Genomic DNA, 57447 nt, shown 5'->3' with positions numbered 1-57447 from the left:
GGCCGGGCGGGGGGTTCGGTGTCCTCGGTGACGTCGGCGGGGGTGGTGACCGGCACGTCACCGCTGTGCGGGGAGAGCGCGCCCTCGGCGCCGCGGGCGCGGACGGTGAAGGTGTAAGAGGTCGACGGCTTCAGCCCGGAGACATCGATCATGTTCCGTTCGGCCGGGACGTCCTTCACCTTCACGCCGCCCCGGTACACCTCGTACACGCGCACCCCGGCGGCTTCCGGAGCCCGCTCCCACATGACGTGGACGGAGGTGGCGCTCCCGGCCTGGGCCGTGACCCCGGCGGGCGCGGGAGGTGGCTGGGCCGGGTCGTCGTTCGCGCCGCACCCGGCCAGGGCGAGCAGGAGCGAGGCCGGTACGAGCGCGGCACGTGCGGCGTTCCTTGGCATGGCCGTTTCCTTCGTCTGCACACCCGGGGCAATTGGTCTGGACCATGTATGACACAGCTGTCGGGTTCACATCAAGAGGGCGGACGGTTCGGATGAGGGAGAGGGTGCGACGCGCCGCCGCCCCGCTCCGGCGGGAGCGGGGCGGCGGAAAGGCGAGGGGCCGCTCCGGCCGTGCGGTTGCCGGAAGCGGTGCGGGGTCAGCTGATGCGGTGGACGAGTTGGGTCGTGAGCTCGTAGCGCGCGCCGACGACGGCCAGCTTCCCTCCGGCGATCCTGGCGGCGAGGTCGGGTTCCGCGGCGAGACGCGCGCGTACGGCGTTGACCTGCGCGCTCACGGTGGAGTCGACGCGCTCGGCGCCTTCCCTGGTGTGGTCGATGGCGGGGCGGATCTCGTCCGCCAGATACTGGATGTGCGCCGGGAGGCGCGCCCCGGTCCGGTCCGCCTCGACAGCCGCGGCGACGGCGCCGCACGACTGGTGCCCGAGGACCAGGATCAGCGGGATCTCCAGTTCCAGCGCGCCGTAGCAGATGCTGCCGAGCACGGCCTCGTCCAGGACCTCGCCGGCCGAGCGCACGGTCATCAGGTCACCGAGCCCCTGATCGAAGGCCAACTCCGGTGGCACGCGCGAGTCGATGCAGCCGAGGACGACGGCGAAAGGGTGCTGGCCCGACACGAGAGCCTGGCGCACCGTCCTCGTCTCGTGCGGGTGCTGCTCGCGGAAGGTCCGCCAGCGGCGGTTGCCCTCGGTGAGTTCCCGGAGCGCCTCGTCCGGGGTGGTCGGCCGGGGGCGTTCCGGGCGGGCCCTGGTGGCGGCGCTCGCGGAGGGCGCGGTCAGGCCCGCCGCCGCGGTGGCGGCGGTTCCCGCGAGGGCCGCGCGGAGCAGGGAGCGACGGGGAGAGCCCGTGGGGGAGGCGGCACGCGCCTGTCTGGTCGTTATCACGGCCGGAGACTATCCGTGACATCTTTGGCCATTGGTTTCTGTTGGCGAGAAATTGACCTGATCTTGAGTCAACTGCCCCTCGGCCACCGGGGATTCGGCGGCGGTGGCCCGGAGCGCAGTGTCGAGCGCCGTCGTCCCGGCGCCGCCCGGCGGTCAGCCGTCCAGCCGACGCGTCGAACTGCGGACCACCAGCTCGGGACGGAGCACGACGGAACGGTGCGTGTGGTGCTCCGCCTCGGGGCCCGTCTCGTCCATCAGCATCTCCGCCGCCGTCCGTCCCATGGCGGCCGCCGGTTGCCGCACCGAGGTGAGCGGTACGACCGCGGCGGCGGCGAACTCGATGTCGTCGTACCCGACGATCGACACATCACCCGGCACATCGACCCCGGCCCCGTACATGGCCTGGAGAACGCCCAGCGCCAGCAGGTCGTTCGCGCAGAAGACCGCGGTGGGACGTTCGGCCAGCCCCAGCAGCCGGGCCCCGGCGTCGATGCCCGAGGCGACATCCAGCCGCGCCGCCTCCACCTGGAGCAGCGACTCCGCCGGCAGGCCCGCCTCGCGCAGCGCGCTGAGCGCGCCCGAGCGCCGGTCCCGGCACTGGGGCAGCGACATCGGGCCGCTGATGTACGTCACGGAGCGGTGCCCGGCCGCCAGGAGATGCCGTACCGCCAGCGCGCCGCCCGCCACATCGTCCACCGAAACGGAGCACCCCTCGGCGGCCGGTACGGCCCGGTCCACATGCACGAAGGGGATGCCCCGGCGCGCGAAGTCCCGCACATTGCGCCCGGACGCGTCCGCCGGGGTGAGCAGCACCCCGCGCACCCGCTGCTCGGCGAAGAGCGAGAGGTACTCGGCCTCCTCCGCCGGGCTGCCCGCGCTGTTGCAGAGCATCACGCCGAGACCGGTCTCGCGCGCGGCGCGCTCCGCGCCCTTGGCGACGGCGACGAAGAACGGATTGGCCATGTCGAGGACCAGGATCGCCAGAATGCGGCTGGTGCCGACCCTGAGCTGACGGGCGGTCTCGCTCCGCACGAATCCCAGCTGGTCTATCACCGCGCGCACCCGCACCCGGGTGTGCTCGGACACCTTCTCGGGGCGGTTCAGCACATTGGAGACGGTGCCGACCGAGACCCCGGCCAGCCTGGCCACATCCTTGATGCCGACCGTCTGCGCCACGCGTCCTGCCTGTCCTGTCACATCTCGTGGGTACCCCTGACCAGGTGGACCATCATATCGGGGGACGGCGGGCAGGAGCGGCCCCGGTGCGCGAGCCGGGGACCGGTGTCACCGGCCGGCGTCCGCGCGGTCCCATTCCCGCCGGGCTTCCCGGTCGCCGGTCGGCTCGTGGCGCCGGGGGGCCAGCGTGCCGCGCACCAGCGCGCGCAGATCGGACAGGTCACCGCGCACGGCGCCCGCGGCGCGCGCCTGGACGAGTACGTTGCCGAGTGCGGCGGCCTCCGCGGGACCCGCGACGACGGGCAGGCCGCAGGCGTCGGCCGTGAGTTGGCACAGCAACGCGTTGTGGGCGCCGCCCCCGACGATGTGCACGGTGTCCACGGTCCGGCCGGACAGCCGCTGCGCGTCCTCGATCGCGCGCCGGTGCGCGAGCGCCAGCGAGTCCAGCACACAGCGCGTGATCTCCGCCGGGGTCCGCGGCGGCCTCCCGCCGGCGCGGCGGCAGGCTTCCACAACGCGCGCCGGCATGTCGCCGGGTGCCAGGAACGCCGGATCGTCGGCGTCCACGTAGGAGCGGAGGCCCGGCACCTCGGCCGCCTCGGCGAGCAGCCGGTCGAGCCGCTGCGGCGCTCCCTCGGACTCCCAGGCGCGCAGGCACTCCTGGAGCAGCCAGAGCCCCATGATGTTGCGCAGATAACGGACGGTGCCGTCCACCCCCAGCTCATTGGTGAAGTTGGCCCGCCGGCTCTCCTCGGTCAGGACGGGGGCGTCGAGTTCGAGGCCGGCCAGCGACCAGGTGCCGGTGGCGACATAGGCGAAGCGCTCCCCGGACGCCGGCACCGCCGCCACGGCGGATGCCGTGTCGTGCGAGCCGACGGCCGTCACCGGCACCGGGCCGCTCAGCCTCGTCTCGGCGAGCACCTCGGGAAGCAGCTCCCCGGCCGGATCGCCGGGACCGCGCAGCGGTGCGAACAGCCCCGGATCGATACCGAGCGCCCCGGTCACGACCGGGGACCAGTCGCGGGTGCGGGGGTCGACGAGCTGGGTGGTGGAGGCATTGGTGAGTTCCGTACCGGCCTCGCCGGTGAGCCAGTACGCGATCAGATCGGGGATCAGCAGCAGGCGGTTCGCGGCAGCGAGCGCGGCGGTGCCCCGCGCGGCGGTGAGCTGGTACACCGTGTTGAACGGCAGGTACTGGAGCCCGGTGGCCGCGTACAGCTCGGCCGGTCCGAGCACCGCGCCGACCTTCTCGGCCTGGCCATCGGTGCGGGTGTCCCGGTAGTGGACCGGGTTGCCGAGGAGCGCGCCCGACGCGTCCAGCAGACCGTAGTCGACGGCCCAGGTGTCGATCCCCACGCTCGTCGGCGCCCGTCCGGCCGCCGCCCCCGCCGCCCGCAGCCCGTCCAGCACGCCCGCGTACAGGGACAGGATGTCCCAGTGCAGCGTGCCGGCCGTCCGCACCGGCCGGTTGGGGAAGCGGTGGATCTCGTCGAGACGCAGCGTTCCGGCGCCCCGGTCGGACACATGACCGACCATGACGCGTCCACTGGACGCGCCGAGATCGACGGCGGCGAAGGGAAGCGGGTGGGGGAGTGACACGACTGACCTCGTGGGAGCTTGTCGAACGGCGGAGGAGCGGCGGGCGGCCGGGACCGAGCCGGGTCGCGTCCGCGAGCCCCGCCCGGCGGCGGTCAGCGCAGGAACGCCGCCGCGACGCCCGCGTCCACCGGGATGTGCAGCCCCGTCGTATGGCTGAGGTCGCCGCCCGTGAGGGCGAACACCGCGTTGGCCACATGCTCGGGCAGCACCTCCCGCTTGAGGATCGTCCGCTGCGCGTAGAACTCGCCGAGCTTCTCCTCCTCCACCCCGTACACCGCCGCGCGCTCCGCGCCCCAGCCGCCCGCGAAGATCCCCGAACCGCGCACCACACCATCGGGGTTGACGCCGTTGACCCGGATCCCCAGCCCGCCCAGCTCGGCCGCGAGCAGCCGCACCTGATGGGCCTGGTCGGCCTTGGCCGCCGAGTAGGCGATGTTGTTGGGACCCGCGAACACCGCGTTCTTGGACGCGATGTAGACGATGTCGCCGCCGAGGCCCTGGTCGCCCAGTACCCGGGCTGCCTCGCGCGAGACCAGGAAGGAGCCCCGGGCCATGATGGAGTGCTGGAGGTCCCAGTCCCGGGCCGTCGTCTCCAGCAGCGGCTTCGAGATCGAGATGCCGGCATTGTTGACGACCAGGTCCACCCCGCCGAAGGCGAGGACCGCCGCGTCGAACGCCGCCCCGATCTGCTCCTCGTCCGTCACGTCGACGGTCACCGCGACCGCCCGGTCCGGGCCGCCCAGCTCCTCGGCGACCGACGCCGCGCCCTCGGCGTTCAGATCGGCGACCACCACACAGGCGCCCTCGGCGGCCAGCCGGCGCGCGATGGCCCGGCCGATCCCGGAGCCCGCGCCGGTCACCAGCGCCACCCGGGTGGCCAGCGCCTTCGGCGCCGGCATCCGGCGCAGCTTGGCCTCCTCCAGCTCCCAGTACTCGATGCGGAACTTCTCCGACTCCTCGATGGGCGCGTACGTGGAGACGGCCTCGGCGCCGCGCATCACATTGACGGCGTTCACATAGAACTCGCCCGCGACCCGGGCGGTCTGCTTGTCCTTGCCGAAGGAGAACATGCCCACCCCGGGCACCAGCACGATCGCCGGGTCGGCGCCGCGCATCGCCGGCGAGCCGGGCGTCGCATGCCGCTCGTAGTACGCGCGGTACTCCTCGCGGTACGCGGTGTGCAGTGCGGCCAGCCGCCCGCGCACCTCCTCCAGCGGCGCGTCGGCGGGCAGATCGACCACCAGCGGGCGGACCTTGGTCCGCAGGAAGTGGTCGGGGCAGGACGTGCCCAGCGCGGCCAGCCGCGGATGCTCCGCCCGCGAGAGGAAGTCGAGCACCGGCGCGCTGTCGGTGAAGTGGCCGACCTGCGGCCGGTCGGTGGAGGCGAGCCCGCGGATCAGCGGCGCGAGCGCGGCGGCCCGTGCCTGTCGCGGTCCTTCGGGCAGCGGCTCGTACCCCGGCAGTACGGGGCCGAACGGCTCGGGCGCGCCACGCTCGGCGAGGAACGCCTCGGCCGTCCGGATGATGTGCAGGGAGTTGCGCTCGCACTCCTCGGAGGTGGCGCCCCACGCGGTGATGCCGTGGCCGCCGAGTACACAGCCGATCGCCCGCGGGTTCGCCGCCTTGACGGCGGCGATGTCCAGGCCGAGCTGGAAGCCGGGGCGCCGCCAGGGCACCCAGACGACCGTGTCGCCGAAGCACGCGGCCGTCAGCTTCTCGCCATCGGCCGCGCAGGCCAGCGCGATGCCCGAGTCGGGGTGCAGATGGTCGACGTGCGGGGCGTCGACCAGACCGTGCATCGCCGTGTCGATCGACGGGGCCGCCCCGCCCTTGCCGTGCAGGCAGTAGTCGAACGCGGCGACCATCTCGTCCTCGCGCTCCACCCCCGGATAGACCGCGGTCAGCGCGCGCAGCCGGTCCAGCCGCAGCGCGGCCAGGCCGGCCGCCCGGAGGGTGCCCAGATCGCCGCCCGATCCCTTCACCCACATCAGCTCGACGTCGTCGCCGGTCACCGGGTCGGTGGCGGATCCCTTGGCGGAGGTGTTGCCGCCCGCGTAATTGGTGTTGCGCGGGTCGGCGCCGAGCCGGTGCGAGCGGGCGAGCAGCTGCTCGGCCTCGGGGTGAAGGCGGGGCTGGTCGGTCATCATGTCCCTCTGTGAAGTGCGGTCTTCGGGGCGGAAGGCGTTGTCGGCGCCCGGCGGGGTCAGGCGCCCCAGCCTGCCTGGTCGCCGCCGACCCGCTCCGCGACGATCTTCTCGCCGTATCCGGAGGCGTGGTACGCGGCGACGGGGTCGGCGTCCGCGCCCAGTTCGGCGCGCGCCTCGGCCACCAGCGGGCGTACGTCGGTGTTGAACGCGTCCATCAGCACCGCGTTGGCCGCCAGGACGTCCCCGGAGCGCTGCGCCGCGTCCAGCGCCTGCGCGTCCACCAGCAGTGCCTTGGCCGTGGCCTCCTGGACGTTCATCACCGAGCGGATGATCGCGGGGATCTTCGCCTCGATGTTGTGGCACTGGTCGAGCATGAAGGCCGTCTCCGGCGTGTAGCCGCCGCCCCTGATCACCTCGTACATGATCCGGAACAGCTGGAAGGGGTCCGCGGCGCCGGCCATCAGGTCGTCGTCCGCGTAGAAGCGCGAGTTGAAGTCGAACCCGCCGAGCTTCCTCTCCCGCAGCAGCAGCGCGACGATGAACTCGATGTTGGTGCCCGGCGCGTGGTGCCCGGTGTCCACGACGACCTGGGCCTTCTCACCGAGCTTGAGGCAGTGCGCGTACGCCGTGCCCCAGTCCGGCACGTCCGTCGCGTAGAACGCCGGCTCGAACAGCTTGTACTCCAGCAGCATCCGCTGATCGTCGCCGAGCCGCTCGTACACCGCCGCCAGAGCCTCTTCGAGCCGTCCCTGCCGTGCGGAGATGTCGTCCTGGCCCGGGTAGTTGATGCCGTCGGAGAACCACAGCTTCAGATCGCGCGACCCGGTGGCGTCCATGACGTCCACGCACTCCAGCAGATGCCCCAGCGCCTTGCGGCGCACGGCCGCGTCCGGGTGGGTGACCGATCCCAGCTTGTAGTCGTCGTCCTGGAACACGTTCGAGTTGATCGCCCCGACCCGCAGCCCCAACTCGCGCGCCCGCGCGGCCAGCGCCGCGTAGTCGTCCACGCGGTCCCACGGAATGTGCAGGGCGACCGTCGGGGCCACACCGGTGTGCGCGTGCACCCGGGCGGCGTCCGCCAGCTTCTCGTCCGGCGTGCGGGGCACCCCGGCCTGCGTGAAGACCTTGAACCGCGTACCGGAGTTCCCGAACGCCCACGACGGCGTCTCGACGGTCTGTGACTTCAGCGCCGCCTTCACAGCGGACACGGTGGATCGACCCGTCATCTCTCAGCGCTCCCGTGGTGCGGACTCGTCGGACGAGTCGGTGCCGCGATTCCTTATGAATCGTTTCATCGCGGTGAAGTTATGGGCAGTCGCCGGGATGTGTCAACCCTTCGCGCAGGACCGCGCGTCTCGCCGCCGCACCCTTGCGGATCGCCCGGAAAATGTCGCGCACGGCCCATTGACGCCGCCCGTCACCGCCGTTTAGCTTCCGTGCAACTTCTTTGAAACCTTTCACGGCGGGTGGCGCCACACGGCCAACGCTGCTGAGGAGCCCTCATGAACCAGCCCGCCACCGGCCCCGCTCCGGTCCTGGCCCTCGAGGACGTGAGCAAGTCCTTCGGCGCCGTACGGGCCCTGCGGGACGTCTCCCTGCGTCTGTTCCCCGGTGAGGCGCACGCCCTCGCCGGGGAGAACGGCGCGGGCAAGTCCACCCTGATCAAGACGCTCGCCGGGGTGCACCGGCCCGACTCCGGGGAGGTGCTGCTCGACGGGTCCCCCGTCGTCTTCCACGGCCCTGCCGACGCCCGCGACGCCGGTATCGCCGTCATCTACCAGGAGCCGACACTCTTCCCCGACCTGTCGATCGCCGAGAACATCTTCATGGGACGCCAGCCGCGGCGGGCGCTGTGCCGGATCGACCACGCGGCCGTACGGCAGACCACCGAGGCGCTGATGAGGCGCCTCGGGGTGGAACTCGCCCCCGACCGGCCCGCCCGCGGACTGTCCATCGCCGACCAGCAGATCGTCGAGATCGCCAAGGCGCTCTCCTTCGACGCGCGCGTCCTCGTCATGGACGAGCCCACCGCGGCCCTGACGGGCAGTGAGACCGCCCGGCTGTTCTCCGTCGTACGGACCCTGCGGGCCGAAGGCGTCGCCGTCCTGTTCATCTCCCACCGGCTGGAGGAGATCTTCGCGCTCTGCCAGCGGGTCACCACACTGCGGGACGGCAGGCTGATCTCCTCGCGGCCGCTGGCCGGACTCACCGAGGACGACCTCGTACGCTCCATGGTCGGCCGCGACCTCGGCGAGCTCTACCCCAAGCAGCGCACCACCGTCGGCGAGACCGCGCTCTCGGTGCGCAGGCTGACCAGGGAGGGCGTCTTCCACGACATCTCCTTCGAGGTCCGCAGGGGCGAGATCGTCGCCCTGGCCGGGCTGGTCGGCGCGGGACGCAGCGAAGTGGCCCAGGCCGTCTTCGGCGTCGACCGCGCCGACGCCGGCCAGGTGGTGGTCGACGGACGCGCGCTGCCCGCCGGTTCGCCGACCGCCGCGATGGACGCCGGGCTCGCACTCGTCCCCGAGGACCGCAGACAGCGCGGACTGGTGATGGACATGTCCATCGAACGGAACATCGCCCTCACCGGTCTGGACCGGCTCGGCCGGGGCGGTCTGGTGCGCCGTGCCCTGGAGCGCGGCCGGGCCGCCGACTGGGCCGTACGCCTCCAGCTCAAGTACAACCGCCTCGCCGACCCCGTCGGCGTGCTCTCCGGCGGCAACCAGCAGAAGGTCGTCCTCGCCAAGTGGCTGGCCACCGAACCCGCCGTGCTCATCGTCGACGAACCCACCCGGGGCATCGACGTCGGCACCAAGGCCGAGGTGCACCGGCTGCTCTCCGCCCTGGCCGCCGAGGGCCTCGCCGTCCTCATGATCTCCTCCGACCTGCCCGAGGTGCTGGGCATGGCCGACCGGGTGCTCGTGATGCGCGAGGGGCGGCTCACCGCGGAGATCCCGCGCGCCGGGGCCACCGAGGAGACCGTGATGGCGGCGGCGACCGGATCGGCTGAAAGGGCCGCGGCATGACCACACTTCTCGACCAGCCCCCCACGGACACCGAAGAGGGCCGCTCGGCCCGCTCGCTGGTGGACGCCGTGTTCCGGGCCAGGGAGATCAGTATCGCCGGGGCCCTGGCGCTGCTCATCCTCTTCACCTGGATCTCCAACCCCCGCTTCCTCGACGACCAGGGCGTCAAGGACCTGCTGCTGAACGCCTCGATCCTGGTCCTGCTCGCCGTCGGCCAGTCCGTGGTCGTGGTCACCCGCAACATCGACCTCTCGGTCGGCTCCGTCGTCGGCCTCTCCGCCTTCGCCTGCGGCAGGTTCGTCGCCGGGACCGACCACGGCGTGCTCACCGTCCTGCTGCTGGGCATCGCCCTCGGCGTGGCCTGCGGACTGGTCAGCGGCGCGCTGGTCAGCTTCGGCCGGGTGCCCGCGCTGGTGGTCACCCTCGGCATGCTCTACATCATCCAGGGCCTGGACTACTGGTGGGCGCAGGGCGAGCAGATCAGCGCCAACGACGTGCCCGACCCGATCCTGAACCTCGGCAGCGGCGGCGTCCTCGGCATCCCGTGGCTGCCGCTCATCGCCCTGGCCCTGCTCGCCGCCACCGCGTACTTCCTGCGCTCCTACCGCTCGGGACGCGAGCTGTACGCCATCGGCTCCAACCCGGAGGCGGCCCGGCTGGCCGGTGTACCGATCCGCCGCCGCGTCCTCGGCGCTTACGCCTTCTCCGGCGCCGTCGCCGGGTTCGCCGGCGCCCTGTGGCTCGCCCGCTTCGGCACGGTCGTCGCGGACAACGCGCACGGCTGGGAACTCACCGTCGTCAGCGCCGTGGTCGTCGGCGGTGTCGCCATCACCGGCGGCACCGGCACGGTCTGGGGCGCCGCGCTCGGCGCGCTGCTGCTCACCACCATCGGCAGCGCGCTGATCGTCCTGAAGGTCGACGCGTTCTGGCAGGGCGCCATCACCGGCGCGCTGCTCCTGGCCGCCATCAGCGTCGACCGCATCGTGTCCCTGCGCATGACAGCAGCACTGAGGAAGAGGAGCGCCCGACATGGGAATGGCGCCTGACACACGGACCGCGCCGCTGCCCCCGGCGAAGGCGCCGCACGAACGCGGCCCCACACCCGGCGAACGCGTCCGGGCCGTCGGACTGCGCTGGGACTCGGCGGTCGGCGCCCTGCTGGTGGCGGTCCTCGTGGCCGGACTCTTCACCACCGACGGCTTCGCCTCCGGTGAGAACCTCGCCTTCGCCTTCAACGACATCGCCGAAGTCGCCCTCATCGCCCTGCCGATGACGCTGCTGGTGGTGGCCGGACAGGTCGATCTCTCCGTCGCCTCCATGCTGGGCCTGGGCAGCGCCCTGACCGGCGCCCTGTGGAACGCGGGCTGGGCCTTCGAGCTGATCGTCCCGGTGGTGCTGCTCGTCGGGGTCGCGGGCGGACTGCTCAACGGCTGGCTGGTCACCCGGGTGGGCCTGCCCTCGCTGGCCGTCACCATCGGCACCCTCGCCCTCTACCGCGGCCTCGCCTCGGTCGCGCTCGGCAGCGACGCCGTCACCGACTTCCCCCGTGCGTACGCCGACTGGGCCGTGGACACCACCACCGTCCCCGGCACCTTCCTCACCTACCCGGTCGCCCTGTTCATCGTCCTGGCCCTCGCCACGGCCGTCCTGCTGCACTCCACCTCCTTCGGCAGGTCCCTGTTCGCCATCGGCGCGCAGGAGGAGGCCGCCCACTTCGCCGGGATCAGGGTCAAGCGCTACAAGCTGATCCTCTTCGTGGTCACCGGCGTGTTCGCCGCCTTCGCCGGCATCGTCTTCACCCTCCGGTACGGCAGCGCCCGCGCCGACAACGGCCTCGGCTTCGAAATGCTCGTCATCGCCTCCGTCCTGCTCGGCGGCGTCGACTTCGACGGCGGCAAGGGCACGCTCTTCGGCGCCGTCGCCGGCGTGCTGCTCATCGGCGTCCTCAAGAACCTGCTCACGCTCAACGACGTGCCCAACGAGGTCCAGGTCATCGTGACGGGACTGCTGCTGGTCGCCTCCGTGCTCACCCCCCGGGTGATCGCCACCGTCGTCGAGCGCCGCCACCGGCAGGCGGCCGACGCCACCGTCACCCAGCCCTGAAGCCCCCGTCCAGCCCGCCGCGCCCGAACCTCCAGAAAGGCACACCCGCCATGCCGATCCATACCGCTGCCCGACGCCGCGCAGCCGTGACCGCCGCCACCGCCTGCGCCCTCGCCATCGCCCTGACCGCGTGTTCGGGCACCACCAAGGACAGCGCACGGGAGGACACCGGGGACACGGGCGCCGCCTCCGCCGAGGCGAACCCGGACGCGCCGCTGAAGAAGGGCCTCAAGCTCGCCTTCCTGCCCAAGCAGATCAACAACCCGTACGAGAAGATCGTCGACGAGGCCGGCATCAAGGCGGCGGAGGAGTACGGCGCCACCGGCAAGGAGGTCGGCCCCTCCGACGCCAGCGCCTCCTCGCAGGTCTCGTACATCAACACGCTCATCCAGCAGCGCCAGGACGCCATCCTCATCGCGGCCAACGACCCGAACGCGGTGTGCGGCCCGCTCAAGCAGGCCATGAAGAAGAACATCAAGGTCGTCGCCTACGACTCCGACACCGCCAAGGACTGCCGCCAGCTCTTCATCAACCAGGCCAGCTCCGAGCAGATCGGCCGCAGTCTCGTCCAGCACCTCGGCGAGCAGATCGGCTACAAGGGCAAGATCGCCATCCTCTCGGCCACCCAGAACGCCACGAACCAGAACACCTGGATCGAGTTCATGAAGGACGAGCTGAAGCAGCCCGAGTACAAGGACATGCGGCTGGTCAAGGTCGCCTACGGCGACGACGCGGACCAGAAGTCCTTCCAGCAGACCCAGGGCCTCATGCAGGCGTACCCCGATCTCAAGGGCATCATCTCGCCGACCACCGTCGGCATCGCCGCCGCCGCCCGCTACCTCGGCGACTCCTCGTACAAGGGCAAGGTCGTCCTCAACGGCCTGGGCACGCCCAACCAGATGCGCAAGTACGTCAAGAACGACACCGTCGAGCAGTTCTCCCTCTGGAACCCCGAGGAGCTGGGCTACCTCGGCTCCTACGCCGCCGCCGCACTGGCCTCCGGGCAGATCACCGGCGCCGAGGGCGAGAAGTTCACGGCGGGCAGGCTCGGCGAGTACACCATCGGCAAGGACGGCGAGATCATCCTCGGCGAGCCGACCGTCTTCGACAAGAAGAACATCGACAAGTTCGACTTCTGAACGGGGCGGGACATCGTGCGACGCGTCTGCTTTCTGCTGAAGGTCCGTCAGGACCGCATCACCGAATACCGCGAGCGGCACGCCGCCGTCTGGCCGGACATGCTCCGGGCCCTGTCGGAGTGCGGCTGGCACAACTACTCGCTCTTCCTGCGCGACGACGGGCTGCTCGTCGGATACCTGGAGACCGACGACTTCACGGCGGCCCAGGAGGCGATGGCCGCCACCGAGGTGAACGCCCGGTGGCAGAAGGACATGGCCCCCTTCTTCGAGGCGCTCGACGGCGACCGGCCGGACGAGGCGATGAAGCCGCTCACCGAGGTCTTCCACCTCGCCTGAAGCCCGCCCGAACCGGCCCGCCGAAACAGCCACGCCCGAAACGCCACGCCCGAAACGCCACGTCGGAAAAGACCGCGCCGGGCCGTGCGCCCCCGGCCGCACCCCGCCGTCCGGCACTCAACGGAGAGATACGGACATGAGACCCAGGATCGCCGCGACCGCGGCCACCGTGCTCCTCACCGCCGCCTCACTGCCCGGCGCGACAGGCACCGCGCAGGCCGCGGCACCCGGCCCGGCCATCACCCGGACGGCCGACACCCGGCTCGACGGCCAGGCCCTCTACTTCGTCTCGTACGACGGCCTCGTCAACAACAACTCGTTCCAGAAGAACGGCCTGCTCACCTACAAGGGCTACCAGTACGCCGCCTGGTACACGGCCGACCGCACCGCGGTCATCGCCCGGCGCGCCCTCGCGGCCGGCTCCTGGCAGACCGTACGGCTGGCGCACCGGCTCAGCACGGACGACTCCCACAACGTCATCTCCATGGGGCTCTCGCGCGTCGACGGCCGGCTGCACATCAACCTGGACTCGCACAGCGACGGCTTCTTCTACGTGAAGTCGGCAGCCGGGCTGCTGGACGACCCGGCGGGGCGCGCCTGGACGCAGGACGCGTTCGGGCCCGTGCGCACCACGCTGGACGGGCTCGCGCTGACCTCGGAGTTCACCTACCCGCAGTTCGTCGCCACCCCGGAGGGCCGGCTCCAGCTCAGCTACCGGGTGGGCGTCTCCGGCAACGGCCGCAACGCCCTCGCCGAGTACGACGGCACGAAGTGGACCGCCCTCGGCGAATGGTCCGCCTCCACCGGTACGTACACCAGCGAGCACGGCTCCAGCACCGCCCGCAACATGTATCTGCACGGCATCGACTACGGCGCCGACGGCCGGCTGAACGCCTTCTACACCTGGCGCGAGCAGTCCGACGCCGTCATGTGCGCCGCCGGCGGCCTCACCAACCACGACACCGGCTACGTCCACAGCACCGACCGCGGCAGGACCTGGCGCAACCGGGCGGGCACGGTCGTCGGCACCACCGGAGGCTCCGACAAGGTCACCGTCGACGACCCCGGCACGGTCGTCGACCCTCTCGACCCCGACCACTCGCTGATGAACCAGGAGAGCCAGGCCACCGACTCGGCCGGCCTGCCGCAGGCCGTCATCAGCTATGTCCCGGGCCGGTTCGGCCAGTGCACCACGAACTACGTCGCCGACCGGACGGCGAACGGCCGCGCCTTCCATCTCGTCGGGGACGCTTCCGGCGGCTGGAAGAAGACGGAGATACCCGTGGCGCTCAACTCCACCCAGCGCACCCGCCTCGTCCTCGACCAGTACGACAACGCCTACGCCGTCCTGCCCTACGGCCGGATCGTCGCGGCGTCCAAGTCCTCCGGCTACACCGACTGGAAGACGCTGTTCGACGCCAGCGGACTGAACGCCTTCGGCGAGGTCGTCGTGGACGACACCCGTATCGCGCAGGACGGTGTTCTGTCGTACATGTACCAGCAGAAGTCGAGCGGCACCACGCCCTCGGCGCTGCGCGTCATCGACTTCCGGCTCCCGTCCTGACGTACGAAGGGTCCGCCATGACCGCACCAGAGGCCCCCACCGCCACCCGCATCCCCGCCGTCGCCAGAAAGCCCAGGATCGGCCTGGTCGCGGGCGGCCTGGGGGCGTACTGGCCCCAGTTCCCCGACCTGCTCCCGCAACTGCGCGGCTCGGCCGCCCGGGTCACCGAACGCCTGCGCGCGTTCGACGCCGAGGTGATCGACGCGGGCTTCATCTCGGACGCCGAGGAGGGCGCCGCCGCCGCCGAGAGGCTGCGCGCCGCCGGCTGCGACCTGATCGTCGGCTTTCTCACCACCTACATGACGGCCACGATGCTCGTCCCCGTCGCCCAGCGCAGCGGCGCGCCCGTCCTGCTGATCAATCTCCAGCCCACCCCCGCCATGGACCACGCGGCCTTCGACACCGGTCAGTGGCTGGCCTACTGCGGCGCCTGCCCGCTGCCCGAGATGGCCAACGCCTTCGAACGCGTCGGTGTGCCCTTCCGCTCGGTCTCCGGCCATCTGGAGGACGAGCGCGCCTGGCAGCGCATCGGCCGCTGGATCCGCGCCGCCGGGGTCCGCTCCGTGCTGCGCCACGGCCGGCACGGGCTGATGGGCCATCTCTACCCCGGCATGTACGACGTCTCCACCGACCTCACCATGGTCCCCGGACAGCTCGGCGGGCACGTGGAGGTCGTCGAGTTCGACGATCTGCGGGTACGGGTGGAGGAGGCCGAGGACGACGAGGTCGCCGCGAAGCTCGACGAGACCCGCCGGGTCTTCGAACTCGCCGGCTCCGTGGTCGAGGACGACCTGCGCTGGGCCGCGCGGGTGGCCGTCGGACTCGACCGGCTCGTGACCGACTTCGACCTGGACTCGCTCGCCTACTACCACCGCGGGCTGAAGGGCGAGGTCCACGAGCGGCTCGGCGCGGGGATGATCCTGGGGTCCTCCCTGCTCACCTCGCGCGGCGTCCCGACCTGCGGGGAGTACGAACTGCGGACCTCGCTCGCCATGCTGATCACCGACCGACTCGGCGCGGGCGGCTCCTTCACCGAACTCCAGGCGCTGGACTTCACCGCCGGAGTGGTCGAGATGGGCCACGACGGCCCCGGCCATCTCGCCATCAGCGCGCGCAAGCCCCTGCTGCGCGGTCTCGGCGTCTACCACGGCAAACGCGGCTGGGGCGTCTCCGTCGAGTTCGACGTACGCCACGGTCCGGTCACCCTGGTCGGACTCGGGCAGACCCGCGACGGCCGCTACCGGCTGATCGCGGCCGAGGGCGAGGTGGTGGAAGGACCGCATCTGGAGATCGGCAACACCACCTCCCGCGTCGGCTTCGGCTGCGACCCGGGGGAGTGGACCGACGCGTGGAGCGCGAGCGGGGTCGGCCACCACTGGGCCCTGGCCACCGGGGCGCTCCTGCCGGAACTGCGGGCGCTGGCCGGGCTGGCCGGACTCGACCTGGTGGAAGTGGACGTCACGCTCTGATGCGGCGACCGGTGGGGATCAAGGACGTGGCAGGAGCGGCCGGAGTCTCGGTGGGCACCGTCTCCAACGTGATCAACCGGCCCGACTCCGTCACCGAGGAGACCCGCCGGCGCGTCCGCTCCGCCATCGAGCGGCTCGGCTACGTGCGCAGCGAGTCCGCGCGCCAGCTGCGCGCGGGACGCAGCCGCATCCTGGCCATGCTCGTGCTCGACATGGCCAACCCGTTCTTCGTGGAGGTGGCCTCCGGCGCGGAACGATCCGCGCGCGCCGCCGGGCTCGGGATGATGCTCTGCAACAGCGCGGAGAGCCCGGCGGAGGAGGCCGCTTACCTCACCATGTTCTCCGAGCAGCAGGTACGGGGAGTGCTCGTCACCCCGGCCGACACGAGCGGCCGCAACCTCGACGCGTTCCGCCGCCACGGCATCCCGTTCGTCTCCGTCGACCGGACCGTGCCCAGCGGGGACGGCTGCTCGGTCTCCGTGGACGACGTGAACGGCGGCGCGCTGGCGGTACGCCATCTGCTGCGCCGGGGCTGCCGCGACATCGCCTACGTCAGCGGCCCGATGCACCTGGCGCAGTGCCAGAACCGGCGCGACGGCGCGCTGCTCGCCCTCGCCGAGGACGGACTTCCGGCCGGCGCGCTGCGTCATGTCGAGGCCGCGCGGCTGGACGTCGTCGCGGGACGGGACGCGGGGGCGCGGCTGCTCGGCATGGCGACCCGGCCGGACGCGGTCTTCTGCGCGAACGACCTGCTCGCCCTCGGTGTCCTCCAGACGCTGTACCACGCGGGGGTACGGGTCCCCGAGGACATCGCCCTCGTCGGCTACGACGACATCGAGTTCGCCTCGGCCGCCGCCGTACCGCTGACGTCGGTGCGCCAGCCCGCCTTCCAGCTCGGGGGCGCGGCGGCCGACCTGCTGATCGAGGAGACGGGGGAGAACGCCGCCGCGCACACGCACCGGGGCATCGTGCTCCGGCCCGAACTGGTCGTCCGCGCCTCGACGTTGGCCGGAGCACGCCACTGACGGCCGGGAAACGACGGTCCTCCGTGGCGGGCTTTGGTCTAGACCTTGACAGCCCCGTACGATTTCCGCTTTGGTTCCCTCACCCCCCATGGCGAGCGCCGGACTCCGGCTGCTCGCGCGAAGGAGTGAGTCGTTTGAGACAGCGTGTACTGGCCCTGTTCGCCGCGATGGCCTCGGCCCTCGCCCTCCTGGTCTTCCTGCCCGCCTCGTCCGCCTCCGCCGCCACCTGCGCGGCCGGCTGGAACGCCTCGGCCGTCTACACCGGCGGCAACACCGCCTCGTACAACGGCCACAACTGGTCGGCCAAGTGGTGGACGCAGGGAGAGGCCCCCGGCACCTCCGACGTCTGGGCCGACCAGGGCGGCTGCGACGGATCGAGCCCCGGCGGCGGCTCCGGCAGCTGTACGTATCCGTCCTGGGTGGCGGGCCGTTCGTACGTCACCGGCGACATCGTCAAATACACCGACGGAAAGTTCTACCGCGCCGAACACGACAACCCCGGCTACGACCCGGTCATCAGCACCTGGTACTGGAGCCCCTACACCTGCAACGGACAGACCGACCCGCCGGCCCCGGGCGGATTCGTCGTCAGCGAGGCCCAGTTCAACCAGATGTTCCCGGGCCGGAACTCCTTCTACTCGTACAGCGGCCTGACCGCCGCGCTGAGCGCCTACCCGGCCTTCGCCACCACCGGCAGCGACACCGTCAAGCGCCAGGAGGCCGCCGCGTTCCTGGCCAACGTCAGCCACGAGACCGGCGGACTGGTCCACATCGTCGAGCAGAACACCGCCAACTACCCGCACTACTGCGACGCGAGCCAGCCCTACGGCTGCCCGGCCGGCCAGGCCGCCTACTACGGCCGCGGACCGATCCAGCTGAGCTGGAACTTCAACTACAAGGCGGCCGGTGACGCCCTCGGCATCGACCTGCTGCGCAACCCCAACCTCGTCCAGACCGACTCGGCCGTGGCCTGGAAGACCGCCCTCTGGTACTGGAACACCCAGACCGGACCCGGCACGATGACCGCGCACGACGCCATGGTCAACAGCCGCGGCTTCGGCGAGACCATCCGTTCCATCAACGGCAGCATCGAGTGCAACGGGGGCAACCCCGGACAGGTGCAGAGCCGGATCAACCTCTACCAGAACATCGTTTCGATCCTGGGGACCACCCCCGGCTCCAACCTGAGCTGCTGAAACCGCACACCGGCGCTCCGGGCCGGTCCGACGGGCACACCCGCCGTCGGACCGGCCCTCGCGCCTCGGTCAGACCGCCCGACGCTCCAGAGCGGCCGGCGGCCGGGCCCGCTGCTCCGGTCCGGCCGCCGGCGCGGGCCGCGCGGCGGGCGCCGGCGTCTCCGCCCCGCCGGACTCCGACGCCGCGCCCCTGGCCAGCTCGGCGTTGAACTGCGCACCGGCCAGCAGGGACAGATTGGTGACCCAGAGCCAGACGAGGAACACGATGACCCCGGCGAGCGAGCCGTAGAGCCGGTTGTACGTGCTCGCGTGCGACGTGTAGACCGCGAACCCCACCGATGTCAGCAGCCACAGCGCCACCGCGAGAATCCCGCCCGGCAGCGCCCGCCGCAGCCGCCGCGTCCCCGCCGGTCCGGTACGGAACACCATCAGCACCAGGACCGCCGCCAGCGCCAGCAGCAACGGCCACTTCAGCATCCGCCACACCAGGGACACCGTGGCCCCCATCCCCAGCATCCGCCCCAGGGTGTCCGCGGCCTCACCGGTCAGGACGAGCGTGAGGGCGCTGGCCACCAGCAGCGTCAGCATGGCCAGCGCGGTCAGCGCGATCCGTGGCGCCGTGCGCCACGGCGGCCGGTGGTCGACGGCCCCGTGCATGGCGTGCAGTCCGCGGCGGAACACCCCCAGATAGCTGGAGGCCGACCACATCGCGCCGATGGTCCCGAACGTCGCCAGCAGCCATGCCGCCGAACGCTGCTGCGCCATCTCCTCCAGCGCGCTGTGGACCAGCACGCCGGACTGCGCCGGCACGATGGCCGCCACCTGGTCGGCCAGCTTTCCGCTGGCGTCGGGTCCGGCCAGACCGATGGAGCAGACGGTGACCAGCAGCGCCGGGAAGATCGCCAGCACCGCGTAGTACGTGAGCGCGGCGGCCCGGTCGGTGGCGTCGTCGTGCCACAGAGCGAGCGGTGTACGGCGCAGCGCCCCGGCCAGCCTGCCCCGCCGCGCGGCTGCGGCCCTGCCGATCCGTACCAAACCACTGCGTCCCGGTTCCTCGGCGGACAAGGGTGCCTCCTGCGTCCTCGACATGCCGTCTCCCATGGACGGGCCAGGTCACAGCCTGCCCGATCCTCACAGCGGCCCCGACCGGCCCCCGAGTGGCAGGGGGCCGGCGCGACCCCCGCCGGTAAGGGCCGTGCCGACCGTCTGCCCGGGATCGGCGGGCCCAGCCGCACCCCGGCGGTCCGTCGATCCCGGGCGGCGGCGCGGTGGCTAGGCGACACGCCCCTCGAAGACGGCACCCGACTCGTCGTCCTCCGGGAGATGGACGTCATTGACCGTGACGTTCACCTCGACGACCTCCAGGCCGGTGATCCGCTCGACGGCGGCGATGACGTTCTCCCGGACGTCACGGGCCACCTCGGTGATCGCCACGCCGTACTCCACCACCAGGTCGAGGTCGACGGCGGTCTGCCGCTCGCCCACCTCGACCTTGACGCCCCGGCCGACCTGGGGACGGCCGCCGGGCACCCGGTCGCGCACCGCGCCGAAGGTGCGGGCCAGCCCGCCGCCCATGTCGTACACGCCGGGGATCTCGCGTGCGGCCATCCCCGCGATCTTGACGACCACGACATCCGCGATGGAGGTCCTGCCCCGCGTCGCGGCGGGCTCGTTCGCGCCCACGGCCCCGGCGCCCACGGTGGTGGAACCCGCGGCGGTGCCGCCCTGCCCGGTCGCGGGCCTCTCGGTCGCTGGGGCTTCCTGGGTCGCTGTCATGGGACAGCCTCCTGACATCTCGTCCGGTCACCCGGCTCCCGGGGACTCTCGTACATAGGACCCGCCACCCGGAAGGTCGTCACGCGTGTTCGGCGGGATTCCTGAGAAATTCTCGGTGACGGCTCCCGCGTGACGATCGGCCGTCCCGGGTGTCCAACACCCCGGACCCCTGACGAAGGGGCGCACGGGGATGTCGAGAGGAGTCGGTGAGTGCCCGGCAACGGGAATCAACTGTCAGCACGAGCGCCGGACCGGGACCCCGGAAGGGGCCGCGACGAGGACCCGGACCGGGACGCGTCCGACGACGCCCTGCTGGCCGTACGCGCGGGCGAAGGCGACGAGGAGGCGTTCGAAATCCTGGTGCGCCGGCACGGCCCCGTCATGCTCCGGCTGGCGGCCCGCCTGCTCGGCGACCGCACCGAGGCGGAGGACGCCGTGCAGGACGCGTTCGTGAACGCCTGGCGAAAACTGCCGGAGTTCCGCGGCGAATCGGCCTTCAGGAGCTGGATGTACCGCATCGTCACCAACCGGTGCCTCAACCGGCTGCGCGCGCGCCGCCCGGCCACCGACCTGGACTCGGTACCCGAACCGGCCGCGCCCGAATACCGGTCCTCACCCGCCCGCGCGGCCGAGTCCCACGCCGCCACCCGCGCCCTGGCCGTGGCCATGACCGGGCTCTCGCCGGAACAGCGCGCCTGCTGGGTGCTGCGTGAGCTGCACGGGATGTCGTACGAGAACATCGCGGAGACGGTCGGAATCAGCCAGCAGGCGGTCCGCGGCCGGGTCTTCCGCGCACGCCGCTACCTGACGGAGGCGATGAGCGCATGGCGCTGAACGCGCGTCCAGGCCGCCCCGGGGAGCCGGGCCGGACGCCTGACGAGCACGTGACGACCTACGACGAACACGCGACGGCACACGAAGAGGAGGCGCCGGCCGGCCAGGAGGTGCCGCAGGACGAGGAACCGCTGCCGTGCGGCCGTGAACTGAGCGCGGTCTGGGAGGCGTGGGACGCCGGGGAGAGCGCCCGGGACCCTCATCTGTCCGACTGCCCGCACTGCGCCGCGGCGCTGGCCGACCTGGCCGCCCTGGACGACGCCGTACGGGAGGCACGCGCGGACGAGCCGCCCGACCGGGCCGGCCTCGCCGAGCTGACCGGCCGGGTCATGGACATCGTGCGGCTGGAGCTGCGCCCCGGCAGGACGCTGCCCCTGGGCGGCCCCGAGGACGACGCCTGGATCGTCGAGGCGGCGGCCGCCCGCGCCTTCCGCGCCGCCGCCGAGTCCCTGCCGGCGGTACGGGCGGGCAGCTGCCGGATCGGTCCGCTGGACCCGGGCGCGGCGCGGCGGTCCGGGACGGTGGCCGGGGGAGCGGGGGACCGGGGGCCCGTCCGGGTCAGGCTGGAAGTCGTGGCCGGGCTCCGGTGGCCGCTGCCCGAACTGGCCGAGTCGGTGCGCGCCCGCGTGGCAGCGGCGGCCGAGGACGCCATCGGCATCGAGGTGGCCCGTATCGACGTACTGATCGTCGACGTGCTCGACGACGAGAACGCGGCGGGACCCGGCCACCACGGGGAAGGAGGACACCGGTGAACACACCGCGGCAGATCCGGGACGAACTGGCCCTGGCGACGGCCGACGCCGCCCGGCGGACCCCGGGGGTGGCGTTCCTGCGGCCCGGCATCGTGGACCGGCTCCGTGCCTCCGCCGCCTCCAGGGCCGGGCGCCCCGGCGCCGGAGAGGGCGCCGGCGGCCCCGGCGTGCGAGTGAGAGCGCTCGACGGCGGCCCGGCGGCCTGGCACATCGACATCCAGCTGGTCGCGCGCGCCTCGCACCGGAGCCTCGACGTCACCCGCGCCGTCCGCGCGGCGGCCGGTGCGGCGGCCGAGGAGGTGCTGTCCGGGCCGGGCGACCGGGTGCGGATCAGCGTGACGGTCGTCGGCATCGTCTGAACCGGTCGGCCCACAGGGAGGTTGGCCACCCACCCGGTCGCCGGATAACCGTTTGGCTCTCGTCTCGTTGTCCCGGTCGGGGCGGCGGCCGGGCTGCGCGCCTTCCTCGCGTGCCCGGGCCGCCGCCCCGACCGAGTGGTGCGCGACGAGCGGAGGTCTTCATGTCGGACGGAATCCAGCAGCGGCCGGCCGGGCCACGGGCCACGCGGCCCGGCCCCACGCCGTCCCGGCGCCGGCTGCTGCGCGCGCTGTTCACCCTGGGCATGGTCACGGGCACCTCGGCGGCCCTGGCACCGATCCTGCGGGCCGGCCCCGCCCGGTCCGCCGCGCCCGCCGGTCAGGACGGACCCGGCACGGCTCTCGACGAGATGTACCGGGGGCGCCGTATCCAGGTCGACCGCACCGACACGGACCGGGCGGGGCCCGCCGCTCCCGCCGCTGTGGCCGCCGTGTCCGACCGCGTCCCCGCCCCGCCTCTCGTCCGGATCGACGGGCGGCCCCTGCACCTCATGCGGCGCGCGGACGGCGGCTATCTGAGCGCGGTCAACCACTACCAGTCGTTCCCCACCCCGATCGAGGCCGCCAGGGCGGCCGTGGACGACCTGCGGGGCGCCCAACTGCCGCCCGGGGGAACGCTCCACCACATCTGACATCCGACCTCGGGAAGGCCCCGACCGTGTACACCAGAAAGAACCAGCGCGATCTCACCGGAGCCGAGAAGAGGAGCTTCGTCAGCGCCGTCCTGGAGCTGAAGCGCTCGGGCGAGTACGACGAGTTCGTCCGGCTGCACAGCCAGTACAACATCTCCGACGCGGAGGGCGGCCCGCGCGCGGGGCACATGACGCCGTCCTTCTTCCCCTGGCACCGGCGCCTCCTGCTGGAGTTCGAGCGGGCCCTCCAGCGCGTGGACCCGAAGGTCACCGTCCCTTACTGGGACTGGACGACCGACAACACCCCGGCCGCGGGGCTGTGGGCCGAGGACTTCCTCGGCGGCACCGGCCGCCCGCGCGACCAGCAGGTCACGACCGGCCCCTTCGCCTACAAGGCGGGCAACTGGACCATCAGGAACGGGGTGACGGCCGGGAAGTACCTGACCCGCGACCTCGGCCGCCCGGGCGACCCGGTCAGCCTGCCCGGCAAGGACGAACTGGCCTCGGCGCTGAACGAGGCGGTGTACGACGCCGAACCCTGGGACTCGACCGTCACCACGGGCTTCCGCAACGCCCTGGAGGGCTGGAGCGTGCGCTCCGTCCCGCGCGAACGCAACCACAACCGTGTCCACCGCTGGGTCGGCGGGGCCATGCTCGGCGCGGCCTCGCCCAACGACCCCGTCTTCTGGCTGCACCACTCCTTCGTCGACCTCGTCTGGGACCGCTGGCAGCGGAGGCATCCGGACTCGGGCTACCTGCCGAGGACGCGGCTGCGCCCCGACGACCCCCAGCGCGGCCGGGTCGTCAGCCTGGACGAACCCCTGCCGCCGTGGAATGTCAGGCCGTCCGAACTCCTGGACCACACGAAGCTCTACCGGTACGCCGAGTGATCCGGTCCCGGCCCGCGCGGCGCCGTACCGCGCGCCGGGCCGGGACCGCGTCCGCACACGCGCGACGGCCCCTCGCGTTCGCACGCGAGGGGCCGTCCCTCAACCGAATCGCGCGGCAGGGTGGCCGCGCACGGTCGTTCCGCGATCAGATCGGTGGCCGTGGCTCACCGACGCCGTGGCTCAGTAGCCGTAGCCGCCGTGGTGGCCGCCCGAGAGGTTGGCGCACTGGTTGCCGAACGACGGGTTGAGCAGACCGACCACGTCGATCGTGTTGCCGCAGACGTTGACCGGGAGGTGCACCGGGACCTGGACGACATTGCCGGACAGGACACCGGGCGAGCCGACAGCGGCGGCGCCGGCGCCGGCGTCGGCAGCGGCCATTCCGGCGCCACCGGCCAGCACGGCGCCCGTGCCGACGAGAACAGCGGTTGCCTTCGCGATACGCGACATCAAGATTCTCCTTGAACGTGTGGAGCGCAGCCGTACGATGTGCGGCCTTCACGCACTTCAACGCCGGAACGCACACGCGGTAACGCCCCCGGCGCCATCCGTTTCGATCAGTCCCGTTCTCCCACCTGATCGGCGCAGAGGTTCCGGTCACCCGACCGGCCGAACCGCGACCCCGGCCGCCCGGCGGCGCTCCCGGAAACCGTCGGCCCACGCGGCACGGCCGGAGCGCGGCGGCACACCCGCCGCCCCGGACGGCGCCCCTGGTGGCCGCCGGACCCGGCGACGCGATCGGTGAGAGGGTGGCCACATGGCCGAACGGGGTGAACCGCCGGCCGGCACGGCGCCGCCGCACGACTGGCCCGCCCATCCGGATCTGAGCCTCGCTCTGAACCGCATGGGCACTTTCGACTGGGATCTCGACACCGGCGGCCTCCACCTCGACCCGGCCGCGCTCCGCCTCCTCGGCCTGCCGCCGGACTCGTACAGGGGCCGACCGGAGAGTGTCGCCCACCGGATACCGCCGCACGACGCGGCGCGGCTGAAGGCGCTCGTGGCGCGGGCGCTCAAGAGCGGGACCGCCGACTACGGCGCGTACTTCCGGATCAACGGCCGGGACGGCGCCCCGCGCTGGGCCCACACCCAGGCGCACATCCGGCACGACGCCACGGGGCGGCCACGACGCGTCATCGGAATCGTCCGGGACGCCCAGCACGAACTGACCGAGATCGCCGCGAGAAGCGATCTCGACGAGGACCGGCAGCGGCTGACCGGCGTGGTGGCCCGCACCACCGCCCTGCTGTCCACCGCGGGCAGTGTCGAGGACGTCCTCGACATCCTGCGCGACAAGGAGGCGCTCGGTCATCTCACCGCGGTCAGCGTGATGCTGGGCGTGGTGGAGGGCGGCCGGATCCGGCTGGTCGCCGAGGCCCGCTCCGGATCGTTCGTACCGGAGCTGCGCTACACGCGGATCGCCGACCCGTACCCGATGAGCGAGGTGGTGCGCACCGAGCGGCCCCGGTTCATCAACTCCCGTGAGGAGTTCAGCTCCTCCTACCCGCGGCTCTGGCCGCACATCGAACCGCTCTCCGTGGCCTCCGGCGCCTACCTCCCGCTGATCGCCCAGGCCCGGCCGATCGGCGTGCTCGGGCTGCTCTCCCCACGCTCCGGCGGCTTCCACGAGGACGAGCGCAATCTGCTGGTCGCGCTCAGCAGCGGTATCGCGCAGAGCCTGCAACGGGCCATGCTCTACGAACAGGAGCACAACCTCGCCGAGGACCTCCAGCAGGCGATGCTGCCCCGGCGCATCCCCGACGTCCCCGGCGCGCGGGTCGCCGTACGCTACCGCTCGGCGCGGCTGGGCCGGAGCGTCGGCGGCGACTGGTACGACGTGCTGCCGCTGCCCGGCGGCCGGGTGGGGCTGACGATCGGAGACGTCCAGGGGCACGACACGGACGCGGCGGTCGTGATGGGCCAGCTGCGCATGGCGCTGTGGGCCTACGCCGCCGAGGGACATCCGCCGGACACAGCGCTGGCCCGCGCCTCGACCCTGCTGCGCCAACTGGACACCGACCGCTTCGCGACCTGCACGTACGTGGAGGTCCGGCTGGCGACCGGAGCGCTGCGCATCGTGCGCGCCGGCCACCTCGACCCGCTGGTGCGACGCGCCGACGGGACCTGCTCCTGGCTCCCGGCCGCCGGCGGGCTGCCCCTCGGCCTGTCCGCCGAGTTCGCCGGACCCGGCGGGATCGACTACCCGGTCACCACGGGCACGCTGGGGCCCGGCGAAACGCTCCTGCTCTGCACCGACGGACTGGTGGAACAGCCCGGCACCGACCTCGGCGACAGTCTGGAGACGCTGCGGCAGAGCGTGCGCACGGGCCCGGCCGGACCGCACGAGCTGGCCGACCGGCTTTTCGAAGCGGTGGTGGAGGGCGGCGGCGGGGACGACCGGGCGCTGCTGCTCCTGCGCAGGGACGACCCGCGCGACCCGCCCCTGACCCGCTGACAGGGCGGTACGACACCGCGTGTTCTCCCGGGTGTCGTGCCGAACCCCTGGTTCATTGCTGGGTGCACGGCCATGCTGGCGGTCTGCACCGCGCGGGCGCCCGGGCGCCCGCGCGAACCGATCTCTATCGCGGGAGCAGTTGTGGGCACAGGGGGAACCACGGGTATCGGGGCGAGGGACGGAAGCGGCGCCGTCCGCCCGGAGGGCGGCCCCGGCCACGGGGCGAGCGCGCGCCCCGCACGCCGTGGACCGGGCGGGGGCTTCGCGACCCGCCTCCGGCGGGTCCGGACAGCGGGGGAGCCCGGGCCGGGCGCGGGCGCGCGGAGCGCCGTACTCCTCGCGACCGTGCTCGCGCTGGCGGTGGGGGCGGCGGCCCCCGCCAGGGCGGAGTTCGGACCCGGCCCCCGGCCGGGCACCGCCGCCGAGGCGACGCGGCCGGTCGCACCGCCACCCGCGAGCGCCGGAGCGGGCGCGGCGCGGTCCGTCGCCGACGCCGACGGGATCGAGACGGCCCGCGACTCCCGGCCGGTCGCCCCCGGCATCCGGCTCACCTCCTACGATCGTCTCGAATCCGACAAATGGCTGCGGGTGAGCGCCCTCTCGGTGGATCTGGGCGCCGGCGCCGACGCCGAGTACCTCTCCTCCGGCCGCGTCTCGGAACGCCGCACGGTCTCCGAACTCGCCGCACGCCACGACCCGGGACCCGGCCGCCGTACCGTCGCCGCGTTCAACGCGGACTTCTTCGACATCAACGAGACGGGCGCGCCACAGGGCCCCGGTCTCGCCGGCGGCCACGTCGTGCACTCCGGGGAGCCCGGCGCCGACCGGGTCGTCGGGATCGGCCCCGGCGGCGCCGGGCGGATCCTGCGGCTGTACTTCGACGGTACGGTGACGCTCCCGTCGGGCCCGCGCGGGCTGGCCGCGTACAACGCGGCGAACGTGCCCGCCGGCGGTGTCGGCGCCTATACGGCGGCCTGGGGCGAAGCCGATCGCACGCTCACCGTGGACCGGGCCTCGCCGGTCGCGGAGGCGGCCCTGCGCGACGGCCGCGTCGTCTCCGTGACGGACCGCCCCGGCACCGGCCCGATCCCCGACGGCACCACCGTGCTGGTCGGCAGGGAAGCGGGCGCCGAGGCCCTCGCCGCGCTGCGGCCCGGCGACCCCGTCGCGCTGGAGTACCGGCCGCGCACCGACGGCGGACCCGTACCGCGTACGGCGGTCGGCGGCCGGGAGCTGCTGGTCGTGGACGGCGTGGCGCGCGGTCACGAGGGCGAGGGCAACAACACGGCCGCACCGCGCACCGCCGTCGGCTTCTCCCGCGACGGAGCCACCATGCAGGTGATCACCGTGGACGGCCGGCAGCAGGACAGCGCCGGAGTCACCCTCACCGAACTGGGCCTGATGATGCGCCGGGCCGGAGCGTACAACGCGCTGAACCTCGACGGCGGCGGCTCCTCCACCCTCGTCGCCCGCGCACCCGGCAGCGACACCCTGCGGGTGGCGAACAATCCCTCGGACGGCGGTGAGCGCGCGGTCGCCAACGGGCTCGCCCTCACCGCGCCGGCCGGCAGCGGACGGCTGACCGGCTTCCGGGTCGAACCCCGCACCACGGCGGCCGAGGCCCCGACCGCCGACCCGGTCAGGGGCGGGCACCCCGAGCGGGTCTTCCCCGGGCTGACCCGCCGTCTGACCGCCACCGGCCACGACGAGACCTACGGACCGGCCGCCGGCCGGCCCCGGTGGCGCACCGTCCGCCCCTCCGTGGGCCGGGTCGACGCAGAGGGGGTGTTCACCGCGCGCGCCGGCGGCACCACGCGCGTGCGGGCCGAGCGCGGACGCGCCGGGGGCGGCACGGAACTGACGGTGCTCGACCCGCTCGACCGGCTCCAGCCGACCACCCCGCGCGTCGCCCTCGCGGACTCCGGGGCGACCGGCACCTTCGGCATCGTCGGCCTCGACGCGCACGGCGCCAGTGCCCCGATCGAACCGGCGGACGTACACCTCGACTACGACCGCACGCTCTTCTCCGTCACCGACGACGGCCACGGCTCCTTCCGCGTCACATCGTCGACGGGCGGTGGCGCCGGCCGGGTCACGGCGCGGGCGGGCGGCGCCACGACCGTACTCGCCGTCAGCGTCGGACTCGACGAGCGGCTGGTCTCCGGCTTCGACGACGCGGCGGAGTGGACCTTCGCCCAGGCACGCGCCGGCGGCTCGGTCGAGGCCACCCCCGACGGCCGCACCGGCACCGGCCTCGCCCTCGCCTACGACTTCACCCGGTCCACCGCCACCCGCGCGGCCTACGCGAGCCCGCCGAAACCCCTCCCGGTGCCCGGCCGGCCGCAGTCCTTCAAGCTCTGGATCAAAGGCGACGGCGGGGGCTCCTGGCCCACCCTGCATCTCAAGGACGCGGCAGGGTCCGACCAGTTGCTGCGCGGCCCGTACCTCACCTGGACGGGCTGGCGCCAGGTCACTTTCACGGTTCCGGCGGGCGCCGCCGCGCCGCTCACCGTCGCACGCTTCTATCTGGCCGAGACCGCCGCCGACCGGCGGTACACCGGCGAGGTCACGGTGGACGAACTGACGGCGCAGGTGCCGCCCGCCGTCGACCTGCCCGCGCAGCCCCGCCCGGCCGATCCGCTGATCGCCACGGCGGCCGCGACCGCCGGGCGGGACTGGCGGTTCGCGGTGATGTCCGACGCCCAGTTCGTCGCCCGGGACCCCGACAGCGCCATCGTCGCGCAGGCCCGCCGTACCCTGCGCGAGATCAGGGCAGCGCGGCCGGACTTCCTGGTCGTCAACGGCGATCTGGTGGACGAGGGTTCGCCCGCTGACCTCGACTTCGCCCGCACCCTGCTGACCGAGGAGCTGGGGGACGCCCTGCCCTGGTACTACGTACCGGGCAACCACGAGGTGATGGGCGGCTCCATCGACCGGTTCGTGGAGCGGTTCGGGCCCGCCCAGCGGGTGTTCGACCACCGGGGGACCCGCTTCCTCACCCTCGACACCTCGCGCCTGACGCTGCGCGGCGGCGGCTTCGCGCAGATCAGGGCGGTACGCGACCAACTCGACGCGGCGGCGCGGGACGACCGGGTGGGATCGGTGCTCGTCGTGGCGCACGTACCGCCGCGCGACCCGACCGTGCAGCGGGCCAGCGAGCTGGGTGACCGCAAGGAGGCGGCCCTCCTGGAGCGGTGGCTCGCCGACTTCCGCCGCACGACGGGCAAGGGCGCCGCTTTCATCGGCGGCCATGTCGGGGTCTTCGACGCCTCACGGGTGGACGGGGTGCCGTACCTGATCAACGGCAACGCGGGGAAGGCCCCGGCGGGCCCGGCCGGCGAGGGCGGCTTCACGGGCTGGTCGCTCGTCGGTGTGGACCGTGTGACGCCCGGACAGTGGAGGGACGCCCGGCTGCGGCCGTGGCGCGGCGGGCCCGACTGGCTCTCCGCGCGGACGCGCGCGCACACGGACGCGCTGACCCTGGCAGCGCCGGCGACGCTGCCGGTCGGCCGGAGCGCGAGGATCACGGCGACGCTCACGCAGGGGACGAGCGCGGACCGGGCACGGGCGGTGCCGGTGGCCTTTCCGCTCAGCGCCGACTGGACCGGTTCCCTCAACCTCCGTGTCGGCGCCCCCGCCGGGGCGCGCCCCCGGCACGCGGCCGCCTTCGACCCGGCCACGGGCACCCTCACGGCGCTGCGGCCCGGCACGGTCACCCTCGCGGTGACGGTCGGTGGCGTGACGCGCCGCGCCAGGGTTCTGATCGCCGGGACCGCGAGCGCGACGGCTCGCGAGAGCCGGTGGTGACGCGCCGGTTCCGGCCGCGCGCTCCCGGGCGGACGGTGGAAGCATGGAGGCGTGGCGCCGCCCGGGGCCCGTGGGCCTGCCGGGGTACGGGGCCCGCGCACCGGAGGCCCACGGGCCCCGTACCCCGGAAAGGAAAGGGCTTCCCCTCCTCATGAGAACCGTGACACTCGGATCGCAGGGCCTCACCGTCTCGGCCGAGGGGCTGGGCGCGATGGGCATGAGCGTCTGGTATGGCCCGCGCGACGAACGGGAGGCCATGGCCACCCTCAACCGGGCCGTGGACCTCGGCGTCACCTTCATCGACACGGCGGAGGCGTACGGCCCCTTCGAGAACGAGAAGCTGATCGGCCGCGCCCTCGGCCGCCGCCGCGCCGAGATCACGCTCGCCACGAAGTTCGCCACGGAGTTCGACGACGACGGCACGTCCCACGGGCCCAACGGCAGCGCGGCCTACGCGCACCGGGCGGTGGACCGCTCCCTGCGCCACCTCGGTACGGACGTCATCGACCTCTACTATCTGCACCGCGTCGACCCCGAGGTGCCGGTCGAGGAGAGCGTCGGCGCGATGAGCGAGATGGTCAGGGCCGGCAAGGTCCGGCACATCGGGCTCTCCGAGGCCACCCCCGACCAGATCCGCCGGGGCCACGCCGTCCACCCGCTGACCGCGCTCCAGTCGGAGTACTCCCTGTTCAGCCGGGACGTGGAACACAACGCGGTGCTGGAGACGGTACGGGAACTGGGCATCGGATTCGTCGCGTTCTCCCCGCTGGGCCGCGGCTTCCTCTCCGGGAAGATCACCCGCCGCGACGACCTCGCCCCGGACGACGCCCGGCGCGGTCTGCCCCGCTTCACCGCGGAGAACATCGCGGCGAATCTGGCGGTCGTCCACAAGGTCACCGAGCTGGCCGACGCCAAGGGCATCACCCCGACCCAGCTCACGCTGGCCTGGCTGCTGGCCCAGGACGTCGTACCGATCCCCGGCACCAAGCGGCGCGCGTACCTGGAACACAACGCAGAGGCCGCCGGAATCCGACTCACCGCCGAGGACCTGGCGGCGATCGACGCGGCGGCGCCGCACGGCGTCGCGGCGGGCGACCGCGAGGTCCCGCCGCCCGCCTGACCCCCCCTGGTGACGCCGCAGGACCCACCCTCCGGGCGCACGGCGCTCCGTGTGAGGACAGCCCTTAGGGTGGGGGCGAGGCGGGAGAGGGAGGTGTCCGGGGATGGCCGGGGCTCAGGAGGAGCTTTTCGCCGCGGTGGACGCGCTGTTGGAGCAGGCGGCGGCCAAGGACGCCCTGCCCGAGCCCGTGGAGCGCAAGCGGCTGCGGGAGGCCGCCGGGCTCGGCCAGGACCAGATCGCGAAGGCGCTCGGGGTCCGGCGGGAGACGGTCGCCGGCTGGGAGGCGGGCCGCAGCGACCCCCGCGCGCCCAAACGCGCGGCCTACATCCGGCTGTTGGAGGGCCTCGCCGCGCACCACCCGGCGCCGCCGGTCCCGGATGAGCGGGCGGCGCCGCCCGTGAGCCCGCCCGCCGAGCCGGCGCCGCCCGCCCCGGAGACCCCGGCCCGGGACACCATGCCCCCGGCCCCAGCGCCAGTCGCCCCCGCCCGGTCCCCCGCGGAGGGCCGGGCGAACCGGCCCGGGACGCGGGCGCCTTCCGTGCGCCCGCCTCGGGCCCCGGCGCCCGAGCCGTCCGCGCCGTCGGTGTCCGCCGCGTACCCGAACGGTCCGCTCGCCGTGCTGGACGGCGACGGCTCCGCCTACGGCGCGGGCGGGCTCGTCCTGGACTGTCCCGCGAAGACCGTCGTCCAACTCGTGGAGTGGGCCCTCGGCGAGGCGCGGCTCGGCGCGGCACGGCTGCACCGCTCGGGCAAGGACGCCGACCCGCTGATCGTGCTGACCGAGGACGCGGCCGTACGGCTCGGCCTGCCGCCCGAACTGGCGGACCGTCGCGGTCTGCGGCTGCCCGCCGACCACCCGGTGGTCAAGCGGCTCGGCCGGGCCGACTGGCGCCTGACCAGGCGGGGTTTCGGCCCGTGGGCCCGGATCTACCGGCCGGCCAGGGACGGCAGGCGCCAGTGCGTACAACTGGCGGTGCTGCCCTGGGGCGCGCTCGACGCCCGCGCCTGGGGGAGCGCCCCCGGGCTGCCGCCCGCCGCGCTCGCGCAGGTCCTCGGGGACTACGCGTCCCTGGTCATCACCCCGCGCGGCTCGACGGCGGTCTCCGGCCTTGAGCTGATGACCGCCCTGCGCCCGCCGACCCGGGCCGTGCCCGACCCGGACGGCACCGGCCGCTACGTCTCCGCGCCGATGCCGGGGGCGCTCACCGAGGCAGTGGACCCGGCGCCGCCCGAAGCCCCCGACGAGCACCCGGTCGCCGTGGGCCGGGCCGCCGCGGACGTCCTCGACGAGGAGGCGTACGAGTGGATCCGGGACCCCGAGCTGCTGACCGACGAGGAGTGCGCCAAGCGGTACGCGGTCGGGCTCGACGTCAACATGGCCTTCGCCGCCGCCGCCAACCGTCTGGTGGTGGGGCTCGGCCCCGCTGTCCACGTACAGGCCCCCGAGTTCGACAAGAAGCTCCCCGGCTCCTGGTACGTCGACCTCAGCGGCGTCGAGCTCGACCCGCGGCTGCCGAATCCCTTCACCCCGCGCGGCGCACGGCCGGCCGGTCCCGGCTGGTACGCCACTCCGACGGTCGCGTACGCGGCCGAGCTCGGCCACCCGGTCCGTCCGCTCGAAGCGTTCGTGCGGCCCTCGAACGGGGCGTACCTGGACGCCTGGTACGGGCGGCTGCGCCACGCGTACCTGACCACCATGGGGCGGCTCGGCGTGACCGAGGGACTGAGCGAGGCCGACTATCTCGCGGCGATGGAGCACCACAAGTCCGTCGACCCCGGTCAGGCCGCCGTGCTCGCGGCGATCAAGGCCACCGTCAAGGGTGGGATCGGCAAGCTGCGCGAACGCCCGCAGGGCGTGTCGTACCGGCCGGGGGAGAGGTGGCCCGCCCTGGAACGTCCCACCTGGCGCCCGGACATCAGGGCCGCCGTGATCGCCGCCGCACGGATCAACATGCACCGCAAGATGACGAAGCTGGCAGCGGCCGGACTCTTCCCCGTCGCCGTCCTCTCCGACTGCGCGGTCTATCTCTCCGACGGCCCCGGCCCGCTCGACTTCCTGCCGCGCACGCCGGAGGGCAAGCCGCTCCCCGGCGGTTTCCGGCTCGGGGTGAACCCCGGCATGGTGAAGCACGAAGGCACCCAATCGCTGCTGTGGGCCGTACGGATGCTGGACGAAGGACACAACCCCGCCCGCCACATCAAGGGCACGGACGCCGCGATCGACGGAGAGTAGGAGCACCACCCACCCCATGGGCATCCTCGGTGACAGCCTCGACAGGGCGGACCTGAGCGTTCTCACCCGGCCGATCCCGAAGGGCGCGCAGGCACGTATGCGTTTTCTGGTGCGGGTGGAGAAGGGCTCCACCCGGGCCGTCGCCCGCCGGCTGGGAATCTCGCAGCGTACCGTCGAGCGCTATGTGAAGGGCCAGCTGCGCCGACCGCGCCAGGAGCTGGCGGAGCGGCTGGAGACCGAGGTACGCCGCGACTGGCAGCCCCGGGTCCGTCAGCGCGCCGAACGCCGGGCCGCCACCAGCGGCGGCATCGTCGTCGAGACCCGGGCCCGGTTCGGCTTCACCGCCGCCCCCGGCACCACCGACGACGGCCGGGTCCGCCGCATCACCCAGCACCTGCCCCCGGCGTACGCCGCCCGGCTGTTCGACGCCCGGCGGACGGGGGCGGACGAGCGACGGCTGCGCCGTATCGTGGCCGAGGGGCTTCAGGAGATCTACTTCAAGGACCAGGGGCGCCGCGCGGACGGGCTTCTGGTGGAGTTCACGGACATCGACTACGTGGAACTCGACTACTGAGCGCACCGCTTCGGCAGGGGCGCGTCCGGCCACTTGTGAGGTCGTTTGAGTTCGAGGGCCGTCATGTCCGGCCGTCCCCGCCCAGCAGGAACGCCGTCAGCAGCATCACGATCAGTGCGGCGGGCGGAATGAGCAGCGTGACCAGATGACTGAACAGGGTCCGGAACATCGCCATCAGAGAGAAGATCATGAGCCCGCCGGCGAGCCAGCAGCCGAAGATCTGGGCTGCCAGAGTGCGGGCGGCGGACTCCTGCTCGCCGGTGGTGACCTCGACGAAGCCCGGCAGCCCTCCGATCATCATCACGAAGAGGACGCAGCACAGCAGTACGTTCCCGGCGGCGACGACGACGGCGGCCGGCTTGTCCCACCCGCGTACGCGTCTCCAGATATGTATGGCGCTCATGGAGCCGAGAGCCTATCCGGGGAACTGACGACCTTTCATGGAGGAGGCCCGGGGCGGCGGCGTCAGGGGGCGGGGGCGCGCGTCAGGTGGTCGCGCAGCGTGGCGGCGAACTCCTCGGCCCGAGCCAGCTGCGTTCTCAGGTCGGCCATCCGCTGCTGCACGGTCTGCTCGAAGCCGCGCACCCGCTCGACCAACTCGTCCCGTTCCGGCGCCGGCAGCGGTTCGCCCGCTTCGAGACGGTCGGTCGCGGCGAGCAGTTCGCGCATCTCCTCCAGGCTGAAGCCCAGCGGTTTCATCCGGCGGATCACCATCAGGCGGCCCACATCGGCCTCGGTGTAGAGGCGGAAGCCGCCCTGCGAACGGGCGGACGGGATGACCAGTCCGGCGTCCTCGTAGTGCCGGATCGTGCGCAGCGACAGTTCGGTGCGTGCGGCGACCTCGCCGATCTGCATGTGCTCGCTGCTCACGCTGTGCTTCCTCGTCTCCTGCCGGGGTCCGGACGACCGGTATTCATCTCTACCGTAACGTTAGGGTAGAGTCTCTGGACGGTGGGGCCACGCGCCGCGGCGATCCCTGCCGCGGGCACGGGACACATTCCCCGCCCCCCTCAGCCGGGTCGGGGCCGATGACGCTCCCACCGGGAGAACGAAGCCGGCAGGAGAAAGCGTACGCATGACCGCGATGCCCCGCGCCGCCGCCTGCCCACCATGATCCCTCATCCCTGAACAGCGCCCCGCCGGTCCACCGTGCCGGGCCGCTGTTCCGCCCTCGTCCCGCACCGTCGCGGGCTCCGCCGGCGGCCGTCCCGGCCGTCCGCGACACCATCATGTGCGCCGCACGGCGATGCCGGGCGTGCCCGAGCACGACAGGTTCCTCCCTTGCCCACCTCCGTAGCGTCCCCGGCCTCGCGGCTGCGCGGGCTTCGCCCCGACTGGCTGTCCGACCCGAAGGTCTGGCGTACCGAGGTGCTGGCCGGCCTCGTCGTCGCCCTGGCGCTGATCCCCGAGGCGATCTCGTTCTCGATCATCGCCGGGGTCGACCCGGCGATCGGCCTGTTCGCCTCCTTCACCATGGCCGTGACGATCTCCCTCGTGGGAGGCCGTCGCGCCATGATCTCCGCGGCGACCGGCGCCGTCGCCCTGGTCATCGCCCCGCTCAACCGCGAGCACGGATTCGGTTATCTGGTGGCCGCGGTCATCCTGGCCGGTGTCTTCCAGATCGTGCTCGGCGCGCTGGGGGTGGCGAAGCTGATGCGGTTCGTGCCGCGCTCGGTGATGGTCGGCTTCGTCAACGCGCTCGCCCTGCTGATCTTTCTGGCGCAGGTACCGGAGATGCACGACGTGCCCTGGGCCGTCTACCCGCTGATCATCGGCGGTCTCGCCCTGATGGTGTTCTTCCCGAAGGTCACCCGGGTGATTCCGGCGCCGCTGGTCTCCATCGTCGTCCTCACGGTCATCACCGTCGCGGCCGGGATCGCCGTGCCGACCGTGGGGGACAAGGGCGCGCTGCCCTCCTCGCTGCCCGTGCCCGGCCTGCCGGACGTGCCCTTCACGGCGCAGACCCTGACGATCGTCGCCCCGTACGCCATCGCGATGGCGCTGGTCGGCCTGATGGAATCGCTGATGACGGCCAAGCTGGTCGACGACATCACCGACACCCACTCCTCCAAGACCCGTGAGTCCATCGGCCAGGGCGTCGCCAACATGATCACCGGTTTCTTCGGCGGCATGGGCGGCTGCGCCATGATCGGCCAGACGATGATCAACGTGAAGGTCTCCGGGGCCCGTACCCGGCTCTCCACCTTCCTGGCCGGCGCCTTCCTCATGGTGCTCTGTGTCGTCTTCGGCCCGGTCGTCTCCGACATACCGATGGCCGCTCTGGTCGCCGTCATGGTCATGGTGTCCTTCGCGACCTTCGACTGGCACTCCGTCGCCCCCCGGACCCTCAAGCGGATGCCCGCAGGGGAGATCGCCGTCATGGTGATCACCGTCGTCTGTGTCGTGGCCACCGGGAACCTCGCGATCGGCGTCGTCGTCGGCTCGGTGACCGCGATGGCCGTCTTCGCCAAACGCGTCGCCCAGCTCGCCGACATCACCTCGGTGACCGACCCCGGCGGCCGCAGCGTCGTCCACTCCGTGACCGGGCAGCTCTTCTTCGCCTCCTCCCATGACCTGGTCACCCGGTTCGACTACGCCGGCGACCCGGACACGGTCGTCATCGACCTCACCCATGCCCACGTCTGGGACGCCTCCTCCGTCGCCGCCCTGGACGCCGTCGCGGGCAAGTACGCCCAGCGCGGCAAGACCGTCGAGATCGTCGGCCTGAACCAGTCGAGCGCCCGGATCCACGAGAGGCTCAGCGGCGAACTCACCGGCGGCCATTGACCCGCGTACCGCCGTGCGGGCGTCCCGCGGTGCGCGGGGCGCCCTCATGCTGGGCGGGTGACACCCAGAACCGACCGGAGCGGCGCGCTGCGGGCCGACGCGGCCCGCAACCGCGTCCGGGTGCTGCGGATCGCCCGTGAGCGGATCGCCGCCGGTGACGAGTCGCTCCAGCTGAACGCCATCGCCCGCCTCGCGGGGCTGGGTACCGGGACCGTGTACCGCCATTTCCCCAACCGTCACGCGCTGATGGAAGCGCTGTCGGCGGAGCGGTTCAGCGAGCTTGTCGAAGAGGCGCGGGCGGCGGCGGTCGAGGAGGACATCCTCGCCGGTCTGCGCCGCCTGCTGCGGTTCACGCTCGAGGGCGATGTCGAGGCCGATGACGTACGCAGACTGCTCTGCGGCGTCCAGCACGCCGTGCGTGCCGGGCACAGCGGCCCCCGGCACGCCGAGATGTACCTCGACATCCTGCTCCAGGGCCTGCGCCCGCCGCGCTGACGGCGGTCTCGGCGGCACCCTCGCACCACATCCCCCGTAAGCGGATGGCTATCCGTTTATGGCCGGTGGAGGACAGGTCATGGAGAAGCGGGCAGCAGTGACGGCGGGGACCGGAGGCATCGGCCTGGAGACGGCCCTCGGTCCGGCCCGGGCCGGATACACCGTCACGGTGGTCGGCCGCGACGCCGAGCGCGGTGGCGCGGCCACCGAACGCATCGCCGCGGTGGCCACCGCGGAGGACCCGGTCTTCATGCGGGCCGACCTCGCCTCACTCGACGAGACCCGGGCGCTGGCCGCACGGCTGGCGGCGGCGGGACCGCTGCACGTCCTCGTGAACAACGGCGGCGCGATGTACCCGCAGCGGCGTCAGACCGTCGACGGCATCGAAGCGACGTTCGCCGTCAACCACCTCTGGCCCTACCTGCTCACCGAACTGCTCCTGGACACGCTCCGGACCACCGGGGAGAGCCGCATCGTGAACGTCAGCTCCGGTGCCGTCCGAGCCGCCAAGCGCACCTTCGACGCGGTCGAACCGCCGGGCGGCTACTACGTGTTCCCCTGGTACGGTCGCGCCAACCTCGCCTACACACTCCACCTGGCCGAACGGCTCGGGTCCACGGGAGACTCGGTCTTCGCGGCCGATCCCGGCGGCGCGGCGACGGCGATGACCGACGGGACCATGCGTGTGTCCACGATCGTCTCGCCGGGGCTGCGCCCGGCGTGGCCGCTCGTCCGGCGCATGTTCGCACGCTCCACCTCGGGTCCCGCTTCGACAGCCGCCCGGCCCTCCGTCCTCGCGGCGACCGAGGCCGCGCTCGACGGGAAGACCGGACTGCTCATCGGCCCCGATCTGCGCCCCGCGACACCCTCCCGCTGGAGTGCCGATCCGCGCATGGTGCGCGATGTCCTCGCGCTCAGCCGCCAGTGGGCGCCGCTCACGGCGGAGTGAACGCCGTCGGAAGCGGACCACCGGGAGCGGGCCACCGGCGTCGCGCGGCATCCGCACCCGGCCGGCCCGCTCGGACCGGGCCCTCACGGCCGGGGACCGGCTGTCGACGGGGGGCTCAGCCGTGGCGGAACGCCTCCGCGTGGTCCGCCGCCCAGGCGCGATAGCCGGTGGCCGGGCGGCCGAGGAGCCGCTGCACCGTCGGCTCGACCCGCGCCTTCGCGCCGGATCCCCCGCGTACGGCACTCTCCAGGAGTGCCTCGGCGACCGGTGACGGATAACGGGCGAGCAGCCCCCGCAACGCCTGGTCCCGGGTCAGCTCTGCCAGCCGCAACGGCCGTTGGAGCACGTCGGACAGGACCGCGAGCTGGTCGGCGGCGCTGATCGCGGCGGGGCCGGTGAGAGGGTGCACGCGACCCTCGTGACCGGGCTCCGTCAGGCAGCGCACCGCGGTGTCGGCGATGTCGCCGGGGTCCACCACCGCGTGGGGCGAGGCGCCCCCGAGGACCCGCACCACCGCCTCCTCGCGGATCGAACGGGCCCAGCCCAGGGTGTTGGACATGAAGGCACGCGGGCGCAGCAGGGTCCACGCGAGCCCCGACGCCCGCAGCAGCGCTTCGTTGTCCCGCTGCCAGCGGGTGATCAGATCCGTCGCGTCCGGCTCCGCCACCGCCAGCGCCGACAGCTTCACCACATGGCGTACCCCGGCGCGCCGCGCCGCCCCGACGAAGTGCTCGTCGTGGGCCGGGGCGAGCGGATCGCAGGTGACCAGCAGCGCGGCCCGCACCCCGGTCAGCGCGGTGGCCAGCGCCGAGGGGTCCGCGAGATCAGCACCCACGATCTCGGTGCCGGGTCCGGCAGGAGCGGTGAGACGGCCGGGGTCGCGGGCGAGCAGCCGTACGCGTTCACCGGTCCGCAGCCGCTGTGCCACCAGCCGTCCGACGGTGCCGGTGACTCCGGTCAGCAGGATCATCGCCCAGGCCCTTCCGCCGCCGGACTCCCGACCACGCCCCACACATCGCGCCCCCCCGCACCATGGTGCACGCGAAGCGCCGCCTCGGCAGCGTCCGCACCGGAGCGCCGACGCGGCTCGCGCCCTCCCGGCCCGGAGGGGGACGCCGCCCGCCACCCCCTGAACGGGCGAGACCACCGAGCCGTTACCTACGGTGTGTAGTCGGCGCTCTCACCCCTCATGCTCCTGCGGGCACCGCGTCTCCTCCTCGCCGAACCCGCCGCCGCGCCGCCTCGCGCCCTTCCACGAGGCCCCTCCCCGGTTGCGGGCCGGTGGGCCATCCGTGAGTGTGGGCCGGAGTTCACAGCGGACACCAATGAAGGAGAGTGTGTCGTGGCGACTCTGTGTAAACCCGCGGTCTCGGTTCCCGAACATGTGATCACCATGGAGGACACACTCGCTCTCGCCCGCTCACTCCACGCCGACCACCCGCAACTCCCGCTCGCGCTGAGACTGATCGAGAACACCGGCGTGGCGAAGCGCCATATCGTCCAGCCCATCGAGGAGACCCTGAGACATCCCGGTTTCGAGGACCGGAACGTGCTCTACGAGGCCGAGGCGAAGGCCCGGGTGCCCGCCGTGGTGCACAGCGCCCTCGACCACGCCGGGCTGCGCCCCGCGGACATCGACATGATCGTGTATGTCTCGTGCACCGGCTTCATGATGCCGTCCCTGACCGCCTGGATGATCAACACGATGGGGTTCCCCGGCCATACCCGACAGCTCCCGATCGCCCAGCTCGGCTGCGCGGCGGGCGGCGCGGCCATCAACAGGGCCCATGACTTCTGCCGGGCCTATCCCGGTTCGAACGTCCTGATCGTGGCATGCGAGTTCTGCTCGCTGTGCTATCAGCCCACCGACCTGGGCGTCGGGTCGCTGCTCTCCAACGGGCTGTTCGGCGACGCGGTCGCCGCCGCCGTCGTACGGGGGGAGGGCGGCACCGGTATCACCCTGGAGCGCAACGGCTCCCACCTCGTGCCCGACACCACCGACTGGATCGCCTACAGCGTCCGGGCCACCGGATTCCACTTCCTGCTCGACAAGCGGGTGCCCGGCACCATGGAGCCGCTGGCTCCCGCCCTGCGCACCATGGCCGACCAGCACGGCTGGGACGCCACCGGGCTCGACTTCTACATCATCCACGCCGGCGGCCCACGCATCCTCGACGACCTCAGCCGCTTCCTCGAAGTGCCGCCCGAGGCATTCCGGTTCAGCCGGAGCACGCTGACCGAGTACGGCAACATCGCCAGTGCCGTCGTCCTCGACGCCGTACGCAGGCTCTTCGACGAGGGAGCCGTGAGCGACGGCGCGCGCGGCATCGTCGCCGGTTTCGGGCCCGGGATCACCGCCGAGATGGCGTTGGGGCGCTGGAGCGCGGCCGGGGGCGCCAACGGCGCCGCGGTGCGTGACCGCCGGATGATCGGCAGCGCGGGCCGCAGGACGGAACCGGTGGGCTGAGCGGCGGCCGTCCGGCCGACGGACGGGGCGCACCACGGAGACTCGGACACGCCCCGGCGTGCGCCCCCGGTACGGGCCCGAAAGGAACCGATGGCCCCCCCGGGGGCGGTCTTTCGCGCCCCTACCGGACGGCGGGATCATGGGCGACCGACCGTACGGCCACACACTCATCGTTCTGGAGCACCGCATGACCGAGCTGGCGCGTCCCGAGGGCCTGATCGTCCCCCCGGGCGGGGGCAACACCATCCACACGGCGGCCCAGCAGGTGACCTTCAAGGTCACCGGCGAACACTCCCGGGTCTCCTCCAGTTTCGAGGTCGTCGTGCCGCCGGGCTTCGACGTCGGTGCCCACCGGCACGCCCACAGCGAGGAGTTGTTCTACGTGCTCGACGGCGAACTGGACGTGCTGGCCTTCGAGCCGCGCGTGCGCAGCGAGGACTGGCGCCACTGGGAGTCCGAGTCGGGGCTGAAAGCGGTACGGGCCACCCCGGGCACGGTCATCGTCGTACCGCCGGGCTGTCCGCACGCCTTCGCCAACCGGTCGGGGGAGCCCGTACGGATGTTCTTCCAGTCGTCGCCCCCGTCCGATCACGAGCGCTACTTCGAGGAGTTGCTCGACATCCTCAAGGAGGGCGGGACGCCCGACCCGCAGGCGATCGCGGAACTCCGCGTGCGCTACGACATCGAGCAGCTCACACCGCTGCGGCACGATGCCTAGACCGGGTCCGCGCGGTCCCGGCCGGCCGGGACCCCGTCCGGGCGCGGCGGGGACCGCGCGGGCACACCTCAGAGGTGCCGGGTGAACCCGGCGCGGGCGTTCGGCGGGCATCCGCCCCGGCGGGTACTGCCGCTGGTGGCCGGTGTGCTGTTCGTCATGGCCGCTCTGACGGTGGGCTGGACGCTCATCGACCGGGCGCTGAGCGATCGCGAACGGCTGCCGGACGGCGCCCTGCTGGAGCTGGGACCGGCCTCCGGCGCCGCCGTCCTGCGGGTGGTGGGAGAGGGATGGTCGCTGGGCAAGTCGCAGAGCGATCCCAGCTCCTCGTACGCGCTCTCGCGCGACGGGGTCGACGTGGCCGCCGGGTATGTCGATCTGGCCACCACGGAGGCCGGCGTCGAGAGTCTGTGGACGGGGCTGCGGCGGGTCCAGTCCGTCGCGGACCCCCACAGCAGCCTGGGCGCGCCGCGTCCGGTGACCAGCGCCGAGGGCGCGCGGGGCAGCACCGGGACGCTGACCAGGGACGGCCGGAAGGGCACCGCGACCGTCTGGCTGTCACCCGGGGAGGCATACGCGGTGGAGGTCACCGTCCTCGCGAAGCCGGGGGCCGCCGCCGGCGTGATCGCGGAGGCCATGGCACTGGTCCACAGCGTGTCCTTCCCCCAGGGGGCGCGGTGACAGCCCCCGGCGCGTACGTCCGGGAGAGCGGCCACCCGCGCCGGCGGTCGGTCGGCCGGCTCACGGCCCTGCTGTGCGCCGTCGGCGCCGGTCTGATCGGCTACGAGTTCGCCGCCGTGGTCCGGGTCTTCCCGCACCTCGCGCTGCTGGCCTTCCTGCTGCTCGTGCTCACCGTCGCCGTCGGTACGGCCCTCCTGGCCCGGGTGCGGCCGTTCCGGGCGCCCCCGCGCGGATGGGCGTGGAGCGGGGTGGTCTGGGGAGCCACCGCGGCGACCGGCTGCGCCGTCGTGGCCAACAGCGGGCTCCAGGGCATCTGGGCCAAGGGCGCCGGGATCGACTTCGGCTCCCGCTGGGGCGCCGCGCTCACCGCACCGCTCAACGAGGAACTCCTCAAACTCTCCGGCGTACTGCTGATCGGCCTCAGCGCCCGCGCGCTCGTACGGGGACCGCTGGACGGCTTCTTCCTCGGCGCGTTCACCGGGCTCGGCTTCCAGGTCGTGGAGAACTGGACGTACGCGATGAACGCGATCCTGATCGGCGGGGGAGTGAACGGCACCACCGACGTCACCCAGTCCTTCACCACCCGGGTCCTGGTGACCGGCCTCGGCTCGCACTGGACGATGAGCGCGGTCGCCGGAACCGGCGTCGGTATCCTGCTCGCCCACGACGACCGGCCGGTACGCCGCCGCCTCCTGCCCGCCACCGCCTGCGTCCTGGTCGCCATGGCCATGCACTGGCAGTTCAACGCGCCCCTGCTGAACTCCGTCGCCGGTCTCGGCGTCAAGGTGGCGGTCAACTTCCTGGTCGCGGCCTGTTTCTATCTGGTCCTGCGCCACCGGGCCCGCAAGCGGGCCCGCGCCTTTCTGCACTCGCCGAGCACACCGTTCTCGCCCGAACTGCTCACCCGCCGCTCCCGGCGCCGTGTCCTGGAGCGGATCCCGCCCGCGAGCCGCCCCGCCGCTGCGGGGCGCGCCTCCGGCTATCTCGACCTGGTCGAGGAGTACGCCGCGCGGCGCGGGGACCTGCCGTAGACGCGGCGGACGCGCGGGCGGGGCGGCGGGTTCGCCGCGGCATCCGGAACGCGTCCGGCCCCGGACGCTCCCGAGCGGGGGAGCGGCCGGGGCCGGGGCGAGGCGGGGAAAGGGCTATCCCACCGGGGTGGGCGGCACGTCGAGGCCCTTGCCGGTCACCGGGTTCTCCTCGGCGAGGCGCTCCATGCCGCTCGTCGTCTTGAGCGGCTTCTCCTTGAGGAAGACCACCGCCACCAGCGTCAGCGCGGCGAACGGGGCGGCGACGAGGAAGAGTTCCGCGGTCGCCACACCGTAGGCGTGCTCCACCATCTCCCGCATCGGCGCGGGCAGCTTCGACATGTCCGGCACCGCGCTCTCGCCCGAGCCGGAGGCCGCCTGACCCGCGCCGCCCAGGCTCTTGGTCATCTCGGCGGCGACCCGGTTGGCCAGAATCGCGCCGAGCACGCTCGTACCGATCGTCCCGCCCATGCTGCGGAAGAAGGAGAGGACCGAGGTGGCCGCGCCCAGCTCCGCCGCCGGTACGTCGTTCTGCGCGACGAGCACCAGGTTCTGCATCAGCAGGCCGACACCGATACCGAGGACGGCCATGTAGACGCTGAGCACCCCGAAGCCGGTGTCGGCGTCGATCGTGGCCAGCAGCCCCAGGCCGACCGTCATGGTGACGGCGCCGACGATCAGGAAGATCTTCCACCGGCCGGTGGCGCTGATGAGCTGACCCGCCACGGTGGAGGAGACCAGCAGGCCGAGGATGAGCGGCAGGCTCATCAGCCCCGCGACGGTGGGGGACTTGCCCAGCGAGATCTGGAAGTACTGCGAGAGGAACACCGTGCCGCCGAACATGGCCACGCCGACCAGCAGGCTGGCGACGGTGGTCAGCGAGACGGTGAGATTACGGAAGATGTCGAGCGGGATGATCGGTTCGGGGACCCGGGACTCCACGAACACCGCGGCGACCAGGAGCACCAGGCCCGTGCCGGTCAGCGCGAAGGTCTGCCAGGAGAGCCAGTCGAAGTTGTTGCCCGCGAGGGAGACCCAGATGAGTATCGAGCAGACGCCCGCGACGATCAGGAACGCGCCCAGGTAGTCGATCTTCACCTCGCGGCGGACGGTGGGCAGCCGCAGCGTGCGCTGGAGCAGCAGGATCGCGGCCAGCGCGAACGGCACACCGATGAAGAAGCACCAGCGCCAGCCCAGCCACGAGGTGTCCACCATCACGCCGCCGACCAGCGGCCCGGCGACCGTGCCGACCGCGAAGACCGCGCCGAAGATACCGGCGTACTTGCCCAGTCGCCGGGGCGGGATGACCGCCGCCATGACGATCTGCGCGAGGGCGGTCAGACCGCCGGCGCCGATGCCCTGGACGACCCGGCTGAAGATGAGCAGGCCCACACCCTGCGAGAAGCCCGCCAGGAGGGATCCCACGACGAACATGGCGAGGGAGAGCTGCAGCAGCAGCTTCTTGTTGTAGAGGTCGGACAGTTTGCCCCACAGGGGCACGGTCGCCGTCATGGCCAGCAGCTCGGACGTGACGACCCAGGTGTACGAGGACTGGCTGCCGTTGAGGTCGGCGATGATGCGGGGCAGGGCGTTGGCCACCACGGTGCCGGCGAGGATCGCGACGAACATCCCGGCCATCAGCCCCGACATCGCCTGGAGTATCTGGCGATTGGTCATGGAGGTCGGCGCCTGGTCCGGCGCCTCTAGTGAACTCACGGTGTCCTTCTTCTCTTGAAGCTCAGGGATGTACTGAAGGGGGGAAGCGTGGGGTGGGGTCAGTCGTCGGCCGGCGGCTGCGGAAGCCCGGCGGCCAACTGGTCGAATACGCGCCCGAAGGTCTCCGTGAAGGTGACGGTCCGCGCGTGGGCGAACCAGTGTTCCGCGGAGACCCGCACGGCGGTGGTGGCGACGGCGGCGAGCAGTCGCGGGTAGAGGCCGAGGCCGGAGGTGTCCGGCCGCGCCTCGCAGCTGCCGGTCCGGACGGAGTCCCGCGGAGTACGTTCCGGCCCGTCGCCGGCCCCGGTCCCGTCGAGCCGCCGGGCGATGGTCTCGGCCAGCTGGAACTCCTCGGCCGTGTGCACCCCCAGACCGCGGACCAGCAGATGCGGGGAGCGCTGGAGGACCTTCGCCCGCAGGTCCCAGATCTCCTGCCGGTCCTCTATGTCGCCGAGTTCCTCGGCGAGCGCCTGGCGCACCGCGTCGAGCGGCGGAACGCCGGCCGGTGCCTCGCGCACCGCTCGCCGTACCCGTTCCCCCGCCGTGCTGTCGGTCATGACGAACACGTCGTCGTGGCAGTCGAAGTAGTTGAAGAACGTACGCGGGGAGACGCCGGCGGCCTCGCTGATCGCCTCGACCGTGACGTTCTCCGCGCCGTGCTCGGCGGCCAGCCTGATGGCCGCCTCGGAGAGCGCCGTTCGGGTCGCCTGCTTCTTGCGCTCCCGGAGCCCGAGAGCCGCACCTTCGTTCCTCACATCTTGCAGAGTATGCAAAAGTGCAGCATCCGCAAAATTATTAAATGGCCGCCGTCCCCGTACCGGGCCGGGGTCGTGGACGGGCCGGTACGGACACCGTGGTGGCCGTAGCATGATCCGTATGGAGCAGCGAGAGTTGGGCAGGACAGGGCGCGAGGTGTCCGTCGTCGGACTGGGAACGTGGCAGCTCGGCGCCGACTGGGGGAATGTGTCCGAACCGGACGCCCTGGCCGTCCTGGACGCGGCGGTCGAGTCCGGGGTCACCTTCTTCGACACGGCGGACGTGTACGGGGACGGCCGCAGCGAACAGCTGATCGGCCGGTACCTGAAGGACCGGCCGGACGCCGGGGTGTTCGTCGCGACGAAGATGGGTCGGCGCGCCGAACAGCTCCCGGAGAACTACGTCCTGGACAACTTCCGTATCTGGAACGACCGCTCCCGCGCCAACCTCGGCGTGGACACCCTGGATCTCGTGCAACTGCACTGCCCGCCCTCGCCGGTCCACGCGTCCGACGAGGTCTTCGACGCGCTCGACACCCTGGTGGCCGAGGAGCGGATCGCCGCGTACGCGGTGAGCGTGGAGACCTGCGCCGAGGCGCTCACGGCCATCGCGCGACCCGGGGTCGCGAGCGTGCAGATCATCCTCAACCCCTTCCGGACCAAGCCGTTGGAGGAGGTCCTGCCCGCCGCGCGGGCGGCGGGAGTCGGCATCATCGCGCGGGTGCCGCTCGCCTCCGGTCTGCTGGCGGGGAAGTACACCGCCGACACCGTGTTCGCGGCGGACGACCACCGTGCGTACAACCGCCACGGCGAGGCGTTCGACCAGGGCGAGACCTTCTCGGGCATCGACTACGAGACGGGGATCGCCGCCGCGGCCGAGTTCGCCACGCTGGCGCCCGCCGGTGCCACGCCGGCCGCGACCGCGCTGCGCTGGATCATCCAGCAGCCGGGCGTCAGCAGCGTCATCCCCGGTGCCCGCTCCGTGGAGCAGGCCCGTGCCAACAGCGGGGCGGCCGCGCTGCCGGCGCTGCCGGGGTCCGTGCTGGACGGTGTGCGGGAGCTGTACGACCGGCGGCTGCGCGACGCGATCCACCCGCGCTGGTAGACGTGGCACACGCGGTGCGGAGAACGCCGGGCGAACGGGTGAAGGTGGTCCTTTCGCACGCCGATCGGGCGGCTTCGGCGCAAGACTTGCTCGTTTCTGTGGCTGTATCGCTTCGGGCCATGTAGCGTCTTGATCAGCTGTCGTGGTTCCGAAGTACCGCTCGCCCGTGACGTGCCGTTACGGGCGTTTGTGCTGTTCAGCGTCTCTGCGGACCAGGGCGATCACCTCCGGTTCCCCGCACCGTGCGGGAAACCTCTGCGTCCCTTGAAACGGAGACTCGGCATGGCCAGTGGAACAGTGAAGTGGTTCAACTCGGAAAAGGGCTTCGGCTTCATCGCCCAGGACGGCGGCGGTCCCGACGTGTTCGCGCACTACTCGAACATCGCCACCCAGGGCTTCCGTGAGCTGACGGAGGGCCAGCAGGTCACCTTCGACGTCACGCAGGGCCAGAAGGGCCCGCAGGCGGAGAACATCCTCCCCTCCTGACCTCGGGCGGACCTCGTGTCCGCACAGGCATGGACGACCGGGCGCCGGTCCGCGGCGGAAGAATCCGCCGCGGACCGGCGCCCCGGCGCGTTTCAGGCCGTGTCATCCCTGGAACGCGCCGTGTGCGGCCGCACGCTCTCGGGCAGGGCGAGGTTCCAGGCGGTGATCACGGGACGGCCGTGCTCGGTGCCGAGCCGGGACAGGGTGCCCGTGGTGAGCTGGAACAGGGCGCCGGCGGCCGGCGCCAGCTCCAGATAGCGAGCGGTGAGCACACGGAGGAAGTGGCCGTGGGAGACGAGGGCGACATCGTCCTCGCCCGAGCGCAGGGTGTCCAGGGCCTCGGTCAGGACCCGGTCGGCGCGGTGACCGACGTCCGCCGGGCTCTCGCCCGGCCCGTCGGCGGGCCCTGGCGCGACACCGTCGGTCCACAGATCCCAGTCGGGGCGCGTGCGCAGGATCTCCGCGGACGTGACGCCCTCGTATCCGCCGTAGTCCCACTCGCGCAACTCGGGTGTGATCCGGAGCCGGTCGAGGCCGGCCAGCTCGGCCGTGCGCCGTGCGCGGACCGACGGGCTGACGAGAGCGAGCCCGATACGGCGCTCCGCCAGCAGCGGGGCGAGCGAGCGGGCCTCGCTCTCGCCGCGCCCGGTCATCGGCAGATCCGTCCTGCTGGTGTGCTGGCCGGACAGGGACCAGGCCGTCTCCCCGTGTCGCACCAAGATCAACTCACCCATGTGGGCCGCTCACCCTCCTGTTCCCGGAGCTCCGCTCCCGGAGCCCGCCGGCTCCAGTGTCCCTCGCCGCCTCAGCCGCACCCGGCGGGAATGCCGCTGGTCGCCAGCGTGTTGCAAGAGATGTACCCACTGGATGGAGAAGACCTCCATCGTACGGAGGGAGCGCCCTATGAAGCCTCGTATCCACCCCGTCTCCCGTCCCGTCGTCTACCGCGACCGTGCGGCGGGCACCGCGTTCCTGACGCGTTCGACCGCCGATTCGGCGCGGCGCGTGGAGTGGGAGGACGGCAACACGTACCCCGTCATTGACGTCGAGATCTCTTCCGCGAGTCACCCGTTCTACACGGGCAAGGGGCGTGTGGTGGACACCGCGGGCCGGGTGGAGCGTTTCGAGCGCCGGTACGGAAAGCGCGACGGCTGACCGCACCTCGCCGCTCGTACGCCTCCCGATCCGCGGAGGAACGCGTACGAAAAAGAAGGGACCGTACACAGGACACGAACGAATGACGTGTACGGACACGGAGCCGGACAGGGACCCGAAGAGGGCCGCTGTCCGGCTCTTTTCGCGCGTGTCCGGTCCCTGATGCCGAGGTGGCGGCCCTGTCAGGCGGATGTGCCGCGGGCCTCGACCGTCCTGACCAGGGGGGCCAGTTCGGGCAGTTTCGCCGCCGCGTCGAGCGCTTCCCGCAGCGCCGCGTCGTTGGTGGGCCGTGCCCGCGTGAGCAGGTCCAGGCCCTCCTCGCTGACATTGGTGTAGATCCCGCGGCGGTCGGTCGGGCACAGATAGCGGATCAGCAGGCCGCGGTCCTCCAGCCGGGAGACCAGGCGGGTGGTGGCGCTCTGGCTGAGCACGACGGCGTCCGCGACCTGCTTCATCTGAAGATGACCGTCCTCGCCGTCGTGCTGCCGGCTGAGCACGTCGAGCAGCGAGTACTCCCGGACGCTGAGGCCGTGACCGGCCTGCAGAGCGCGCTCGATGTGCCCCTCGATCCTGCTGTGCAGCAGAGAGAGGGCGCACCAGCCCTGCGCGAGTCCGGTCAGCGCGGTGTCCGTGGCGGTCATGGAGTCCTCCTGGGCGCGGGCGGCTGCGGGTCTGCTCACCAGGATAGAACAGCTCTGCAATATAGCGCGCTTGTCTATAGTAGGCGTCTGCAAGTATTGTGTTCGCTTGTAAAGCGCTCACGCAATCATTGGGAAGGGCCTATCCATGCCTCTCGCGCTACTCGCCCTCGCCATCGGGGCATTCGGCATCGGCACCACGGAGTTCGTCATCATGGGGCTGCTTCCCCAGGTGGCCACCGAGTACGGCGTCACGATCCCCACCGCGGGACTGCTCGTCACCGGCTACGCCCTCGGGGTCGTCGCCGGTGCCCCGCTGATGGCCGCCCTCGGGACCCGGATCCCCCGCAAGCGGATGCTGATGCTGCTGATGGGGCTTTTCGTCGTCGGCAACACCCTTTCCGCGCTGGCGCCCGGCTTCGGGCTGATGCTGGCCGGCCGCGTGGTCGCCTCGCTCGCCCATGGTGCCTTCTTCGGGATCGGGTCCGTCGTCGCGGCCTCGATGGTCGCCCCGCGGAAGAAGGCGGGCGCCATCGCCATGATGTTCACCGGACTGACCGTCGCCAATGTCGTCGGTGTGCCACTGGGCACCTTCATCGGACAGAGCGCCGGCTGGCGGGCCACCTTCCTGCTCGTCGCGGGCCTCGGGGTGCTCGGTCTGCTGGGGATCGCCCGACTGGTGCCGGAGCAGCCCATGCCCGAGGGGGTGCGGCTCCGGCACGAACTCGCCGCCTTCCGCGACGCCCAGGTGCTCCTCGCCATGGCGATGACCGTGCTCGGCTTCGGCGGGGTCTTCGCGGCGATCACCTACATCACCCCGATGATGACCGGGATCGCCGGCTTCGCCGAGTCCTCGGTCACCTGGCTGCTCGTTCTCTTCGGACTGGGCATGGTCGGCGGCAACCTCCTGGGTGGCAGATTCGCCGACCGCAGGCTGATGCCACTGCTGTACGTCACCCTCGGCGGGCTCAGCCTGGTGCTGGCGCTGTTCACGCTCACCGCCCACAACAAGATCGCGGCGGCCGTCACCATCGTGCTGATCGGCGGGCTCGGCTTCGCGACCGTGCCGCCGCTCCAGAAGAGGGTCCTCGACCGGGCTTCCGCCGCGCCCACACTGGCCTCAGCGGTCAATATCGGCGCCTTCAACCTCGGCAACGCCCTGGCGGCCTGGCTCGGCGGTCTGGTCATAGCCGCCGGACACGGATACACCGCGCCCAACTGGGTCGGGGCCGCGCTCGCCGGCTCCGCGCTCGTCCTCGCCTTCGTGTCCGGCGCACTGGAGCGCCGTACGCCCGCTCCCGCCGGGCCCGCCACCGCGCCGGCGAAGGACATACGCGAGACGGGTACCGCCGCCGTCCGCTGAGCCGCCGGGGCGTGCGTCGCGCAGGGACGTGCCCGCGTCGGCCCTCGTCACCTCCACCGCCCCGGATTTCCGACGGTGTCCTCAAGAGCCTCAAGCGCCGTCTTCCCTGTCGCGTCGAGGCTCCGGAAGGGGCGGCCTGGCCGGCCCGACCCCGACACCCTCGACTGACGGTGGCCGGGCGCGGCGGCGCCGGTGCCCGGGGCGCCACTCCTGCTGTGCGGACGGCGCCGAAGATGCCAGGCTTCGGACGACCGGTCTCGTCGACAGCAAGGAGAACGCCGCGTGTCCCCTCTCTTCCCGGCCCTCGCCGCACATTCGCCCCGCCCCGCCCTGCGGTTCGGCGACCGGGTCCTGACTCATGCCGAACTCGCCGACGAGGCCGGTGCCGTGGCCGCCGGGATCGCCGGAGCGCGCAGGGTCGCGGTCTGGGCCACGCCCACCCTCGGCACCGCGGTGGGCGTGGTGGCCGCGCTGCTCGCGGGGGTGCCCGTCGTCCCCGTCAACCCGCGCAGCGGCGCACGGGAGTTGGCGCACATCGTCGCGGACAGCGCGCCCACCCATGTCCTCGCCGGACCGGACGACGAGCTGCCGCCCGCGCTGGCGGCGCTGGTGCGCGTGGCCCCGTCGACGGGGCCATCAGCCGGGAGAGCCGAAGGGGCCGACGACGGACCACCGGTCACCGTCGCCTTCGCCGAACCCTCCCCGGAGGCGCCCGCGCTGATCGTCTACACCTCCGGCACCACGGGACCGCCCAAGGGCGCCGTGCTGCCCCGCCGGGCCGTCACCGCCACGCTGGACGCGCTGGCCGACGCCTGGCAGTGGACGGCCGACGACGTGCTCGTCCACGCGTTGCCCCTCTTCCACGTCCACGGCCTCATTCTCGGCGTCCTCGGTCCGCTGCGCCGGGGTGGCGAGGTGCGCCATCTGGGCCGGTTCGAGACCGAGGGCGTCGCCCGTGAACTCCTCTCGGGCGCCACGATGTTCTTCGGTGTCCCCACGATGTACCACCGCATCGCCGAGGCGCTGCCCGGGGACCCCGCACTGGCGAAGGCGCTGGCAGGGGCGCGGTTGCTGGTCTCGGGCTCGGCGGCGCTGCCCGTGCGCGACCACCGCAGGATCACCGCGGCGACCGGACGCGGTGTGGTCGAGCGCTACGGGATGACCGAGACCCTGATGAACACCAGCGTGCGCGCCGACGGCGAGGCCCGCGCCGGAACGGTCGGGCTGCCGCTGCCCGGCGTCGAACTCCGGCTGGTCGACGAGGCGGGCACGGCGATCGAGGCGTACGACGGGGAGAGCGTGGGCGAGATCCAGGTGCGCGGCCCGAACCTGTTCACGGAGTATCTGAACCGGCCCGACGCGACGGCCGAAGCCTTCACCGACGGCTGGTTCCGCACCGGCGACATGGCGATCCGGGACCCCGACGGCTACGTCCGTATCGTCGGACGCAAGGCCACCGATCTCATCAAGAGCGGGGGTTACAAAATCGGCGCGGGCGAGATCGAGAACGTCCTCCTGGAGCACCCCGGGGTACGGGAGGCGGCCGTGACCGGCGAGCCCGACGCGGACCTGGGCGAGCGGATCGTCGCCTGGATCGTTCCGGCACGCGCCGAAGCGCCGCCGTCCGCCGAGGAGTTGGCCGACCATGTCGCGGCGCAGCTCGCGGCGCACAAGAGGCCGCGCGTCGTGCGCTATCTCGACGCCCTGCCCCGCAACGACATGGGCAAGATCATGAAGCGGGCGCTGCACGACTGAGGGGCCGGCACGCGGGCCGACTCTCCGCTCGCCGCCGACTCCGTTCGCCACCGGTCCCGCCCACCACCGACGGAATCCCCAGGACGGGATCGGCGTCGACGGGCACGGCGCACGCGGGACGACACCAACGGGCAGGCAGGGCGCAGGGCGTGAATTCTCATGACCCTCTCACCAGCTTTTCAGACAGTGTGCTTAAAGTGAGCGTTGTGACCTACACGACTCCGCCCGGCTGGCATCCCGATCCAGGACACACAGGTGACGGCCCCCGTCAGGAACGATGGTGGGACGGTTCCGCGTGGACCGACGAACTCCGCGCGGCTCCGTCCGGCGCGTGGGGCCCGCCGGGCGCGCCGCCCTATCCCGCCGTACCGCCGACCGCGCCGCACGGCAAAGGCCGCCGTGTGATCGTCGGTGTCACCGCCGCGGTGGTGGCACTCGCTCTGGCGGGCGGCTTCTATCTGCTCGGCCGCGACAGCGGAGGCGGCGCGGCCCCAGCCGCCGACAGCGGATCCGCTCCGTCCGCCGCGCCCTCGCTCCCCGGGGACCGCTCCCCGGCGCCCGGGGGCCGCGGGGGAGAGGGCGGCTCGGGCGGCGGCGAGGGCGGCGCCCAGGAGCAGCCGCAGACCGAGGACGGGTACGCCACCGACGCGGCCAGCGGGATCAGCATTCCGGTACCGGACGGCTGGACCGGCGAGTCGGGGATGATCGGCGCCGGAGTGACGACCGGGAAGTACACCTGTCCCGGGGACTCGTCGGCGGACTGCGTGCGCGGCGGAGTGTTCTCCGCGCCCGCCGCCGCACTGAAGAACACCGCCAAGACGGCCAAGGCGTCCGCCGAGAAGGACATCGCCGCCAACGCCGAGGAGTCCTACGGCGGCGACACCTACGGGGTGTCCTCGCACGAACAGCTCAAGTCCGAGGCCGTCAGCGTGGCCGGGCAGAAGGGCTATCTGGTCCGCTGGAAGGTGGTCACCGGCAAGGGCGACGACGGCTACGTGCAGTCACTCGTCTTCCCCTCGCCCGCCACCCCGGACATGCTGGTCGTGGTGCGCTCCGGCTTCGACATCAACGACAAGGCACCCGGGCTCTCGGTCATGGACGACATCACGCGGGGCATCAAGGCCGCCCCGAGCACGGGTGGCGGCAGCGGACAGGGCGTCTGACCCGCCGCGCCCCCATCCTCGCGACTCCATCCGGGCGGGCCGCCGTGTGCGGCCCGCCCTTCCGTGCCGGCGCGCGGCCGGAGGGTGCGGCGCGCGGCGTCCGGCGGTCCGAGCGGCGCCGGGAGCCCGGCCACGGCCGTACACTCCCCACCATGGGTTGTACACGTGCCGTGCGGGTGTGCTCGCCACGGGCCGCCTGCGCGCGGCGCCGGGTCGGCTCCGGCACGCGCGCCACGGGCCACGGCCCGCTGCCGGCGACCGAAGCCGGCTGCCTCGCCGTACACGGCCACGGCTAGCGACCCTTCACCCCACCGGACGCCGATGGAGTTCCCTCCGCGTCTGCCGCTTCCTCCCGTAACACCGCGTCACCACGGACTCGTGGACCGTCGCCACACTTCCGCGACCCCACGACGTGCCACGGGGGTCGCGTCGACGAGAGGACCCCCTGTGAAGTTGAGCGAACTGCTCGCCGGGCACGACCACGAGATCCTCCGGGGCGATCCGGACACGGCGATCACCGCGGGCGTCGTCATCGACGCGCACCGAGTCTCGCCCGGTGCGCTGTTCATCGCCGTGCCCGGACACCCGGAGGGCGGACCCGAGGCCGTCGGCCCGGCCATCGCGCGGGGCGCGGTGGCGGTGCTGGTCGAAGCCGCGCCCCCGGGAGAGACAGCGGTCCGGACCGCCGCGACGACGCCCGTGGACACGGAGGCGTGTGTGGTCCGGGTCCGGGACGCGCGTACGGCGGCCTCCGTCGTCGCCGCCCGCTACCACGGCGAACCGGGGCGCGCGATGGACATCGTGGCCGTGACGGGCACCAACGGGAAGACCTCGGTCTCGTACATGGTCGAGTCCGTGCTGCGGCTCGCCGAGGGGGCCGGGGTCGGGGTCATCGGCACGGCGGGCAGCCGGATCGGCGACGAGCTGATCCCCATGCCGAGGACGGTGCTGACCACGCCCGAGGCGCCGGACTTCCAGTACCTGCTGGGACACATGCGCGATCGCGGGGTGACCACCGTGGTCCTGGAGGCCACGTCCATGGGGCTGTTGCAGCACCGGGTGGACCACGCGCACGTCGACGTCGGGGTCTTCACGAACCTGACGCAGGACCACCTCGACGACCACGGCACGATGGAGAACTACCGCGACGCCAAACTCCGCCTCTTCCAAGGGCTGTGCGAACGCGCCGTGGTCAACCTGGACGACCCGGTGGGCGCGTCGATCGGCGCGCTGATGCCGGGCGCCGTGACGACGTACGCACTCGACACCGAGGCGGACTACCGGGCCACCGACCTCGACATGGACGCGTACGGCACCCGGTTCACCCTCCACCACGCGGGGCGCAAGTACCCGGCGGCCATCCCCGTACCCGGCCGGTTCTCCGTGGCCAACGCCCTCGCCACCGTGGCCGCCTGCCATCTGCTGGGACACGGTCTGCCCGGACTGATCGGCGCGCTCGACCGGATGCCCCCGGTACCGGGGCGGTTCGAACGCTTCGAGACCCCGGCGGGCGTCTCGGTGATCGTCGACTACGCGCACTCCCCGGACTCGCTGGAGAAGGTGCTCACGGCCATCCGCGACTTCGCGCGCGGCCGGGTCATCACGGTCTTCGGCTGCGGCGGCGACCGCGACATCACCAAGCGCGCGCCGATGGGGGAGATCGCCGGCACCCACTCGGACCTGTGCGTGCTCACCTCGGACAATCCGCGGAACGAGGACCCCGGCACGATCATGGACCAGATCGCGCCGGGGCTCGACGCGACGGCGACCCGCTACGAGCGGCTCGTCGACCGCCGCGAAGCCATCGCGTTCGCCCTGGCCGAAGCGGGCCCGGACGATCTCGTGCTGATCGCCGGCCGCGGCAGCGAGCCGTACCAGATCGTCGGCGAGCGGCTCATTGCGTTCAGCGACATGGCGACCGTGCGCGAACTCTCCCTGTAAGGGCGGGCGGAGCGGCCCCGGAACCTCGGATCACCGGGACCGGCCGGGCGGTTGCCGGGCCGGTGGCGGCAGGCCGGGGCCGTCGCGCGGTCGGGCCCGGTTCGGCGAACACCGCCGGACCGGCCGCCGGCCCGACCCGGTCGGGCACCTCGGTCGCGGGGCCGATCGCGGGCGCCTCCGCGAGGTGAAAGCGCAGGTCGCCGGGGTTCGGACGGTGAGATACCCGCAGGTGTCCATTGACACCACCGCGCGTGGCCATGAGGATACGGGACATGCATTCGACGCACCCGGCCGTGGTCTGCCGCTTCGTGGATTACCTGCGCACCTCCAGCGCCCTCTGTCGCTGACGCCACCGAGGAGGCCGCGCCACGCCGTGCTCGGCGCTCCGGCGCACCCGCACCGGTGGAAGCCGCCGGTCACCCGAGGATCTGTCCGGCGGCACCGCACGCTCCTCCCGGCCCCGCCGCCACTGCCGCGTCCCATGATCCCTGCCGGTGCTGTGCCAACGGCCCTGACCGGCAGCCCTGTTGGGTCCCCGAGTGCGCCTTCTCGAAGGAGGCGCGCCCGCCCGCCCCTCGTCCCGCTCGCCCGGGCCGCCCGACGGCGCGCCCGCCCCACGGTCCACCTGCGCCCACACCGAACTCCGCTTCACGTAAAGCCTGTTCGCGAAGGGGGGCTCGCCGCTGCGAGCAGGGCGCCCCCCCGTCACCACCCCCGTACTCGACTCAACCGGAGGCCGACGATGACCGATCTGCGCAGCTGGCTGCCGCCCACCCCGATCGCTCCGCGCGGCACCCTGCTCCTGTTGCCCGGACGGGGCGAACACCCCTATGTCTACGAGCGGTTCGGGCGGCGGTTGGCGGCCGACGGCTATGTCGTCCACGCGCTCGGGACCACCCCCGACGACGACGCCGAAGCCGTGCTGGCCCGCGCTTCGGACGCGGCGGGAGCCGATCCCGCGGTGCCCGTCGTGCTGATCGGCAGCGACACCGGAGCGCTCCAGGCCCTGCACACCGCCGCCGCGGCCGACCCCGGGCTGCCGGTCGAGGGCATCGTCGTCGCCGGGGCCGCTCCGACCGCAGCCGGGACCGAGCCGCCGGCCGGCAGCGGTGTGGAAACCGTCGACCACCCCCACCCGTACGGCCCTCACGCCGACACGTACACCGACTGGGAAGGGGAACTGGCGGCGCGTACCGCCTGCCCGACCCATCGCGCACGGCTCACCGAGGACGCCGCGTTCCTACGGGGCCGGCTGACCGCGCCCGTACCCGGTCATCTGCTCACCGACGTGCGGCCCGCGGCGCCCGCGCTGATCCTGCACGGCGAGGCGGACCCGGTCACCCCGCCGGAGCAGGCCCGCGAGCTGGCGGCCCGGCTGCCGCGCGCCACACTCGGTGTGGTGCACGACGGGCTGCACGACGTCCTCAACGACGCCTCGCACCGCACGGCCGCCGCGGTGATCGTGCTGTGGCTCGAAAGGCTGCGTGCCGACCCCGGACTCAGCCCGATCCTCACGATCGAGCGGGGAGCGGCGCTGTGAGCGCCCGGACGAAGGGAGACGTGATGGCCGTGTCCACCGAAGGCGCCGTGCCCGCCGTGCCCGCCGCCGCGGCCGAGACCCTCCGTCGCACCCTGCGCCGTCACGCGGCCGGGGTCACGGTGATCACCGTCCCGGGGCCGGCCGGATTCACCGCCACCTCGTTCACCTCGGTCTCGCTGGAACCCGCGCTGGTCTCCTTCTGTCTCGGCCTCACGGCGTCGACCTGCGCGGCGGTCCGTGCGGCCGACCGCTTCGCCGTCCACGTGCTGGGCACCGGAAACACCACGCTCGCCCGGCAGTTCGCGCGCAGCGGCATCGACCGCTTCGCCGGAATCCCGTGGCGCGAGGACGACGACGGGGTGCCTCTGCTGGACGATGTACCGGCGTGGCTCACCGCCCGGGTGACGCTGCGGCAGCGCGTCGGTGACCATCTCCTGGTGGTCGGTGAGGTCGAAGCGGGCGGCGGCGAGGGTGAGGGGCCCGGCCTGGTCCATCACGACGGCGCGTTCGCCGCGTCCGTTCGGTTGCCACCGCACCACCGGGACTGACGCGCGGACGGTACGGGGCGGTTCCGCTACGGAGCCGGGCGGCCCGGTGCGCCGGTCACGGCCGTGCCCTGCTCAGGGGGTCGTGCCGGCGCAGCGGCCCCCGGCCACCGCCGTGCCCAGCGTCTCGGGGCGGCTGCTGTACGGCAGTTCGTCCAGCGACCGGTCGGTGCAGAAGCGAGCCATCAGATCGGAGAACTCCGCGATCCGCTCCACCGGGGCCAGATGGTCCGTCTCGTCGATGGTGAGGAACCGCGCCTCGGGCAGGGTCGCGGCCACGTCGCGTCCCATCTCCGGGGTGCACAGGGTGTCGTGCTCGCCGGTCACCACCAGGCTCGGGACGGCGGGCACCGGCTCCGGCCGGTACCACTCGTGCCGCATCAGCCGGGTGTTGTGCTCCGCCGACTTGCTCAGCTCCTCCGGGCTCTGGCCCGCGATCTGCTGGTAGACGAGCCGGGACACGGCGGCGTGCTTGCGGACCCGGCCGGTGCCGGGGGGCGACATGAAATGGTCGGCCAGCTCACGGGCGATGGTCTCCGTCTCGCCCCGGTCGATCATGACGGCCCAGCGCTCCATGGCCACCGCGTAGTCCGCCGG

At 72.7% G+C, this 57447-nt stretch carries 52 protein-coding genes and 1 pseudogene (2 of these 53 cut by a window edge); 36 read left to right on the top strand and 17 right to left on the bottom strand.

What is annotated here, in order from left to right:
* From ACFY6S_RS00780 to rhaI, 6 genes are all read right to left on the bottom strand, one after another.
* Positions 1 to 395, bottom strand: the start of a protein-coding gene (locus ACFY6S_RS00780; protein WP_388828747.1) for a fibronectin type III domain-containing protein. The gene continues 583 nt to the left of window position 1, outside the view; only the first 395 of its 978 coding nucleotides appear in the window; its start codon is at positions 393 to 395; its stop codon lies off the left edge, out of view.
* 197 nt (positions 396 to 592) lie between these two features.
* Entirely contained in the window at positions 593 to 1333 is a 741-nt protein-coding gene (locus ACFY6S_RS00775; protein ID WP_388829155.1) for a carbonic anhydrase, read from the bottom strand.
* Between the two features lie 156 nt (positions 1334 to 1489).
* Positions 1490 to 2512: a LacI family DNA-binding transcriptional regulator gene (locus ACFY6S_RS00770; RefSeq protein ID WP_388829158.1), complete on the bottom strand. Its 1023-nt coding sequence runs from the start codon at positions 2510 to 2512 to the stop codon at positions 1490 to 1492.
* Between the two features lie 108 nt (positions 2513 to 2620).
* The gene (locus tag ACFY6S_RS00765; protein ID WP_388828750.1) at positions 2621 to 4111 is read right to left on the bottom strand and encodes a rhamnulokinase family protein; all 1491 of its coding nucleotides are present in this window, start codon (positions 4109 to 4111) and stop codon (positions 2621 to 2623) included.
* Positions 4112 to 4203: 92 nt separating this feature from the next.
* Positions 4204 to 6255, bottom strand: a complete 2052-nt coding sequence (locus ACFY6S_RS00760) for a bifunctional aldolase/short-chain dehydrogenase (protein ID WP_388828753.1) — start codon at positions 6253 to 6255, stop codon at positions 4204 to 4206.
* Positions 6256 to 6314: 59 nt separating this feature from the next.
* Positions 6315 to 7484, bottom strand: a complete 1170-nt coding sequence (gene rhaI, locus ACFY6S_RS00755; protein ID WP_388828756.1) for an L-rhamnose isomerase — start codon at positions 7482 to 7484, stop codon at positions 6315 to 6317.
* 276 nt (positions 7485 to 7760) lie between these two features.
* On the opposite strand from rhaI, the gene ACFY6S_RS00750 reads away from it, so the two are divergent.
* From ACFY6S_RS00750 to ACFY6S_RS00710, 9 genes are all read left to right on the top strand, one after another.
* Entirely contained in the window at positions 7761 to 9284 is a 1524-nt protein-coding gene (locus ACFY6S_RS00750; RefSeq protein WP_388828759.1) for a sugar ABC transporter ATP-binding protein, read from the top strand.
* Entirely contained in the window at positions 9281 to 10330 is a 1050-nt protein-coding gene (locus ACFY6S_RS00745) for an ABC transporter permease (protein WP_388828762.1), read from the top strand. The genes ACFY6S_RS00750 and ACFY6S_RS00745 overlap by 4 nt, the downstream gene beginning before the upstream one ends.
* Positions 10314 to 11387 (top strand): ABC transporter permease, encoded by a 1074-nt coding sequence (locus ACFY6S_RS00740; protein WP_388828765.1) that lies wholly within the window; start codon positions 10314 to 10316, stop codon positions 11385 to 11387. The genes ACFY6S_RS00745 and ACFY6S_RS00740 overlap by 17 nt, the downstream gene beginning before the upstream one ends.
* 50 nt (positions 11388 to 11437) lie before the next feature.
* Positions 11438 to 12526 (top strand): rhamnose ABC transporter substrate-binding protein, encoded by a 1089-nt coding sequence (gene rhaS, locus ACFY6S_RS00735; protein ID WP_388828768.1) that lies wholly within the window; start codon positions 11438 to 11440, stop codon positions 12524 to 12526.
* Between the two features lie 15 nt (positions 12527 to 12541).
* Positions 12542 to 12862: an L-rhamnose mutarotase gene (locus tag ACFY6S_RS00730; RefSeq protein WP_388828771.1), complete on the top strand. Its 321-nt coding sequence runs from the start codon at positions 12542 to 12544 to the stop codon at positions 12860 to 12862.
* 136 nt (positions 12863 to 12998) lie between these two features.
* Complete coding sequence (locus ACFY6S_RS00725) at positions 12999 to 14426, top strand: BNR repeat-containing protein (RefSeq protein WP_388828773.1); 1428 nt, start codon at positions 12999 to 13001, stop codon at positions 14424 to 14426.
* Positions 14427 to 14443: 17 nt separating this feature from the next.
* Positions 14444 to 15895 (top strand): arabinose isomerase, encoded by a 1452-nt coding sequence (locus ACFY6S_RS00720; protein ID WP_388828776.1) that lies wholly within the window; start codon positions 14444 to 14446, stop codon positions 15893 to 15895.
* Positions 15895 to 16920 (top strand): LacI family DNA-binding transcriptional regulator, encoded by a 1026-nt coding sequence (locus ACFY6S_RS00715; RefSeq protein WP_388828779.1) that lies wholly within the window; start codon positions 15895 to 15897, stop codon positions 16918 to 16920. Before ACFY6S_RS00720 ends, ACFY6S_RS00715 begins: the two co-directional genes overlap by 1 nt.
* Before the next feature lie 134 nt (positions 16921 to 17054).
* Entirely contained in the window at positions 17055 to 18116 is a 1062-nt protein-coding gene (locus ACFY6S_RS00710) for a glycoside hydrolase family 19 protein (RefSeq protein WP_388828782.1), read from the top strand.
* A gap of 69 nt (positions 18117 to 18185) precedes the next feature.
* Here ACFY6S_RS00710 and ACFY6S_RS00705 read toward each other — a convergent pair whose 3' ends face one another.
* Complete coding sequence (locus ACFY6S_RS00705; protein WP_389461067.1) at positions 18186 to 19181, bottom strand: YihY/virulence factor BrkB family protein; 996 nt, start codon at positions 19179 to 19181, stop codon at positions 18186 to 18188.
* Positions 19182 to 19388: 207 nt separating this feature from the next.
* Positions 19389 to 19892, bottom strand: coding sequence for an Asp23/Gls24 family envelope stress response protein (locus tag ACFY6S_RS00700; protein ID WP_388828788.1), 504 nt, complete (start codon positions 19890 to 19892; stop codon positions 19389 to 19391).
* 210 nt (positions 19893 to 20102) lie between these two features.
* On the opposite strand from ACFY6S_RS00700, the gene ACFY6S_RS00695 reads away from it, so the two are divergent.
* The 5 genes from ACFY6S_RS00695 to ACFY6S_RS00675 all read left to right on the top strand — a co-directional run bounded on the left by ACFY6S_RS00695 (position 20103) and on the right by ACFY6S_RS00675 (position 23377).
* Positions 20103 to 20726, top strand: coding sequence for an RNA polymerase sigma factor (locus ACFY6S_RS00695; protein ID WP_388828791.1), 624 nt, complete (start codon positions 20103 to 20105; stop codon positions 20724 to 20726).
* A complete protein-coding gene (locus tag ACFY6S_RS00690; protein WP_388828794.1) occupies positions 20717 to 21478 on the top strand; it encodes a hypothetical protein in 762 nt (253 codons plus the stop codon). The genes ACFY6S_RS00695 and ACFY6S_RS00690 overlap by 10 nt, the downstream gene beginning before the upstream one ends.
* Positions 21475 to 21837 carry an Asp23/Gls24 family envelope stress response protein gene (locus ACFY6S_RS00685; RefSeq protein WP_388828796.1) on the top strand — a complete coding sequence of 121 codons (363 nt, stop codon included), beginning with the start codon at positions 21475 to 21477 and terminating at the stop codon, positions 21835 to 21837. The genes ACFY6S_RS00690 and ACFY6S_RS00685 overlap by 4 nt, the downstream gene beginning before the upstream one ends.
* A 161-nt stretch (positions 21838 to 21998) precedes the next feature.
* Positions 21999 to 22487, top strand: a complete 489-nt coding sequence (locus ACFY6S_RS00680) for a tyrosinase family oxidase copper chaperone (protein WP_388828799.1) — start codon at positions 21999 to 22001, stop codon at positions 22485 to 22487.
* A gap of 26 nt (positions 22488 to 22513) precedes the next feature.
* A complete protein-coding gene (locus ACFY6S_RS00675) occupies positions 22514 to 23377 on the top strand; it encodes a tyrosinase family protein (protein ID WP_388828802.1) in 864 nt (287 codons plus the stop codon).
* A gap of 180 nt (positions 23378 to 23557) precedes the next feature.
* On the opposite strand, the gene ACFY6S_RS00670 is transcribed toward ACFY6S_RS00675, so the two are convergent.
* Positions 23558 to 23827: a chaplin gene (locus tag ACFY6S_RS00670; protein ID WP_388828805.1), complete on the bottom strand. Its 270-nt coding sequence runs from the start codon at positions 23825 to 23827 to the stop codon at positions 23558 to 23560.
* Positions 23828 to 24134: 307 nt separating this feature from the next.
* On the opposite strand from ACFY6S_RS00670, the pseudogene ACFY6S_RS00665 reads away from it, so the two are divergent.
* From ACFY6S_RS00665 to tpg, 5 genes and pseudogenes are all read left to right on the top strand, one after another.
* Positions 24135 to 25817 (top strand): annotated as a pseudogene (locus tag ACFY6S_RS00665) (SpoIIE family protein phosphatase); the annotation flags it as partial.
* Positions 25818 to 26177: 360 nt separating this feature from the next.
* On the top strand, positions 26178 to 29639 hold the full coding sequence (locus ACFY6S_RS00660; RefSeq protein ID WP_388828808.1) for a phosphodiester glycosidase family protein: 3462 nt from the start codon (positions 26178 to 26180) through the stop codon (positions 29637 to 29639).
* 151 nt (positions 29640 to 29790) lie between these two features.
* Positions 29791 to 30759 (top strand): aldo/keto reductase, encoded by a 969-nt coding sequence (locus tag ACFY6S_RS00655; protein ID WP_388828811.1) that lies wholly within the window; start codon positions 29791 to 29793, stop codon positions 30757 to 30759.
* Positions 30760 to 30862: 103 nt separating this feature from the next.
* Positions 30863 to 32992, top strand: coding sequence for a telomere-associated protein Tap (tap, locus tag ACFY6S_RS00650; RefSeq protein ID WP_388828814.1), 2130 nt, complete (start codon positions 30863 to 30865; stop codon positions 32990 to 32992).
* Between the two features lie 16 nt (positions 32993 to 33008).
* Positions 33009 to 33566: a telomere-protecting terminal protein Tpg gene (gene tpg / locus ACFY6S_RS00645; RefSeq protein WP_388828817.1), complete on the top strand. Its 558-nt coding sequence runs from the start codon at positions 33009 to 33011 to the stop codon at positions 33564 to 33566.
* A 61-nt stretch (positions 33567 to 33627) separates the two neighbouring features.
* Here the strand turns inward: tpg and ACFY6S_RS00640 are convergent, their stop codons facing one another.
* Together ACFY6S_RS00640 and ACFY6S_RS00635 are read right to left on the bottom strand one after the other, a co-directional pair.
* On the bottom strand, positions 33628 to 33969 hold the full coding sequence (locus tag ACFY6S_RS00640; RefSeq protein ID WP_388828820.1) for a hypothetical protein: 342 nt from the start codon (positions 33967 to 33969) through the stop codon (positions 33628 to 33630).
* A 62-nt stretch (positions 33970 to 34031) separates the two neighbouring features.
* Positions 34032 to 34436 carry a MerR family transcriptional regulator gene (locus ACFY6S_RS00635; RefSeq protein ID WP_388828823.1) on the bottom strand — a complete coding sequence of 135 codons (405 nt, stop codon included), beginning with the start codon at positions 34434 to 34436 and terminating at the stop codon, positions 34032 to 34034.
* 411 nt (positions 34437 to 34847) lie between these two features.
* On the opposite strand from ACFY6S_RS00635, the gene ACFY6S_RS00630 reads away from it, so the two are divergent.
* The 3 genes from ACFY6S_RS00630 to ACFY6S_RS00620 all read left to right on the top strand — a co-directional run bounded on the left by ACFY6S_RS00630 (position 34848) and on the right by ACFY6S_RS00620 (position 37797).
* On the top strand, positions 34848 to 36353 hold the full coding sequence (locus ACFY6S_RS00630) for a SulP family inorganic anion transporter (RefSeq protein ID WP_388828826.1): 1506 nt from the start codon (positions 34848 to 34850) through the stop codon (positions 36351 to 36353).
* A gap of 57 nt (positions 36354 to 36410) precedes the next feature.
* Positions 36411 to 36848, top strand: a complete 438-nt coding sequence (locus ACFY6S_RS00625; RefSeq protein WP_388828829.1) for a TetR/AcrR family transcriptional regulator — start codon at positions 36411 to 36413, stop codon at positions 36846 to 36848.
* A 79-nt stretch (positions 36849 to 36927) separates the two neighbouring features.
* On the top strand, positions 36928 to 37797 hold the full coding sequence (locus ACFY6S_RS00620; protein WP_388828832.1) for an SDR family NAD(P)-dependent oxidoreductase: 870 nt from the start codon (positions 36928 to 36930) through the stop codon (positions 37795 to 37797).
* A 115-nt stretch (positions 37798 to 37912) separates the two neighbouring features.
* Here ACFY6S_RS00620 and ACFY6S_RS00615 read toward each other — a convergent pair whose 3' ends face one another.
* Positions 37913 to 38767, bottom strand: coding sequence for an NAD(P)H-binding protein (locus ACFY6S_RS00615; RefSeq protein WP_388828835.1), 855 nt, complete (start codon positions 38765 to 38767; stop codon positions 37913 to 37915).
* 372 nt (positions 38768 to 39139) lie between these two features.
* Here ACFY6S_RS00615 and ACFY6S_RS00610 point away from each other — a divergent pair, with 372 nt between their 5' ends.
* The 4 genes from ACFY6S_RS00610 to ACFY6S_RS00595 all read left to right on the top strand — a co-directional run bounded on the left by ACFY6S_RS00610 (position 39140) and on the right by ACFY6S_RS00595 (position 42691).
* Entirely contained in the window at positions 39140 to 40264 is a 1125-nt protein-coding gene (locus ACFY6S_RS00610; protein WP_388828838.1) for a type III polyketide synthase, read from the top strand.
* 139 nt (positions 40265 to 40403) lie between these two features.
* Positions 40404 to 40982: a cupin domain-containing protein gene (locus ACFY6S_RS00605; protein ID WP_388828841.1), complete on the top strand. Its 579-nt coding sequence runs from the start codon at positions 40404 to 40406 to the stop codon at positions 40980 to 40982.
* Positions 40983 to 41063: 81 nt separating this feature from the next.
* Complete coding sequence (locus ACFY6S_RS00600; protein WP_388828844.1) at positions 41064 to 41660, top strand: hypothetical protein; 597 nt, start codon at positions 41064 to 41066, stop codon at positions 41658 to 41660.
* Positions 41657 to 42691 carry a PrsW family intramembrane metalloprotease gene (locus tag ACFY6S_RS00595; RefSeq protein ID WP_388828847.1) on the top strand — a complete coding sequence of 345 codons (1035 nt, stop codon included), beginning with the start codon at positions 41657 to 41659 and terminating at the stop codon, positions 42689 to 42691. The genes ACFY6S_RS00600 and ACFY6S_RS00595 overlap by 4 nt, the downstream gene beginning before the upstream one ends.
* Positions 42692 to 42805: 114 nt before the next feature.
* Here the strand turns inward: ACFY6S_RS00595 and ACFY6S_RS00590 are convergent, their stop codons facing one another.
* Complete coding sequence (locus ACFY6S_RS00590) at positions 42806 to 44365, bottom strand: MDR family MFS transporter (protein WP_388829161.1); 1560 nt, start codon at positions 44363 to 44365, stop codon at positions 42806 to 42808.
* A gap of 98 nt (positions 44366 to 44463) precedes the next feature.
* Complete coding sequence (locus ACFY6S_RS00585; RefSeq protein WP_388829164.1) at positions 44464 to 45168, bottom strand: TetR family transcriptional regulator; 705 nt, start codon at positions 45166 to 45168, stop codon at positions 44464 to 44466.
* A 103-nt stretch (positions 45169 to 45271) separates the two neighbouring features.
* On the opposite strand from ACFY6S_RS00585, the gene ACFY6S_RS00580 reads away from it, so the two are divergent.
* Positions 45272 to 46264 carry an aldo/keto reductase gene (locus ACFY6S_RS00580; RefSeq protein WP_388828850.1) on the top strand — a complete coding sequence of 331 codons (993 nt, stop codon included), beginning with the start codon at positions 45272 to 45274 and terminating at the stop codon, positions 46262 to 46264.
* 282 nt (positions 46265 to 46546) lie between these two features.
* Positions 46547 to 46750 carry a cold-shock protein gene (locus ACFY6S_RS00575; RefSeq protein ID WP_114626883.1) on the top strand — a complete coding sequence of 68 codons (204 nt, stop codon included), beginning with the start codon at positions 46547 to 46549 and terminating at the stop codon, positions 46748 to 46750.
* Positions 46751 to 46842: 92 nt separating this feature from the next.
* Here ACFY6S_RS00575 and ACFY6S_RS00570 read toward each other — a convergent pair whose 3' ends face one another.
* The gene (locus ACFY6S_RS00570) at positions 46843 to 47484 is read right to left on the bottom strand and encodes a histidine phosphatase family protein (protein ID WP_388828853.1); all 642 of its coding nucleotides are present in this window, start codon (positions 47482 to 47484) and stop codon (positions 46843 to 46845) included.
* Between the two features lie 169 nt (positions 47485 to 47653).
* Here ACFY6S_RS00570 and ACFY6S_RS00565 point away from each other — a divergent pair, with 169 nt between their 5' ends.
* Positions 47654 to 47905 carry a type B 50S ribosomal protein L31 gene (locus ACFY6S_RS00565; protein ID WP_388828857.1) on the top strand — a complete coding sequence of 84 codons (252 nt, stop codon included), beginning with the start codon at positions 47654 to 47656 and terminating at the stop codon, positions 47903 to 47905.
* Between the two features lie 182 nt (positions 47906 to 48087).
* Here ACFY6S_RS00565 and ACFY6S_RS00560 read toward each other — a convergent pair whose 3' ends face one another.
* Entirely contained in the window at positions 48088 to 48546 is a 459-nt protein-coding gene (locus tag ACFY6S_RS00560) for a MarR family winged helix-turn-helix transcriptional regulator (RefSeq protein ID WP_388829167.1), read from the bottom strand.
* 145 nt (positions 48547 to 48691) lie between these two features.
* Here ACFY6S_RS00560 and ACFY6S_RS00555 point away from each other — a divergent pair, with 145 nt between their 5' ends.
* From ACFY6S_RS00555 to ACFY6S_RS00525, 7 genes are all read left to right on the top strand, one after another.
* On the top strand, positions 48692 to 49906 hold the full coding sequence (locus tag ACFY6S_RS00555) for an MFS transporter (RefSeq protein ID WP_388828860.1): 1215 nt from the start codon (positions 48692 to 48694) through the stop codon (positions 49904 to 49906).
* 282 nt (positions 49907 to 50188) lie between these two features.
* The gene (locus ACFY6S_RS00550; RefSeq protein WP_388828863.1) at positions 50189 to 51661 is read left to right on the top strand and encodes an acyl-CoA synthetase; all 1473 of its coding nucleotides are present in this window, start codon (positions 50189 to 50191) and stop codon (positions 51659 to 51661) included.
* A gap of 206 nt (positions 51662 to 51867) precedes the next feature.
* A complete protein-coding gene (locus ACFY6S_RS00545) occupies positions 51868 to 52824 on the top strand; it encodes a DUF2510 domain-containing protein (protein ID WP_388828866.1) in 957 nt (318 codons plus the stop codon).
* A gap of 152 nt (positions 52825 to 52976) precedes the next feature.
* The gene (locus ACFY6S_RS00540; RefSeq protein WP_388828869.1) at positions 52977 to 53120 is read left to right on the top strand and encodes a hypothetical protein; all 144 of its coding nucleotides are present in this window, start codon (positions 52977 to 52979) and stop codon (positions 53118 to 53120) included.
* 151 nt (positions 53121 to 53271) lie between these two features.
* Positions 53272 to 54765, top strand: a complete 1494-nt coding sequence (locus tag ACFY6S_RS00535) for a UDP-N-acetylmuramoyl-L-alanyl-D-glutamate--2,6-diaminopimelate ligase (RefSeq protein ID WP_388828871.1) — start codon at positions 53272 to 53274, stop codon at positions 54763 to 54765.
* Positions 54766 to 55507: 742 nt separating this feature from the next.
* Positions 55508 to 56305: an alpha/beta hydrolase gene (locus ACFY6S_RS00530; protein ID WP_388828874.1), complete on the top strand. Its 798-nt coding sequence runs from the start codon at positions 55508 to 55510 to the stop codon at positions 56303 to 56305.
* A gap of 23 nt (positions 56306 to 56328) precedes the next feature.
* Positions 56329 to 56853: a flavin reductase family protein gene (locus ACFY6S_RS00525; RefSeq protein WP_388828877.1), complete on the top strand. Its 525-nt coding sequence runs from the start codon at positions 56329 to 56331 to the stop codon at positions 56851 to 56853.
* 72 nt (positions 56854 to 56925) lie between these two features.
* On the opposite strand, the gene ACFY6S_RS00520 is transcribed toward ACFY6S_RS00525, so the two are convergent.
* Positions 56926 to 57447, bottom strand: partial view of an alpha/beta fold hydrolase gene (locus ACFY6S_RS00520; RefSeq protein ID WP_388828880.1) — the 3' portion only. It continues 489 nt past the right edge of the window; 522 of the gene's 1011 nt are visible here — the last part of the coding sequence; the start codon falls outside the window, past its right edge; its stop codon occupies positions 56926 to 56928.

This window comes from Streptomyces sp. NPDC012835 (genome assembly GCF_042900885.1).
GTDB lineage: Bacteria > Actinomycetota > Actinomycetes > Streptomycetales > Streptomycetaceae > Streptomyces.
Note: the sequence above shows the minus strand (reverse complement) of the source record. Positions and strands in the feature narration are given on the sequence as shown.

Excerpts from the sequence above, each read along its gene's own strand:
- ACFY6S_RS00760 (WP_388828753.1), bottom strand. The coding sequence starts at position 6,255 with ATGACCGACCAGCCCCGCCTTCACCCCGAGGCCGAGCAGCTGCTCGCC.
- rhaI (WP_388828756.1), bottom strand. The coding sequence starts at position 7,484 with ATGACGGGTCGATCCACCGTGTCCGCTGTGAAGGCGGCGCTGAAGTCA.
- ACFY6S_RS00750 (WP_388828759.1), top strand. The coding sequence starts at position 7,761 with ATGAACCAGCCCGCCACCGGCCCCGCTCCGGTCCTGGCCCTCGAGGAC.
- ACFY6S_RS00745 (WP_388828762.1), top strand. The coding sequence starts at position 9,281 with ATGACCACACTTCTCGACCAGCCCCCCACGGACACCGAAGAGGGCCGC.
- ACFY6S_RS00740 (WP_388828765.1), top strand. The coding sequence starts at position 10,314 with ATGGGAATGGCGCCTGACACACGGACCGCGCCGCTGCCCCCGGCGAAG.
- rhaS (WP_388828768.1), top strand. The coding sequence starts at position 11,438 with ATGCCGATCCATACCGCTGCCCGACGCCGCGCAGCCGTGACCGCCGCC.
- ACFY6S_RS00725 (WP_388828773.1), top strand. The coding sequence starts at position 12,999 with ATGAGACCCAGGATCGCCGCGACCGCGGCCACCGTGCTCCTCACCGCC.
- ACFY6S_RS00720 (WP_388828776.1), top strand. The coding sequence starts at position 14,444 with ATGACCGCACCAGAGGCCCCCACCGCCACCCGCATCCCCGCCGTCGCC.
- ACFY6S_RS00715 (WP_388828779.1), top strand. The coding sequence starts at position 15,895 with ATGCGGCGACCGGTGGGGATCAAGGACGTGGCAGGAGCGGCCGGAGTC.
- ACFY6S_RS00700 (WP_388828788.1), bottom strand. The coding sequence starts at position 19,892 with ATGACAGCGACCCAGGAAGCCCCAGCGACCGAGAGGCCCGCGACCGGG.
- ACFY6S_RS00690 (WP_388828794.1), top strand. The coding sequence starts at position 20,717 with ATGGCGCTGAACGCGCGTCCAGGCCGCCCCGGGGAGCCGGGCCGGACG.
- ACFY6S_RS00680 (WP_388828799.1), top strand. The coding sequence starts at position 21,999 with ATGTCGGACGGAATCCAGCAGCGGCCGGCCGGGCCACGGGCCACGCGG.
- ACFY6S_RS00670 (WP_388828805.1), bottom strand. The coding sequence starts at position 23,827 with ATGTCGCGTATCGCGAAGGCAACCGCTGTTCTCGTCGGCACGGGCGCC.
- ACFY6S_RS00655 (WP_388828811.1), top strand. The coding sequence starts at position 29,791 with ATGAGAACCGTGACACTCGGATCGCAGGGCCTCACCGTCTCGGCCGAG.
- tap (WP_388828814.1), top strand. The coding sequence starts at position 30,863 with ATGGCCGGGGCTCAGGAGGAGCTTTTCGCCGCGGTGGACGCGCTGTTG.
- tpg (WP_388828817.1), top strand. The coding sequence starts at position 33,009 with ATGGGCATCCTCGGTGACAGCCTCGACAGGGCGGACCTGAGCGTTCTC.
- ACFY6S_RS00640 (WP_388828820.1), bottom strand. The coding sequence starts at position 33,969 with ATGAGCGCCATACATATCTGGAGACGCGTACGCGGGTGGGACAAGCCG.
- ACFY6S_RS00620 (WP_388828832.1), top strand. The coding sequence starts at position 36,928 with ATGGAGAAGCGGGCAGCAGTGACGGCGGGGACCGGAGGCATCGGCCTG.
- ACFY6S_RS00615 (WP_388828835.1), bottom strand. The coding sequence starts at position 38,767 with ATGATCCTGCTGACCGGAGTCACCGGCACCGTCGGACGGCTGGTGGCA.
- ACFY6S_RS00605 (WP_388828841.1), top strand. The coding sequence starts at position 40,404 with ATGGGCGACCGACCGTACGGCCACACACTCATCGTTCTGGAGCACCGC.
- ACFY6S_RS00590 (WP_388829161.1), bottom strand. The coding sequence starts at position 44,365 with ATGACCAATCGCCAGATACTCCAGGCGATGTCGGGGCTGATGGCCGGG.
- ACFY6S_RS00580 (WP_388828850.1), top strand. The coding sequence starts at position 45,272 with ATGATCCGTATGGAGCAGCGAGAGTTGGGCAGGACAGGGCGCGAGGTG.
- ACFY6S_RS00575 (WP_114626883.1), top strand. The coding sequence starts at position 46,547 with ATGGCCAGTGGAACAGTGAAGTGGTTCAACTCGGAAAAGGGCTTCGGC.
- ACFY6S_RS00570 (WP_388828853.1), bottom strand. The coding sequence starts at position 47,484 with ATGGGTGAGTTGATCTTGGTGCGACACGGGGAGACGGCCTGGTCCCTG.
- ACFY6S_RS00565 (WP_388828857.1), top strand. The coding sequence starts at position 47,654 with ATGAAGCCTCGTATCCACCCCGTCTCCCGTCCCGTCGTCTACCGCGAC.
- ACFY6S_RS00560 (WP_388829167.1), bottom strand. The coding sequence starts at position 48,546 with ATGACCGCCACGGACACCGCGCTGACCGGACTCGCGCAGGGCTGGTGC.
- ACFY6S_RS00555 (WP_388828860.1), top strand. The coding sequence starts at position 48,692 with ATGCCTCTCGCGCTACTCGCCCTCGCCATCGGGGCATTCGGCATCGGC.
- ACFY6S_RS00540 (WP_388828869.1), top strand. The coding sequence starts at position 52,977 with ATGGGTTGTACACGTGCCGTGCGGGTGTGCTCGCCACGGGCCGCCTGC.
- ACFY6S_RS00530 (WP_388828874.1), top strand. The coding sequence starts at position 55,508 with ATGACCGATCTGCGCAGCTGGCTGCCGCCCACCCCGATCGCTCCGCGC.
- ACFY6S_RS00525 (WP_388828877.1), top strand. The coding sequence starts at position 56,329 with ATGGCCGTGTCCACCGAAGGCGCCGTGCCCGCCGTGCCCGCCGCCGCG.